Here is a 54,006-nt window from a genome sequence, read left to right as displayed (position 1 = left end):
CCTGGCCCGGATCGGTGAGGGCACCTGGGCTCTGGGCGACAGCAAGCGGCCGAGCGCGGAGCCGCTGCGGTCCACCACGGAGGAGCTGGACGCGGCCGGCATCGACCCGGCGCGCTTCGGCCTGCGCGCCTGATCCTCCCTCCCGTCGGCCGGGCCGGATCCCTGGACCCGGCCCGGCCGACACCTCTCGAACGGAACGACTGGTGCACCACCACGGCTACCTCTGGACCGGCCCCAAGGAGCGCTTCGACACCGAGGCTCTACGGCGTCCCCCACACCCTGAGCCGCCACCGGCTCCGGTGTCCGGCGAGGACGTGAGGGCAGAGCAACTGCTCAAGCGCTACCGGGAAGTGGTGGCCGAGTTCCCGCCATCCGATCTGCCACCGATCGAAACGGCGTACTGGCTCATCAAGCCCCGCTCCTTGATCCGTGGCACGTGGGACGAACCCAAGGAAGCGGCAGCCTGGATCGGCGAAAGGCTGGCCGAGTACGCCCCTCGGTTCGCTTCCGAGCGCGACCAGGACCCCACTCGCCTGGCCCAACTGGCCAACAGCGCCGCCGAGCGACTGCACATGGGTGGTGATGTGTCGTTCGGCTTCTACCTCGAACGCCCCTCGTATCTGTCCCTGGCAGTGGTGACATGCTCGCCGAACCGCTCAATGCCTGGACTGAGGTGCCCCGTCGGGTAACCGAAGCGTCCGTTCAGCCCTCACCAGCGCCCGGCACCGGGGAGAAGTGCGGGGAGCAGGTCGGGTAGGCGTACACCGTCCATCCCGGTCCGCTGTTGGCGTGCACCTCCGCGACGACCACCGGGGAATCGGTGATGGCACAGCAGCGCACACACATCCGCACCGGGCGCCGCCCCTCCGCACGGGTGGGCTGCTCACTCATCGGACCACCGCCTCCACAGTCATCACAGGCAATGCGCGGAGGTAGGGGCGGATCGAGGCCGTCTCCCGCGCATCGAGGGGCGTGTCAAGTCCGTACGGGGAGCGGTGGGTGGGCAGCGGTCGGTGCGTCGGTGTTCGGCGGGGTGCGGGTACGAGGTTCTCGCCGACGGGGCGGACCAGCTTGCGGCGCCTGCCCGTGCCGGGCGCGAGGACGCCAAGGGCCCAAAACGCCAGTGCGTAGATAATGCTCAGTGTCATCAACTCCACTGTCAGTTGGTGGCCACGCCCCCGGACGGCTCCACCCGTCGCGGGGGTCTTGTTGCGCTGAGCAGAGTAGCGACCCCTGTATACCCCTGTCCATAGCCAGCTACCCATAGACGCATCTATGTTCGGATGGGACCTGATGCGTACAGTCCGACTGTGATCGAATTCGACCCGACCCGGCCCAAGTGGGCGCAGATCGCTGACGTCCTCCGTCGACGGATCACGAGCGGCGAGTACCCGCCCCGGACGCTGATCTCCGAAGTGCGCCTGGAGCAGGAGTTCGGCGTGGCTCGCACCACCGTCCGCAAGGCCACCGCAGCCCTCCGCGAGGACGGCCTGATCATCACAACCCCCGGCATGGGCTCATTCGTCTCCGACTCCCCCAGCAGCGACCCCTCCGCCACATGACAAGCGTGTACACGTACCGAGTGCGCGCGCTTCGGCGCAGTGCTGTCGTGTTGTGGGTCGGGGGGCGCGGGGACGAGGGGGACCGGGTGCTGGCGGACCGGGGGTGCGTGCCGGTGTTCGTGACCGTGCGGCAGGCGCGGGTGTATGCGCGGCGGCGGGGGTGGGGGGCGGTTGCCGGCGGGGACGGTGTGCTGGAGCTGGGCCGGGTGCAGCGGTGGCTCGCGGATCCGGGGCGGCGGAGGATGCCGTCCGGTGCGGTGCTGGAGGCGTGGAACTTCTTCGAGGATCTGGGGCGGGGGCTCGGGGAGGGTCACCCGTTGCCCCGGCAGGGGGCGGTGCACGGCAGGGCGTACGAGCGGCTCTTCGAGGGGGAGGGTGCCGTGTGGGCGGCCGGCGAGGAGCGCGCCGTACGGGAGCTGCTCGCGGCCGGGGTGCAGCTGTGGGAGTCGTGTCCGGTGAGCCTGAATCCTCCGTCGTGACCGCCCCTTGCGCGGGCGCGGGACAATGGACGGTGGCCCGCCCGCAGGCGGTGCCGAGCGGACCGTACGAGGAGGAGATGGAGACATGGCGGAGCCCACGCCGCGTCGGAACGAACCGCGGCTACGCCCCGCGCCCCTGATCTTCGAGCCCGCGGAGGCGGCCGCCGACCCCGAGCACTTCTTCGACCTGGAGTCGATCGAGGATCCGCGCGCCCTGCTGGCCCGGGCGACCGAGCTGACCCAGGCGTTCCGGGCGGCCGCCGACCGTGCCGTGGAGTTCCAGGCCATCGCGGCGGCCCAGCTCGCCGACCCGCACCGGTTCGACCGGCTGACCACGGCGGACATCGCCGATCGGGCGGAGTGGACCGAGGACTACGCGAAGAAGATGGTCGAGTTCGGGCGGGATCTGCTGCGGGGCAACGGGGAGGGGCGCGCCTCCGCCGATCCGGTGTAGCAGAGAGCCGGTACAGCCCGTCGTAGACCGGCCCGTGGCATATGCCGGGCGGGCAAGATACTCCTCCCCTCGCTGCCCTGTCCTCGTTTTCTGCAACTCAGGGAAACCGCGCGCTCACCGCCGGTACATATGGGTGCCATGAGCAGCGCACCGAACGTCACCTCTGTCACCTGCGACGGCGTGGCCTGGCTCGCCTCGGCAGGAACGTATCCCCGTAGCACGCCGGCCCTGTGGGCGGAGCGCCCGGACGCGCCGGTCGTGCTGCCCTGCGGCACCGCCTTCGACGTGGTGAGCGCGCCTGCGGTCTTCGGCCGCCGGATGGTGGACCAGCTGTGGGGCGAGGGGCCGGGTTCCGGTCCGGTCGCGGTGTTCCGGGGCCGCATGCTGCTGTTCGCCGCCCCCGGTACGGCCCAGCGGCTGCCCTCGCTGCTGCGCTGGGAGGAGTGGGGGTCGGGCCAGCGTACGGAGGCGGTGCCGGCGCTGCTGTGCCACGGCAGCGGGGACGCGGTGACCGTCCCGGCGCCGGCGGCCGGCTCCGAGGAAGCCGGCGGCGGCTGCCGCTGGGTGGTCGCCCCGGACACCCGGCACCCCTGGCTGCCCGGGCCCGAGGTGCTGCTGTGGGCCGCCGTGCGGGCCGCCCGGGCGGCGGTGCGGATATCGATTTTTCCTCCCGCCGACCAGGATGCTAAGGTCTACGACGTCAGCAGGCGCCGCTAGCTCAGTTGGTTAGAGCAGCTGACTCTTAATCAGCGGGTCCGGGGTTCGAGTCCCTGGCGGCGCACAGACGGGAAACGGCGGGTCCGGTTCGAAAGAATCCGGCCCGCCGTTTTCGTATACAGCCACAGTCACCTGCTCAGTCGTCACCCGTCCCCGGGGTGATCTTCACCGTCCAGGCGCCCGACGCCGTCCTTCCCTCCACCTCCACCTTCACGCCCTCGCCGGGCACGGTGAAGCTCTCGCCGAGGGCGACCGGGGCGTCGGCCAGGGGCGGGTAGACCGAGTTCTCCCAGCAGGCCTCGGTGTGCGGGTGGGCGTCCACCACCTGGACCGGGCCGTCGCCGGACTCGGCGCCGCTGTGGATGCGGTAGACGAGGACGCCCTGGCGGCAGGCGGCGCGGTCGTTCCCGGCGGTGCTGCGGGCCTCGAAGCCGAGCGCGCTGTCCGGGCCGGTGCGGACGACGGCCAGCTTCACGCCGTCGCCGAGGCCGAAGGCGGGCGCGCCGCCCGCGTCCTGCACCGGGACGCCCGGACCGGCGGCGAGCGGCTCCAGGGTGAGCCGGGTGGGCGCGGTCCCGCGCACGCACAGCACCTGGCGCGGATCCAGCCAGCCGAGCTTCCACTTGTGCCAGGCGAACAGGTCGGGCGAGAGGCCGAACTGGCTGCCCATCAGGTCCCAGTCCCCCACATAGGTGTCCCAGTCGCCCTTGCCGTCGACCGGGCGGTGGTAGAGGTCGGGCAGGTCGAAGACATGGCCGGTCTCATGGGCGAGGACGAGGCGGTCCGGCGGGTGCTTCTCGAAGACCGTGACGACCCGGCGGACGTCCGCGCCGTCCACGTGCATGGGCGTGTCCAGGTTGACGACCTTCGTGGCGTCCGAGTCGACTCCGGGGGCGTCCGGGTCGGCGACGAAGTACACGACCGGGTACCGCGAGAAGTCGACCTCCCGGTCGGCCACGGCGAACGCGTCCCGCAGATAGGCGGCGCGGCTCTCGGCGCTCCAGTCCCGCCGTATGGCGTACGCGGTCGACGGGCGCGGCATGCGCAGCCAGTGGTTCAGCACGTGCGGGTGCAGGGTGAACCTTCCGTAGGAGGCCCGCCGGAAGAAGTTGCTGGTGGCCGGGAAGTGGTCGGCGGTCAGCTCGGCGGGGGTGGTGCGCGGGGTCGCGTCGGGGAAGGACAGGAACACCAGGACGGCGTCCAGTGGCCTGGTCGGGCGGGTGTAGCCGGGGCTCCAGGTGTCCAGGCCCTCCGAGTGGTGGGCGTCGGTGCGGTGCAGGGCGCACGGGGCCGGCGAGAAGGGCTCGGCGACCGACGGGCCGGTGAGGATCGAGGTCGCGGCGAGCGCCGACATCGTGGTGCACACGGCGGCGGTGCTGCGCAGCTTGGGCACGGACTTGACCTCCGGGTGCGGTTCACGGCATCGGAATCCCGCATCCAGATTGCTGTTGTTTGACGCGTTGTGCCCTGTTTGCCTGCACCAGAAGGGTGAGCGCGGTACGCGCACGCCCCGGCGCACTCCGGCGACCGACACCCCGAAACACTCACGGAACGTCACAACCGGTCGGGGGCTTGAAGAAGCTGTCCAGGTGCGGGCAGAAACGATCTGTCAGAACCTGTGTCCGATCCGGGAGACTGGACAGTGGCTGGAAGGGCCCCGGGACAGCCTCTATGATCGGCACACTTTCCGGCCCTGCCAGGCAAAGACAGGCACGGAAATGCACGGACAGGCACGGACAGAGATCGAGTGCACTGCGGGAGCGAGCGGTGAGCGCAACGTCCGAAGGGCCGACGCCCGCGGCAGACCTCGACCGGTCAGCCGTCACAGTAATTACAGACAGTGATCACAGCACCTATCACCGTGTCTTCGCGGCCGCCCCGCTGTCCATGGCCGTGGTCGACACCGAGGGACTCGTCGTCAGCGCCAACTCCGCACTCGGCGAACTGCTCGGCGCCGACCCGGAGGCGCTCCCCGGACGGCCCGCCGCCGATCTGGTGGACCTGGCCTCGGACCCCCGCACCTGGCACGCCTACCGCGAGGTGCTGCGCGGCAGGCAGGCGAGGCTGCGCTGCACGCGTCGGCTGAAACATCCCGACGGGCGCTCGCTGTGGGTCCAGGTCACCGTGGCACCGCTGGCCCAGGGCGAGGGGACCGGTGTCCTGCTCTCGGTCGCCGACATCAGCGGCCGCCGTGAACTCCAGGCGCAGCTACGGCACTTGCAGATGCACGACCCGGTGACCCGGCTGCCCAACCGCACGCTGTTCTTCGAGCGCCTCTCGGCCGCGCTGGAGGCGGAGGCCTACGAGCAGAGCGGCACCGGCCGGATCGGCCTGTGCTATCTGGACCTGGACGGCTTCAAGGCCGTCAACGACACCCTCGGCCACCGCGTCGGCGACCGGCTCCTCGCCGCGGTGGCCGAGCGCCTGACCCGGGTCGCCGACGAGGCCGGTTACGCCCGCGCCGTGACCCCCCTCGTGGCCCGGCTCGGCGGCGACGAGTTCGCGCTGCTGGTCGAGGACTCCACCGGCACCGAACAGCTCGCCGACCTCGCCGAGTCGGCGCTGAAGGCCCTGGAGGAGCCGTTCGACCTGGCGGGCCAGCGGCTGTCGCTGACCGCCTCGATCGGGGTCGTGGAACGCCATGCGGCCGGTACGACCGCCACCGGGCTGATGCAGGCCGCGGACACCACGCTGTACTGGGCGAAGGCCGACGGCAAGGGCCGCTGGACCCTGTTCGACCCCGAGCGCAACGCGCACCGGATGACCCGTCAGGCCCTCTCCTCCTCGCTGCGCCCCGCCATCGAGCGGGGGGAATTCGCCCTGGAGTACCAGCCGTTGGTGGGCATGGGGGACGGGCGCCTGTCCGGGGTCGAGGCGCTGGTGCGCTGGCACCATCCGCAGTTCGGCACCCTCACGCCGAATCGGTTCATCGGACTGGCCGAGGAGGACGGCTCGATCGTGCAGCTGGGCCGCTGGGCGCTGGCCACCGCGTGCCGGCAGGCCCGCCGCTGGCAGCTGGACCGCCCCGGTGAGCCGCCCATCTTCGTCAGCGTCAACGTGGCCGTACGCCAGGTGTGGGACTCCGACCTGGTGGCGGACGTGGCCGAGGTGCTCGCCGAGACGGGCCTCGCCCCGCATCTGCTCCAGCTGGAGCTGACCGAGTCGGCGGTGATGGGCTCCGCCGGCCGCCCGCTCCAGGCGCTCCAGGCGCTCAGCGACATGGGCGTGCGGATCGCCATCGACGACTTCGGCACCGGCTACTCCAACCTGGCCTACCTCAGCCGGCTCCCGGTCTCCGTGCTGAAGCTGGACGGCTCCTTCGTCCGCGGCTTCCAGTACGAGGCCGAAGCCGCCGGCAAGGCCCCGGCGATCGCCCCCAACCCGGCCGACGAGGTCATCGTCGAGGCGATGATCCAGCTGGCCCACCGGCTCGGCCTGACGGTCACCGCCGAGTGCGTGGAGACCTCCGCGCAGGCCACCCGGCTGCGCCGGATCGGCTGCGACACCGGCCAGGGCTGGCTGTACTCCCGTCCGGTGCCGCCGGATCGTATCTCCGAACTGCTGGGCACCGGGGCCTGCGCGGCGGGCCAGCAGTAGCGCTACCGGGTGGGGAAGCCGTAGGCGTCGGCGATCAACTCGTAGGAACGGACCCGGAGTTCGCCGCGGTGGGCGTGGGTGGTGAGCATCAGCTCGTCGGCGCCGGTGCGCTTCTGGAGGTCGTCCAGGCCGGCGCGGACCTGGTCGGCGGTGCCGGAGACCACGGTGGCGGTCCAGGAGGCGATGAAGTCCTCCTCAGCGGCGCCCAGTTCCAGCTTCTCGACCTCCTCCGGCACGGGGAAGAGGCCGGGGCGCCCGGTGCGCAGCCGGAGCATGTTCAGGCCCATCGCCCGGGTCTGCCGGCGGGCCTCCCGCTCCTCGTCCGTGGCGAGCGCGGCGACCCCGATGAGCGCGTACGGCGCGTCCAGCACGGCGGACGGCCGGAAGGTCTCGCGGTACAGGTCGAGGGCGGGGACGGTGTTCTGCGAGGAGAAGTGGTGGGCGAAGGCGAAGGGCAGGCCGAGCAGACCGGCCAGCCGGGCGCTGTAGCCGGAGGAGCCGAGCAGCCAGATCGGCGGGCGGTGCGCGGACTGCACCCCGCCGGGGGTGGTGCCCTGCACCGGGCCGGGTACGGCGTGGATCCGGCGGTAGGGATGCCCGTCGGGGAAGTCGTCGTCCAGGAACCGGGTGAGTTCCGCCAGCTGTTGCGGGAAGTCGTCGGCGCCCTCGTTCAGGGTGTCGGTGCGGCGCAGCGCGGCGGCCGTCGCCCCGTCGGTGCCCGGCGCCCTGCCGAGCCCCAGGTCGATCCGGCCCGGCGCCATCGCCTCCAGGGTGCCGAACTGCTCCGCGATCACCAGCGGGGCGTGGTTGGGCAGCATGACGCCGCCCGAGCCGAGCCGGATGCGCTCGGTATGGGCGGCGAGGTGGGCGAGGATCACGGCGGGCGAGGAGGAGGCGACCCCGGGCATCGAGTGGTGCTCGGCGATCCAGTACCGGGTGAAGCCCCGGGACTCGGTGAGCCGGGACAGCTCGACGCTGGTGCGCAGGGCGTCGGTGGCGGTGCGGCCCGCGCCGACGGTCACCAGGTCCAGCACGGACAGGGGGACGGGGGCGCTGCCGTGCGCCGTACCCCGGATCTCGTCTGCCGCGTCTGCCTCGACTGCCTCGTTCGCCGCCACGGTGTGCGCCTCCTGTGTGTGCCCTGGCTGTCCTGCCGAAGCGCACCAACAGGAGACTGTCCCCGTTTATTCCGCGGCCCGTACCAGGGTCTCCGGGTCTTCTGTCACCGCCACCCCCGCCTCGTACAGCGCGTGGGCCGTGCGCAGGACCAGGTCGTCGCGGTGGCGGGCGGCGACGAGCTGGAGGCCGACCGGGAGACCGGCCTCGTCCGTGCCGACCGGGACGGTGGCGGCGGGCTGCTGGGTGAGGTTGAAGGGGTAGGTGAAGGGGGTCCAGCCGGTCCAGCGGTGGGACGGCGCGCCGGGTGGCACCTCCACGCCCGCTTCGAAGGCCGTCAGCGGCAGGGTGGGGGTGACCAGCAGGTCGTACGTCTCGTGGAAGCGGCCCATCCGGCGGCCGAGGTGCATCCGGACGTCCACCGCGGCCAGATAGTCCAGCGCGCTGTACCGGGCGCCCTGGGCGCAGATCTCCCGCAGGCCGGGGTCCAGCAGCTGCCGGCCGCGCGGGGAGAGGCGCTGGGTGAGCCGGGCCGCGCCGCTGAACCACAGGGTGTGGAAGGCCTCCACCGGGTCGCTGATGTCGGGGTCGGTCTCCTCGACGTACGCGCCGAGGTCCGCCAGCCGGGCCACCGCCCGCCGCACCGCCGCGGCGACCCCCGGCCGGACCGCCACCTGCCCGCCCAGGGTCGGCGAGTAGGCCACGCGCAGCCCGTGCACACCGCCGTGCAGGGCCTCGGTGAAGGGGCCTGGCGCGGGCGGCAGCGCCGACCAGTCGCGGGCGTCGGGAGCCGAGATGACGTCCAGCAGCAGGGCCGCGTCGGCGGCGTCCCGGGTCATCGGGCCGGCGTGGGACAGGGTGCCGTACGCGCTCGGCGGATACAGCGGCACCCTGCCGTACGTCGGTTTCAGCCCGAAGATGCCGCAGAAGGCCGCCGGGATGCGGATGCTGCCGCCGCCGTCCGTGCCCAGCGACAGCGGGCCCGCGCCGAGTGCCACGGCCGCCGCGCTGCCGCCGCTGGAGCCGCCCGCGGTGCGCCCGGGGTCGTACGGGTTGCGGGTCACGCCGGTGAGCGGCGAGTCCGTGACGCCCTTCCAGCCGTACTCGGGGGTGGTGGTCTTGCCCAGGAAGACCGCGCCGTGCTCGCGCAGCCGGGCGACGGAGGGCGCGTCCTCGTCCCACCGGCCCTGCTCGGAGACGGTCCGGGAGCCGCGCAGGGTGGGATGGCCGCGCAGCAGCAGGATGTCCTTGACCGTCACCGGCACCCCGTCCAGCAGCCCGCACGGCTCGCCGCGCCGCCAGCGCTCCGCCGACTCCCGGGCCCGCGTCAGCGCGTCCTCCTCGGTGAGCCGCACGAACGCGTTCACCTCCGGCTGGATCCGCCGGGCGCGTTCCAGCGCCTGTTCGGTCGCCTCCACGGGAGAGAACTCGCCCTTGCGGTAGCCGTCGAGGAGCCGGCCTGCGGTCAGGTCGGTGAGCTGCATGCACCCTCCAAGGGGTCAGTGACCGGGCACGTAACCACGTTGTTTGTCGACGACGTTCAGCAGGGGTCTGCCCACCGCCCACCGCTCGTACAACTCCACGAACTGCTCCCCCAGTTCGTCCCGCCAGCCGACCGTGTCCCCGCTCATGTGCGGGGACACGATCAGATCGGGCAGCTCCCACAGCGGGCTGTCCGCGGGCAGCGGCTCGGCGGCGAACACGTCCAGCGCGGCGCCCGCGATCCAGCGGTGGGTCAGGGCCCGGGACAGCGCGTCCTCGTCCACGAGCCCGCCCCGGCCGACGTTGACGAAGAACGCCGAGGGCTGCATCACGCCGAAGCGGTGGGCGTCGAACATGCCGTACGTCTGCTCGGTCAGCGGGGCCGCGGCGATCACCCAGTCCGCGCGCGCGATCAGCCGGTCCAGGTCGGCCGGGCCGTGGATACCGGTCCGCGGCACCCGTCCGACCAGCGCCGTCGTCACGCCGAGCGCCTTCAGGGTGCGGACGATCGCCCGGCCGATCGGGCCCGAACCGACCACGCACGCGCGCGTGCCCGCCACCCGGCGTCCCTCCCGGTGCCGCCAGACCCGCTCCCGCTGGTGCTCCAGGGTGCGCGGCAGATCCTTGGCGACGGCCAGCACCAGGGCCGCCACGTACTCGGCGATCGGCTGGTCGAAGATCCCGCGCGCGTTGGTCACCACCGTGTCGGAGGCGGCCAGCTCGGGGCAGAGCAGATGGTCCACGCCCGCGCTCGCCGTGTGCACCCAGCGCGGCCGGGGGCCCTCGCCCGGCCAGGCCTCGCGCACCGCGTGCGAGGTGAAGTCCCAGACCAGCAGGACGTCCGCCGTCGGCAGCCGGTCGGCCAGCCCCGCGGCGTCCGTGCGGACGATCCGGGCGCGGCCGGTGAGCCGACCGAGCCGGGGCGGCGGGTCGGCGTCCAGGACGAGGACGGTGGGAAGGGGCGGGGACGTCAACATGCGGGGCTGCTCCCGGCGGCTGCCGAACTGACCTGCTGGGTCTACCTGCGCTGAGATGGGCGGATTGACCACGCTCGCACCCGAACCTACCGTCGTCAACACGGGCGTCCCCGGCATCCGTTGCCCGCGCGCCGCCCGCCTCTCTCCCCTCGTGTGAGGCCGGTGCCTGCCATGGACGCGTCGGATGTCTCCTTTCTGGGTGGTCCCCGGCGCCAGCGCGGGGTCGGGGTCGTCGCCCCCTTCGACTTCGCGCTCGACCGCGAGCTGTGGCGCTGGGTGCCGGACGAGGTGTCGCTGCACCTGACCCGGACCCCGTTCGTGCCGGTGGAGGTGAGCCTGGATCTGGCCCGGCTGGTCAGCGAGCACGCCACGCTCGGCGAGGCGGTCCGCGCGCTGACCGCGGTCGCCCCCGAGGTCGTCGCCTACGCCTGCACCTCGGGCAGCTTCGTCGACGGGATCGCCGGGGAGCGGGCGATGTGCGCGGCGATGAGCCGGGCCGGCGCGCTGCCGTCCGTGACCACCTCCGGCGCGCTCCTGGAGGCCCTCGCCGAGCTGCGGATACGACGGCTCGCGCTGGTCACGCCGTACACCGGCTCGGTGACCCGGGCGCTGGCCGAGTACGTCGCCGAGGCCGGTGCCGAGGTCACCGGGTGCGCCTTCATGGGGCTGACCCGGCACATCTGGAAGGTGCCGTACCGGGAGGTGGTCGCCATCGCCCGGCGCGCGGCCCGGCCCGGCAGCGCCGACGCGCTCTTCCTGTCCTGCACCAACCTTCCGACGTACGACGTGATCCCCCAGTTGGAGGCCGAGCTGCGCATGCCGGTGATCTCGGCCAACCAGGTCACGATGTGGGCGGCGCTGCGCCGACTGGGTACCCGAGCCGTGGGGCCCTATCAGGCGCTGCTGGACGAGGCGGCGCGTGACTGGCCCGGCTTGCGGGAACAGACGCCGGAAGAGACGCAGGAAGGCTGGACATGACCGCACTCGGACTCCTCTACCCGGGCCACTCCGCCGAGGACGACTATCCACGCATCGAGCAGCTTCTGGGCAGCGACATCCGGGTGGATCTGGTGCACACCGACGTCGGTGAGGACGCGCACCGGGTGGACGCGCTGCGCGAGCTGGGATCCGCCGATCGGCTCGCGGCCGGCATGGAGGAGCTGCGGCTGACCGGCGCCGAGACGGTGGTGTGGGCGTGCACCAGCGGCGGCTTCGTGCACGGCTGGGAGGGCGCCCAGGACCAGGTGCGGCAGCTGGCCATGCTGGCGGGGATGCCCGCCTCCTCGACGTCGTTCGCCTTTGTGCACGCGGCCCGGGAGCTGGGGGCGCGGCGGGTCGCCGTCGGCGCGACCTATCCGCAGGACGTGGCGGAGCTGTTCGCGGAGTTCCTGCGGGCCGGCGGGCTGGAGGTCGTCGCCCTGCGGTCCTCGGGGATCGTCACGGCCGCGGAGGTCGGCACCTGGGGCGAGGAGGACGTGCTGACCCTGGCGCGGGCCGCCGACACCCCGGACGCCCAGGCGGTGCTGCTGCCGGACACCGCGCTGCACACGGCCGCGCATCTGTCGCTGCTGGAGAAGTCCCTGTCCAAGCCGGTGCTCACGGCGAACCAGGTGACGGTGTGGGAGGGCCTGCGGCTCGCCGACCGGCGGGTGAACGCCCCGCGGCTGGGGGCACTGTTCACCCGGGAGCCGATCGTGCAGGTCTGAGCGGCGCGGCGGGCGGACGGGCGGACCTCACGCACGCAGGGCCCCACGCGCGCAGGGCCCCACGCGCGCCGGACCTCACGCGCGCCGGAACGCCAGCCGCTCCCCCGCCGCCCCGGTCCGCCAGAGGTCGTTGCACGCGTCCGCCATCTCCGCCAGGCCCTCCACCACCTCGCCCCACACCGTCCCCGGCACCCAGCCCACGTCGCCGTTGAGGAGGAGGTTGTTGCGTTCGTAGAAGAGGGCCAGGTCGACCACGGTGGTGCCGGGGCCGGGCTCGCGGTCGTAGCCGTAGGCGCGCGTGGCCAGTTCGGTGCCGGTGAAGGAGAAGTAGCAGAGGTCGCCGGGGATCGGGGTGACCGTGGGGTTCTCCAGTGGGGGTTCCGTGGCGGCGAGGGGCGGGAAGAGGGCGTAGATCTCGTTGCGGGCGTACTTGGCGTGGTAGACCTCGCCGGAGCGGGGCAGCGCGTCCCAGACGGCGGCGCAGGTCAGCGGGGCGCGGTCGGTCAGGAGCCGGGCCGTGCAGTGCACGTTGCGCCGCTCCAGCGAGACGGTGACGAATCGGTCGGCCATGAAATCCAGGGTGCATAGGGCGCGTTCGCTTGGGTAGCCGCGCCGCCATGGCTCCACCACTTGGGAACGACGTATCCACATTCCGGTCGAAAGCGAGACACAGCCGGCGGGCGGTGCTCGCGGGCGCCGCCGCCCTCGGCGCGCTGGGTGCCGCGGGCTGCACACGGGTGGCGGCCCAGTCCGGCAAGCCCGGCGGGGACCTGCTGGAACGGCTCCGCGCCCAGGGTGTCGTACGACTCGGGATCGCCGGTGAGATCCCCTTCGGGTACATCGGCAAGGACGGGCAGCTGACGGGTGAGGCGCCCGAGCTGGCCAGGGTGATCTTCAAGCGGCTGGGGGTCGGCCGGGTACAGCCGGTGCCGACCGAGTTCGGGTCGCTGATCCCTGGCCTGAAGTCGCAGCAGTTCGACGTCGTGGCGGCCGGGATGTACGTCAACCCCGAGCGGTGCGAGCAGGTGATCTTCGCCGACCCGGACTACCAGATGCTGGACTCCTTCATCGTGCGCAAGGGTAATCCGAAGGGGCTGCACTCCTACCGGGACGTCGTCGAGAAGAAGGCGCGGCTCGCCACCGGGACCGGGTACGCCGAGATCCAGTACGCCGTCGAGGCCGGGTACCGGGAGAGCGACATCCTCATCGTCCCGGACCAGGTGGCCGGGCTGAACGCCGTGGAGGCCGGGCGGGTCGACGTGTTCGCCGGTACGGCGCTCACCACCCGCGAGGTGGTGAAGAAGTCGGCCAAGGCCGAGGCGACCCGGCCCTTCGCGCCGCTCGTCAAGGGCAAACCGCATGTCGACGGCGGGGCGTTCGCGTTCCGGCCCGGCGAGACGCGGCTGCGGGACGCCTTCAACACCGAGCTGCACAGGATGAAGCGGAGCGGGGAGCTGTTCCGGGTCCTGCGGCCCTTCGGGTTCACCGAGGCCGAGATGACGGACCTGACCGCGAAGGAGCTGTGCGGCGGATGACCCCGGGGCTGTGGGAACTGGTACTGAACGGCGTCTGGGCCACCCTCCAGCTGCTGGTGTTCAGCGCGCTGCTGGCCGCCGCGGTGTCCTTCGTGGTGGGCATCGCGCGGACGCACCGGCTGTGGATCGTGCGCTTCGTCGCGGGCTGCTACACGGAGGTGTTCCGCGGCACCTCCGCGCTGGTGATGATCTTCTGGGTGTACTTCGTGCTGCCGCTCGCCTTCGGCTGGCAGCTGGTGCCGATGTGGGCGGGCACGCTGGCACTCGGCATGACGTACGGCGCGTACGGCTCGGAGATCGTGCGCGGTGCGCTGAACGCGGTGGACCCGGCGCAGCGGGAGGGCGGGATCGCGCTCAGCTTCACCCCGGCGCAGCGGCTCCGGCTGATCGTGCTGCCGCAGGCCGTGCCGGAGATGATCCCCTCCTTCTGCAACCTGCTGGTCGAGCTGCTCAAGGGCACCGCCCTGGTGTCGGTCATGGGCATGGGCGATCTGACGTTCAGCGCCGACCTGGTGCGGCTCGCGCTTCAGCAGAGCGCGGAGATCTACACGTATGTGCTGCTGATCTACTTCGCGATCGCCTTCGTGCTGACGCGGCTGATGCGCGCGCTGGAGAAGCGGCTGAAGGCCGGGGTCGGCAAGGAGGCCGGTACCGAGCGGGCGGCGCGTGAGCTGAAGCGGGCGCAGACGACCGGTGTGGGCGGTGGTGTGGCATGACGTGGGACTGGAACGCGGTGACCGGGTTCCTGCCGGACTTCTGGCGGGGGCTCCGGGTGACCCTGGAGGCCGTGGCCCTCGGCTCGCTGCTGTCCTTCGGGCTCGGCCTGGTGTGGACGCTGCTGGTGCGGGCGCCGTCCCGGTGGCTGCGCTGGCCGGTCGGGGCGGTCACGGAGTTCGTGCGCAACACCCCGCTGCTGGTGCAGCTGTTCTTCCTCTTCTATGTGCTGCCAGAGTGGGGGCTGACCTTCTCCGCCCTGGCCACCGGTGTCTTCGCGATCGGGCTGCACTACTCGACGTACACCATGCAGGTCTACCGGGCCGGTATCGAGGCGGTGCCCGTCGGCCAGTGGGAGGCGGCCACGGCGCTGAACCTGCCCCGGCGGCGGACCTGGACCGCGGTGATCCTGCCGCAGGCGATCCGCCGGGTGGTCCCGGCGCTCGGCAACTACGTGATCTCCATGCTCAAGGACACGCCCATGCTGATGGTGATCACCGTGCCGGAGATGCTGGGCCGCGCGCGGCTGTACTCCCAGCAGCACTTCCAGTTCACCGAGCCGCTGACCGTGATCGGCGTGGCCTTCATCCTCATTTCCTATCTGGCCTCCCTGCTGTTGCGAGCCCTGGAGCGACGCCTTGTCCGTTGAGACCCGTACGAAGCCGTCCGCCACCGAAGCCCCGTCCGCGGAGCTGATCCGGCTGGAGCATGTCACCAAGCGCTTCGGGACCCACACCGTCCTCGACGACCTGGACTTCTCCGTCCGGGCCGGCCGGCACGTCACGCTGATCGGGCCGTCCGGCTCGGGCAAGACCACCATCCTCAGACTGCTGATGACGCTCACCCGGCCGGACGAGGGCACGATCACGGTCGACGGGGAGCGGCTGTTCCCGGCGCCGGAGAAGCAGGTCCGGGAGGTGCGGAAGAAGATCGGGATGGTGTTCCAGCAGTTCAACCTCTTCCCGAACATGTCGGTGCTGCGGAACGTCACCGAGGCGCCGGTGCAGGTCCTCGGCCTGTCCCGGGACGAGGCCGAGGCGCGGGCCCGGGAGCTGCTGGAGCTGGTGGGGCTTGCCGACAAGTGCGACGCCCGGCCGACCCGGCTCTCCGGCGGGCAGCAGCAGCGGGTGGCGATCGCCCGGGCGCTGGCGATGCGGCCGCGGGTGCTGCTGCTGGACGAGGTGACCTCCGCGCTCGACCCGGAGCTGGTCGCGGGCGTCCTGGACCTGCTCAGGGACATCGCCCGCAGCACGGACATCACCATGCTGTGCGTGACCCACGAGATGGGTTTCGCCCGGGACATCTCCGACCAGGTGCTGATGTTCGACTCCGGCCGGATCATCGAGGCGGGGTCACCGGAGAAGATCTTCACCGATCCGGAGCAGGACCGTACCCGGGAATTCCTCGGGGCCATGCTGTGAACGTCCGAGGTCCGGCCACTGGGGCATGACATCGGCATATGCCAGAGGGTTCCCGTCGCAGTTGGGGGGCGGGCGAAGGCGAACGAATCTCGCCAACGCCCTCTCCCCCGGCCCGGTTTGACAGCTATCGTGGAGTCCATCCGCCGACCGGGATCGCGGCCGAGGGGGACCGACATGAGAATCGAGCCGACCGCCCCGTACCACTCCGCCCAGGACGCCCTGCGCGTGCTGGAGACCGTCGCGCGCCACGGTGCCGGCATCACCGACACCGAGCTGGCCCGGCACACCGGCCTCGGCCCCGAGCGGCTCACCGCGCTGCTGCGCATGCTGCGCCGGGAGGGCTATGTCACCCAGATCACCGACGGCGCCTATGTCACCGGCGACACCCTGCGCCGCCTCACCTCGGCGCACGACCGCGAGCGGGCCCTGCGCGACAAGCTCCAGCACACCCTGGACCGACTGCGCGACTCGGTGGGCGCCGCCGTCTACATCAGCCGGTACGTCGACGGCGAGGTCAAGGTCACCCAGTACGCGGCCGGACCCGCCACCCCGGCGGTCAACGAGTGGGTCGACTTCCGCTGCTCCGCCCATGCCACGGCCGTCGGCAAGAGCCTGCTGACCCAGCTGGACCACAACGCCCGCCGCGACCATCTCTCCCGGTACAAGATGGCCCGCCTCACCTCGCGCACCATCACCAGCGACAAGCTGCTGCTGTCCCGCCTGGAGTCCCAGCCGCCGACGGTGCCGGTCCTCGACCTCCAGGAGTACGCGGTGGGCACGGTGTGCGCGGCGGTGCCGATCACGGCCGGCGCGTCCGTGGGCTGCCTGGCGCTCTCGCTGCCCGTGGAGCACGCGCACCGGCTGAAGCGGGCCGCGGAGACGCTGAACCGCGGCGCGGCCCCGGTCCTCCTCTCGCTGACCCTCTAGCCCCTCTCCGGCCGGCCTCCGGGTGGTCATGAGCACCCCTCGGGACCAGGTAGTATTTTCTTTGTCGCCGGCCGCGGGAAGCAAAAGTCCGCGGAAGGCGGGAGTCATGCGCCGCTAGCTCAGTTGGTTAGAGCAGCTGACTCTTAATCAGCGGGTCCGGGGTTCGAGTCCCTGGCGGCGCACCTGACCGAAGGGTCCCTTGCGAGAGCGAGGGGCCCTTCGGCGTTTCCGGGCTCCGGTCGGGGCGGTCACGGCATCAGGCCGTCGAACTCCGAGAACAGCGCGTGGGCCGTGACCATGAACGCGACGCAGAAGGCGATGCCGACGCCGAAGAAGGCCAGCGTGAAGGCGGTGCCGGCGGCGAGCTTGCCGGGGGCCGGCGGGAGGGCGGTGGCCTGCTCGGGGCGGTCGGGGAGGTAGCGCACGGTGACGATGTCGCCCTCCACGACGGTGGCCGGGCCGTTCGGCTCCTCGAAGCGGACGGCGCGGCCCTCGCGGGTGGTGAACTCGTAGACGTGGTGCAGGGTCGTGCGCACGGCGGTGTCGTCGCCGCCGCCGCTGGTCTTCGTGTACATCCGCAGGCAGCGGCCCTCGGCGGTCAGCCCGTGCGACCACGCCCGGCCGATCCGCCGGGCACGGCCGAGCAGCGTGTACGCGGCGGCGCCCAGCCCGATGATCATGAGGCTGGGTATGACGTAGAAGAAGAGTTCCATGGCATTCCCCCGGGGTCCGGTGCGCCGGTCCCGAACGATCGGCGTGGCCGGAACCTATCCGTCGCGCAGGGCCGGGGACCTCAGGGGAAGCTCAGTTTCCGAGCCGTGACGGGGCGGGGCTCAGAACGTGACGTCGGAGCAGGCGTAGAACGCGTTGCCGGTGTCGGCGATCGTCCAGACCGCGAGGATCACATGGTGGCCGGTGAGGCCGGTGGGCAGGGTGCCGCTGTGGGTGAGCGTGGCCGGCGGGCGCTGGCCGTTGTAGGGGACGGTGAGGAAGGGGGTGAGGTTGAGGTCCGAGCGGGACAGCGGGTGGTTCTGGTTCCAGCCCGGCTTGGTGACGTAGTACTTGAAGTCCGTCGTGGCGTGCATGGCGGTGAACTGCCAGCGGAAGGTGTACGACTGGCCGCCCGTCACCCTGGTGGTGGGCCAGGGTGCGCCGGACGGGGTGGTGGGCGAACTCAGCTCGGCGAAGCGGCTCTGGCCGCCGTTGCAGAGCTGACCGTCGGCGGGGCCCGCGGCCGGGAAGCCCTTGGGGCCCTCGACGCTCTGCGGCTCCCACTGGATGTCGCCGCAGCCGGTCACGGTGCCGTTGGCACAGAGCTTCTGTCTGCTGACGGGGAGGTCGGTGTAGCCGTGCCCGCTGGCGCCGCCGGTGGAGAGCGCGAAGGCTCCGGCGGTCACCGCGCCCAGCACGATCGCGGACACCTTGGTCTTGGTGCGCATGCTGCCGCTCCTGGTGAACGTGGGGAGTTCAGGGTGGCCGTGCAGGTAGGTCTAGACCAAGCGTCAGCGTAGGACGGGTAGTTGAACATGTCCATACCAATCGCGGGCCCGGGACACCTGGGCGCTGCTAGCCCGGCTCCCCCCGGCCCGAGCAGAACGCCACCGTCAGATCGCGGACCAGGACCTTGCGCTCGTAGTCGTCCAGGTCGACCAGGCCGCGCAGGGTCAGCCGGGTCACCGTGTCCTCCACCGAGTCCACCACCGAGTTGAGCATGGTGGCCCGTCGGCGGGCGTCCAGGGCGGCGATCCGGCGGCGCTGCATCGCGGGGGCCACGTCGGGGGCGTACTCCACCCGGAGCGGCAGCACCGAGAACACCTCCACCCCGACCGGCGCGGTCTCCGCCGCCACCAGGCGGGTCAGCGCGTCCCCGGCCGCCGCCACCCCGCCCCGGGCGCCGCCCACCGGCTCCACCGGCACCCGGGCCAGCGCCGCCTCCACGCACTCGCGCAGATACGTCTCGTGGTCCTCGATGCCGAACACGGCCCGCGCGGTGTCCCGCACCCGCCACACCACCAGCAGGACCACCCGCAGCGCCATCCCGTCGGGGTCCGCGGCCGGCATCACCTCACTGCGCCAGTGCCGCAGCCGGACATCGACCCGGCGGCGCAGCAGCAGCGGGTTGACCCAGAGCAGGCCGGTGCGCCGGACCGTGCCCCGGTAGCGGCCGAACAGGGCCAGCACCGACGCCCGCCCGGTCCGCACCCGGGCCAGCCCGCCGAAGCCGAACACCCCGAGCGCACCGGCCCCGGCGTACGCCGCCCACTGCGCCGGGCCCAGCCCCGCGCCGGTGGACGCGGGCAGCCGCAGCGCCTCCACGGCGAGCGGCGGCAGCGCCCCCGCCCACCAGGACGTGGCCAGGGCGCCGCTGAGCCCGCACACCCCGGCCAGCACCCCGGCCGCCCCCGGCAGCACCCGCGCCGGACGCTCGGCCAGCTCCGGGTCGACCTCGGGCAGCGGCCGGCCGCGGACCGGGGCCGGGCGCCGCACCCGGGGCTGCTCGCCGGTGCCCTGCCGGCGGCCGACCACGGCGGGCCGCAGCGGCACCCGCACCGGGTCGGACTCGTCCCGGAACAGCAGATGGACGGGGATCTCGGTGGTCGCCTCGTTCTGGATCAGCCGGTTCTGCCGGATGCCCGGGACCGCCGCGCACTCCGGTGGCCCCTCGGATTCGGACGGTGTGGACGAAGTGGTCGTACTCATGCGTGCCTCCAGCCTCCGCGCCAGATGCGTCATGAACAGGAAGAGAGCAGGGGAAAGGGCGACGGTCTACGCGAACAGGCGGCGCCAGGTCTCCGGGCCCGGGTAGCCGTCCGCCGCGCCGCCGCGCCAGCCCTGGGAGCGCTGGAAGGCCTCCACCGCCCTGCGGTAGGTGTCGTCCCAGCGCCGGCCGGGACCGCCGGGGAAGAAACTGCCGAACCCTTTCTCCACCAGCCGCCGGCCCAGCCGGGGGATGTGGTCGTTCTCCGCGCCGGACAGGAAGAGGTTCCGGCCCGGATACCCCGGGACCCCGTGCGAGGCGGGGCCGGCCGCGCCCGGTGCGATGTCCTTGCCCTGGCCGGTGACCAGCAGGTCCCAGGTGCGCGGACCGGGCAGCCCGTCGGCGTCCGCGCCGGACCAGCCCTGGGCCAGCTGGAAGGCCTGGGTGGCCCGCCGGTCCGCCTCGCCCCAGACCGGCCCCGGGCCCTGGGGGTAGTAGCCGGCGCCGCCCCGGGCCGTCAGCAGCCGGCCGAGCAGGGTCACGTACTCGTTGCTGGCCCCGGGGCCGAAGGAGGCGGCCCCCGGGAAGGCCGTCTGGGTCGCGGCGACGACCGGCCGGGCGCCCGCCGCGCCGGGGGTCAGGCCCTTGTAGCGGTAGGGGACGTAGGCGTCGGCGTGGCTCCAGTAGGGGTAGGGGGTGACCTGGCGGCGGGTGCGCGGGGGTGTCTGCTCGTAGACCGTGTAGGAGGTGCGGGTGTAGTCCGTCCAGCCGCCGAAGATCACCACATGGGAGCCGCGCTCGGGGTCGGCGGGGTTGTGGCGGAGCAGGATGTCGCCGGGTTGCAGCTCGTCCTTGGTGATCCGCACCCCGTACTGGTCGAGGCTGCCCGTCCACTCGTTGCCGGTCAGCCCCCAGGCCATGGAGACGAAGCCCGAGCAGTCCTGCCGGTAACCGTCGGGCCAGTAGTCCTCCATGCTGTACGGCACCTGCGCGGCCACCCAGATCTTGGCCCGGTTGATGATCTCGGCCCGGGTGGTGGCGGGGATCCGTACGGCGGCGGGCCCCGCGGGACGGCCGCCCGGACCGTGCAGCGGGGCCTTGTGACCCTGGGGGGTGGCGGGCTCGCCGTCCCCGGGGACGTCCGGGCGCTGCACCGAGGGGCGGCCGGCGGCGGCCGGCGGGGCCGTGCCGAGGGCGGCGGCCGCGGCGGCCATGACGACGACACCGCAGGCGGCCGCCGGGTGGGCGCCGACCCGGCCGGAGGTCAGCCGGGGGCTCACCCGGCGCCAGTGGGCACAGCCGGGGCAGTCGCAGTCGCGCTCCGGGTCGACTTCCTCGAACACCGGAGCGATCATGCGATCTGCCTCACATTCGGGGGTGGTATGTCCGCGAGTGTGCACGTTGATCAGTTTCCCAACTCTCCCCTCCGCCGCCACTTTGACGGTCCGAATGACGGATGAGGCCACCCCGGGGTGCTCCCGGACCTGCACGGGTGGTCGGAAGCACCCCGGAAGGTCATGTAGAGTTTTCTCTGTCAGCAGGCGCCGCTAGCTCAGTTGGTTAGAGCAGCTGACTCTTAATCAGCGGGTCCGGGGTTCGAGTCCCTGGCGGCGCACCGACCGGAAAGCCCCTCGCGCAAGCGGGGGGCTTTCCGCATGTCCGGGCCGCCACCCGCGCGGCATGGCGGCGCGGGATCTCCAGGGGCGGATCCATAAGAGACCACTTCGGCAACATCCGTGCCCGACTGTCCCCCAGTGGTCGTGTTTGAACCGTGAAGAACACCTTTGCCCCTTGCGATCATGTCGAGCAGCGTAGAAACCTGGTTGCTCGACATACCGCCGGGGGGCGGTGGCCGGGGGGCCGGCGACCGGTTGTGGGGGCCGGGCGCGCTTCAGGACTGGACTGACACGCGCTGACGCGCGCGTGTGGGGGGATGACTCATGACGTCGACGCCGCAGGGCGCCCGGCAGCACCACGATCCGTCACACTACGCACACGAGCGATCACCAGCCGTCCATGGTCACGCATCCGGGCCTCGGACGGGACACACGGGGGCGTTCCGCCGGCTCAGGAACAGCCTGCCCAGATACGACTACGAGCACTACAGCCGGCTCGCGGGCCCGCTCACCCGGCCCGACCCGACCCGGCCCTACCAGGTCCGCTACCGCTCGCTGCTCTCCCAGGAACCGCACCGGATACGCGCCGCGCTGATGCTGGGCGCGGCCCCCGTGTTCTCCGTGGTCCTGCTGGTCTGGCTGCTCCAGCCGGCGCACTGGACCGAACGCGACCACCCCGCCCACGACTTCCTGCCGGCCCTCGACACCGTCATGCTCGTCTCGATCGGCCTGATCGAGCTGTTCCGCTGCGTGAACGTGCTGTCCAACGCGCACGCCACCCTCGTCGCCCGCGACCCGGTCCCGGTCGTCCCCGAGACCGGCACCAGGGTCGCCTTCCTCACCACCTTCGTGCCCGGCAAGGAGCCGCTGGAGATGGTGACCCGGACCCTCGAGGCGGCGACGCGGCTGCGCCACCGGGGGCTGCTGCACGTCTGGCTGCTGGACGAGGGCGACGACCCCGAGGTGCGGGAGATCTGCGCCCGCCTCGGCGTGCACCACTTCACCCGCAAGGGCATCGAGCGCTGGAACCGGCCCACCGGCCCGCACCGCGCCCGGACCAAGCACGGCAACTACAACGCCTGGCTGGAGGCGCACGGCGACGCCTACGACTACTTCGCCTCCGTCGACACCGACCATGTCCCGCTCCCCAACTACCTGGAGCGGATGCTCGGTTACTTCCGCGACCCGGACGTCGGCTTCGTCATCGGCCCGCAGGTCTACGGCAACTACGACACCTTCGTCACCAAGGCCGCCGAGTCCCAGCAGTTCCTCTTCCACGCCCTGATCCAGCGGGCCGGCAACCGCTACGGCGCCCCCATGTTCGTCGGCACCTCCAACGCCGTACGCATCAGCGCCCTCCAGCAGATCGGCGGGCTGTACGACTCCATCACCGAGGACATGGCGACGGGCTTCGAGATGCACCGCGCCAGGAACCCGCTGACCGGCCGGAAGTGGCGGTCCGTGTACACCCCGGACGTGCTCGCGGTCGGCGAGGGCCCGGCCGCCTGGACGGACTTCTTCAGCCAGCAGCTGCGCTGGTCCCGGGGGACGTACGAGACCATCCTCACGCAGTACTGGAAGGGCTTCTTCACCCTGCCGCCCGGCAGGCTCTTCAACTACACCATGATGATCGTCTTCTACCCGATGGCCGCCCTCAACTGGATCCTCGCAGCGCTGAGTTGCGCGCTCTTTCTCGGTCTCGGCGCCTCCGGGGTGAACATCGACCCGACCGTGTGGCTGATGCTGTACGGCAACGCCTCCGCGCTCCAGATCGGGCTGTACGTGTGGAACCGGCGGCACAATGTCTCGCCGCACGAACCGGAGGGGTCGGGCGGGGTCGCGGGCATGGTGATGTCCGCCCTCTCCGCGCCGATCTACGCCCGCTCGCTGATGGACGCCGTCCTGCGCCGCAGGAGCAGGTTCGTGGTCACGCCCAAGGGCGAGTCGGCCAGCCCCGACACGCTGTTCGGGACCTTCCGGGTGCACTGGTTCTTCATCGCGGTCTTCGGCGGCTCGCTCCTCGCCGGCCTGCTGCTCGGCCACTCCCACCCCGCGATGACCGCCTGGGCGTCCTTCGCCCTGCTGATCACCGCCGCGCCGATGGCCGTGTGGGGGTACACGCTGCGCCGGGAGCGGAAGGCGGCCGCCGTCGCCGCCCGGGAGCCGCAGGACGCCGTGCCGGTGCAGTACGCCTGGGCCGGCCCCGGCGAGGACCACGAGCAGACCGTGCGGATCGCCCTGGGCGGGCTGGGGGGACGTAAGGAATGAAGGACCAGGCCGGTCTGCGCCGGGTGCGCAGGTTCGCGATCGGCACGGTGGTGGTACTCGCGCTGGCCGGGACGAACGGGCCGTGGCTGTACCGCTTCGGCACGGCCCAGTACCACCAGTACGAGATCAACAGACCCGCCTACAAGGCCGCGAACGGCCACTGGGACATCATCGAGTTCCCGCCGGAGTACCGCCAGGACACCATCCACGCGGCGCTGCTGCACACCGGGAAGGTGCTGCTGGTCGCCGGCTCGGGCAACAACCAGGACAACTTCGACCGGAAGAAGTTCGACACCCGGATCTGGGACCCGGTCAAGGGCACGGTCGAGAAGGTGCCCACGCCCAACGACCTGTTCTGCACCGGCCACACCCAGCTCGCCGACGGCAACCTGCTCATCGCGGGCGGCACCAAGCGGTACGAGAAGCTCAAGGGTGACGTCAAGAAGGCCGGCGGCGTCATGATCCTCTACAACGAGAACCCCGACAAGCCGATGACCCTGCCCGCGGGCACCCGGTTCACCGGCAGGCGGAACGGCCGGACGTTCGTCTCCCAGGACCCGGTGCTGGTCCCGCGCGCCACCAAGGTCTTCGACAAGGCCGGCACGTGGCTGCGGAACAACCCCGGTTACGGCCGTGTCTACGTCGAGGCGCCGAAGGAGGGCGCCCGGTACCAGACCGGCACCCAGGACAACTACCGGATCCAGGGCCTGACCGGCGTCGACGCGCGCAACACCTACGGCATCGCGCAGAAGCTCGCCCTCGACAAGAAGGACTTCGAGGGGATCAGGGACGCCTACGAGTTCGACCCGGTCGCCGAGCGCTACATCAAGGTCGACCCGATGAACGAGGCCCGCTGGTACCCGACGCTCACCACCCTGTCGGACGGCAGGATCCTCGGTGTGTCCGGCCTCGACGACATCGGGCAGCTGGTGCCGGGCAAGAACGAGGTCTTCGACCCGAGGACGCGGAAGTGGACGTACACGAAGACGGTCCGGCAGTTCCCGACGTATCCCGCGCTGTTCCTGATGCAGAACGGGAAGATCTTCTACTCGGGTTCCAACGCCGGGTACGGGCCGGACGACGTCGGGCGTGAGCCGGGTGTGTGGGACGTCGGCACCAACCGGTTCACCCGGTTGCCCGGGCTGAGCGACCCGGACCGGATGGAGACCTCCGGGACGGTGCTGCTGCCTCCGGCGCAGGACGAGCGGTTCATGGTGATCGGCGGGGGCGGGGTCGGCGAGTCGGCGCTGTCCAGCAGGAAGACCCGGCTGATCGACCTCAGGGCGAAGGCCCCGCACTTCGTGGACGGTCCCCGGCTGGAGAAGGGCACCCGGTATCCGCAGTCCTCGATCCTGCCCGACGACACCGTGCTGGTGTCCGGCGGCTCGGAGGACTACCGGGGGCGCGGCGACTCCGACATCCTCCAGGCGCGGATCTACCACCCGGACGGCAACCGCTTCACCCGGGTCGCCGATCCGCTGGTGGGCCGGAACTACCACTCCGGGTCGATCCTGCTGCCGGACGGGCGGGTGATGTTCTTCGGGTCCGACTCGCTGTACGCGGACAAGGCGAACACCAGGCCGGGCAAGTTCGAGCAGCGGATCGAGATCTACACCCCGCCGTATCTCTACCGGGGGTCCCGGCCGACGCTCGGCGGGGGTCCGCAGACGATCGCCCGCGGCGCGTCGGGGACGTTCACGTCGGACCACGCGGCCGGTATCAGGAAGGTGCGGCTGATCCGGCCGAGTGCGTCGACGCATGTGACGGACGTCGACCAGCGGTCCGTCGCCCTGGACTTCAGGACGTCCGGGAACAGGATCACGGTGACGGTGCCGGGGAACCGGAACCTGGTGCCGTCCGGCTGGTACATGCTGTTCGTGGACGACCAGAGGGGGACGCCGTCGGTTGCGCAGTGGGTGAGGGTGCCGTAGCGCGAGAGCGGTGGGGGACTGCGCGAGTCGGGCGGCTGCGGGTACGCCGTGGTTTCTCGCGCAGTTCCCCGCGCCCCTTAAGGCCGGCTGCCCTTCGCCAGTTCAAGAGCGTAGGCCGGCCACCAGTCCCCCGCCTTCGGGCCGCCCTTGCAGGTGCCGTCCGACTCTCCGGGCCTCTTGACCCACAGGTAGGCGTCCACCAGGGGGTCCCCGGTCCGGGTCGTCGGGGTGTCGCCCAGGGCCCGGCCCGTCGGGTTGCACCAGCGTTGGGCCGGGTCGCCGGTCGTGGCGGGGCCGTTGCCGTTCCTGCTCGTGTCGATGACGAAGTGTTTGCCGCCGACCTCGGCCGAGAGCTGTTTGCCGTAGGCGAGGGAGTCCCGGGTGGAGTAGAAGTTGGCGACGTTCACGGCGAAGCCGTCGGCCCGGTCGATGCCGGCCTGCCGCAGGGCCTGCTGCATCTGATCGGGGTGGGCCCAGCCGGCGTTGCCCGCGTCCAGGTAGACCCTGGTGTTCCTCAGGGACGTGAGCGTGGCGACCGCGCCCCTGAGGAGGTCGTAGCGCTCCTCCCGGAACCGAGCGGGGGTGCAGCCGTCCACCAGGTGGAGGACGGCGTCCGGTTCCAGGACCACCAGGGCGGGGCGGTCCTCGATGCCGCGGGCCACGGCGGCGATCCAGGCGCGGTAGCTGTCGCCGTCGGCGGCGCCGCCCTGCGAGTACTGGCCGCAGTCGCGGTGCGGGATGTCGTAGAGGACGAGCACGGCGGTGCGGTGCGCGTGGGCGGCGGCCTCGGTGAAGCCGCGCGCCTCCTGCTCGGGGTTCTCCGGGCCGATCCACTCCCCCACCGGCTGCTCGGCGATCTTCCGGATCTGGGCGGCCTCGGCGGTGCGGCCGGCCCTGGCGTAGGCGGCGAGCTGACGGGCCGCGCTGCCGTCGGGGTTGACCCAGAACGGGTCGGCGGCCCGGGGCTGCTGGCGGATCGGGGCGCCCGGGTCCCCCTTTCCGGAGCCGTCCTCGTCCCCGCCGCCGGAGGTGCAGCCGGCGAGCAGCAGCGCCGCCCCCAGCAGCACCGCCGCCGCCCGTGCCCCTGCCGTGGACCGGGCCCCCCTGCTGTCGTCCATGCGTTTCCCCCCTGGGCGCGCTGGCGCACTGGTCTGGCGCCAATCGTGGCATATCCGATCTATCCCCCACGAGGGCGCACGGGCGGGCGTCAGCGCCTGCCCGTGAGGTAGGCGGAGACGACCAGGTTCGCCGTGTAGGCGTGGCTGGTGCGGTCGTAGCTGCCGCCGCAGGTGATCAGGCGGAGTTCGGCGCGGCCGGGCTTGCGGGGGCCGTAGGCGGTGTGGGCGTCGAAGCCGGTGCGGGGCAGGACACGGACGTCGTCGACGGTGAACTCGGCGACCCTGCCGTCCGCGCGGACCACCCGGACCGCGTCGCCGGGGGTGACGGTGCTGAGCCGGTAGAAGACGGCGGGGCGGGTGCGGGTGTCGACATGGCCGACGAGCAGCGCGGGGCCCGGGGCGCCGGGTCCGGGGCCGGCGCCGTACCAGCCGACGACGCCGGCCTGGTCGTAGGGCGGCGGGTCGATGGCGCCCCGGGCGTCCAGGCCGCGGGGCACCACGGGCGCCTGGACGCCGAGCCGGGGGATGTCGAGGCGCTGGGGCGGCGCGTCGGGCAGCGGTGCGGCGGCGGGTGGCAGCCGGGCGGGGTCGGCGGGGTGTCCGAGGGTGAGCACATCGCCGGTGGCGGGGCCGTCCGGCGGCCGGCGCTGGGGTACGCCGGTCACCTCGCGGCCCCAGAGCCAGAGCCCGAGCAGCAGGACGGCCCAGGTGAGGACGGTGAGGAGCCGGCCGGTGCCGGTGGGGCGGGAGGCGCGGTCCTCGGTCATGGGGCGGTCGGCACGGTCAGTGGCTGCGACGGCCGCGGCGGGCGCGCAGGCCCACGGCGAGTGCGGCACCGCCGGCGAGCGCGAGGCCGGTCACGGCCTGCCCGGTGTCGGGGCCGGAGGCGCTGGTGGCCACGGTCGCGAAGTGCGCGGTGCCCCCGCCGCCCGCCGCGACCGGGGCGACCGGGGAGGCGGGCGGCCGGGACGCCCCGGACCGGGCGGCGGCCTGGTCCAGGACGCGGATGTGCCCGGTGAGGACGCGGTCGGCGCAGGCCACCTTCACGTCGTAGGAGCCCGGCTGCGCGGTGGAGCTCACCCGGGTGTCCCCGGTCAGCGCGGACGGGCCGCCGGTCAGCCGGGCGTCGCTGACGAAGGCGGGAGAGGCCGCGGAGGCCTGCCGCCCGGTGCAGCCGCTGACGCGCAGGGTCACCTCTGCGCCCGGTGCCGGGTCGGCGGGCGTCACCGTGACCGGGTCGCCGTCCGCCGCGTGGGCCGGGGGGCCGAACGCGGCCGCCCCCACCAGGAGACCGGTACAGAGAGTGAGGCGAATTGAGCCCATCGTGAACCTCCAGACACCAGGAGGTTCCCCCCGGCGGGGCGCCCCCGCATCCTCGGGGCGCCCCGGTTGCTCCGACCGGGTGAAGCCGAAAGGGGGTCGGCCTCAGACCAGGTCGACCAGGTCCGCGATGGAGTCGACGACCTGGGAGGGCCGGAAGGGGTAGCGGTCGACGTCGGCCGGCTGGGTGACGCCGGTCAGCACCAGGAAGGTGCGCATCCCGGCCTCCAGGCCCGCGAGGACGTCGGTGTCCATGCGGTCACCGATCATCGCGGAGGCCTCCGAGTGGGCGCCGATGGCGTTGAGCCCGGCCCGCATCATCAGCGGGTTGGGCTTGCCGACGAAGTACGGCTTCTTGCCGGTCGCGGCGGTGATCAGCGCGGCGACCGAGCCGGTGGCGGGCAGGTCGCCCTCGGTGGACGGGCCCACGTTGTCCGGGTTGGTGGCGATGAACCGGGCGCCGGCATTGATGAGCCGCACCGCCTTGGTGAGGGCCTCGAAGGAGTAGGTGCGGGTCTCGCCGAGGATCACGAAGTCGGGGTCGTGGTCGGTGAGGATGTAGCCGATGTCGTGCAGCGCGGTGGTGAGGCCGGCCTCGCCGATGACATAGGCGCTGCCGCCGGGCCGCTGGTCGTTCAGGAACTGGGCGGTGGCCAGCGCCGAGGTCCAGATGTTGTCCACCGGCACGTCCAGACCCATGCGCCGCAGCCGGGCGTGCAGGTCGCGGGCGGTGTAGATGGAGTTGTTGGTGAGCACCAGGAAGGGCCGCCCGGACTCACGCAGCTTCTTCAGGAAGGCGTCGGCGCCGGGAATCGGCACGCCCTCGTGGATGAGGACGCCGTCCATGTCGGTGAGCCACGACTCGATGGGCTTGCGGTCTGCCATGCTGTGCGTCTCCTGGCGTACGACGGTCGAGAAAGGCGGGGGCGCCGGAACCACGGCGTACCGACGCCACCAGCCTAATCAGAGCGGCCTGATCTTGACCCCTGCCGGGCGAAGATCGTCCCGGTGCCCGGCTCAGCGGGCTCCGGCGAGCAGCGCGGGCAGGCCGGCCACGGAGTCGAGGACGTGAGTGGCGCCGGCGGCCCGGAACTCCGCGTCCCCGTGGGCGCCGGTACGCACCCCGGCGACCAGGCCCGCGCCCGCCCGTACGCCGCTGAGCACGTCGTAGGAGGTGTCGCCGACCACGGCGACCTGCCGCACGTCCTCGGCGGCCCTGGTGCGCAGGAACGCCTCCAGGACCATGTCCGGGTACGGCCGCCCGCGCCCGCCGGCGTCGGCCGGGCACAGAGTGAGCGGGACGAGGTCCCGCCAGCCCAGGGCGTCGAGGAGGGCGTCCTGGGTGACCCGGGCGAAACCGGTGGTCAGCACGACGGTACGGCCGTCGGCGGCCAGCTCCTCGATGGTCTCGCGGGCCCCCGGCACCGGGGCGATCAGACCGGCGTCGACCAGGTCGCCGTACGCCTTCTCGAAGGCGGTGTTGGCGCGCCGGGCGCGGTCCTCGTCGCCGAACAGGTGCCGGAAGACGGAGATCTTGGACTCGCCCATGGTGGCGCGGACGTAGGAGAGGTGCTCGGTGTGCTCGGCCGAGCCGGGCTCGACGCCGAGTTCGGCGGCGGCCGCGGCGAAGGCCCGCTCGACCAGGCCGCCGTCGGCGACGGTCGTGCCGGCCATGTCGAGGACGACGAGTCGGATGTCGGTCATGGGGTCGCTCACCAGCCCAGTTCGTTCGCGGTGGTCTCGGCTATCGCGGGGGCGCAGGTCATGCCGCGCCCGCCGGGCCCGGTGACCAGCCACACCCCGTCGCCCACCTGCTGCCGGTGCACGATCCGGCCGGGTTCGGTGCACTGCGCATAGACGCCGGCCCAGCGGCGGCGGATGCGGGGCAGCGGGCGGCCGAGGAGGGATTCCACGACGCCGGTGAGGTGCTCGTAGGGCTCCTCGACGGTGTCGAAGGCGAAGGGGTGCTCGTACTCGTGGGTGTCGCCGATGGTCAGTCCGCCGTCGGCGCGCTGCACCATCAGCAGCTGCATCCGGTGGGCCGCGGCGGTCTTGGGCTGCGGCTGCCCGGCGTTGAGCCGGTCCAGCGCCGGGGAGGCGTAGGCGAGGTAGTAGCGGAAGCTGTCGGCGTCGGCGACGGAGGTCGGCAGCGGCTCGCCCAGCGGGTCGGTCTGCATCATCTGGAGGCGCACCCGGCGCACGGGGAGGTCCGGTCCGGCGAGTTCGCGGACGAGTCCGCCGAGCCAGGCGCCGGTGCACAGCACGACCGCGTCGGCGTGGTGCACGTCCCCGTGGTCGTCCCGGACGGTCCCGGCGCCGACGACCTCGCGCACCTCCCGGCCGGGCAGGAAGGTGTAGTCGGGGGACTTCAGCAGTTCGGCGCGGAGGGCCAGTTGGGCGGTGCGCGGCTCGACGGCCGCGTCCCGCTCGCAGTACAGGGCGGCGGTGAAGTCGCCGCGCAGCGCCGGGTTGAGGGCGCGGGCCTCGCTCGGCAGCAGGAGCTTGTAGCCGCGGGCGGCGGCGTCCGCGCGGGCGACGGCGGCCTCGGCGACGGCCAGCTCCAGGGGGCCGCGGACGGGGGTCAGGGAGCCGTTCGCCCGGAAGCCCAGGGCCGGTACGCGGGCGCCGATCCCCTCCCACAGCTCCCGCGCCCGCAGCGCGGTCTCCAGCTCCTCTCCGCCGGCGCGGCCGCTGACCCAGATCTGCCCGAAGTTGCGCAGCGAGGCGCCGCGCGCCTCGGTCTCGCGCTCGATCTGTACGACCTGGTGGCCGCGCCGTATCGCGTGCCAGGCGTGCATGGTGCCCACCACGCCTGCTCCGACGACTGTCACTCTCACGGCGGCAACGCTCCTCGCTCGGGGAACCGGGGACATCCGGCTGTCCACGAGCGTGGACCACCTCTCCTATTTGGGCTAGACCCGTTATCCTTTTGTGACATTACGGCAGCGGTCGATATCCGGATTTCTCAGCCCTTGAGGTGCGCGCTGAAGGAGAAACGGTCGCCCCGGTACAGCGACCGCACGCGCTCCAGGGGCTTGCCCTCGGTGTCCCGGGAGACGCGGTGGATCAGCAGCATCGGAAGGGCGGGCGGGGTGCCGATGAGCAGCGCCTCGCGGGGGGTGGCCAGCACGGTCTCGATCCGCTCGTCGGCGTCCCCGAAGGCGATGCCCTCGGCGGCGAGATAGCCGTAGAAGGAGGAGTCGGGGTCGAAGTCCGCGTCCAGCCGGGGCACCCGCCCGACCGCGACATAGGTGCTCTCCAGGCCGACCCGCTCGTCGTCGGCGAGCAGCACCCGCTCCAGGTGCCAGACCGGCTCGCCCCGCGTCAGCCCGGTCTCGGCGGCGAGGGCGGCCGGGCACGGGAAGCGGTCGAGGGAGACGAGCGTACGGCCGGGGGTGCGGCCCTGCCGGCGCACCCCTTCGGTGTAGCTGGCGAGGGACAGCGGCTGGGCCAGCTTGGGTCCGGCGACGACCGTGCCCCGGCCGCGCCGGCGCAGCCGCCCCTCCAGCACCAGCTCCCGTACCGCCTGCCGCACGGTCTCCCGGGCCACGTCGTACCGCTCCGCGAGGTCCCGCTCGGTCGGGATGGCGCCGCCCTCCCCCAGCTCCTCCAGCAGCGTCTCGATGCGTGCCTTGACCGCGTAGTACTTGGGGATGCGCCCGTGCTCGGGGATGCCGGAGCGGACGGGGGCGCCGGGGGCCTGGTCGTTCGGGTAGTCCACGCAGGGATCGTCGCAGACCGGCGGGGCGGCTTCGGATCAGGGGCGTCTGCGGGCGAACAGGAAGGCGGCGGCGCCGAGGGCGAGGAGGGCGGCGGTGGCGGCGAGCAGGACGGCGGCGCGGCCGGGCCCGGTCCCGGCCAGCTCGCGGCCCCGCTGCCCGGCGTCCTCCACGTCCCCGGCGGCTTCCTCCTTGTCACCGGCGGCCTCCTCCGCATCGTCCGCGACCTCCTCCGCGTCCTCGGCGGCGGGCGGGGAGGAGGCCGGGGGCGCGGTGCCGGAGGTCGCTCCGGGGGAGGGGGACGGTTCCCCGGTGACGGGCGGCCGGGGACCCGGCGTGTCCGTGGGCTCCGGCGTCTCCTCGTCGCCGTCGATGCGGAAGTGGTAGGCGTTGGACTCGCCGACCCAGTCCCCGTCCCGGCCCAGGTGCTGGACGACGGCGGCGTTGGCGGTGACCCCGTCCGCCGCGGCGTCGGAGGCGAGCGCGAGTCTGACCCTGACGCTGACGGTCCTGCCGGGCGGCACGGTGAAGCCGTCGAACCCGGCGCCGTCGAGCACCCCGACCAGCTCCTGCTCGTCGGTGCCGTGCAGGGGGACCAGGTGGGTCCGCCTGCCGTCGTCGAAGTCCAGCTCGGCCTGGTCAGGGCGGAGGGTGCGGTGGTCGTCCACGAGGACGACGACCGGGTGGATCCGGGTGCAGGTGCGGTGGGTGGTGTTGGTGAGATCGATGTACCAGGTGCCGTATGCGCCGCCGGGGTCGTACGTGGCCGGGCCGCCGCGGATCCGGGTGGCGAGCGGGAAGTTCCGGGCGTCGGCGGCGGCACAGGGGGCGGTGTCGTCGGCGGCGCGGGAGGGCGTGGCGAGGGCCAGGGGGGCGACGGTGGTCGCGGCTGCGGCGAGGCAGAGGGACAGGGACGTACACAGTCGCATGAACACATGACCATGCCGGGCGAGGTGGGAGGGCGAGGGGCGCCACTCCGGGGCCACGCGCCAGGTCCGCCCGATCAGAGGACCGGCACATAGGGATCCGCTCCTGCCACGGGGGCCGGACCATACGGATCCGCTCCGTCAGGAGGACATCCGCTCCCCCGGCCGCCCGTACCGAAGCCCCCTTACGCCTCCCCCCACCCGAACAGCGGCGCCAACAGCAGCTGGGCCGCGCCCTCCGCGACCCCTCGTTCGCCTCGCGGAGCGACCCGTACCGGGCCCGCGCTGACCCCCTCCCGGCGGGCTCGCGCGTCCAGCACCTCCCCGACCCCGCGGACGTACACCTCGGGCGCCGCCGTGACCGTGCGGCCGCCGAGCAGGACCAGGTCGATGTCCAGCAGCCCCACCAGGTTCGCGGCCGCCACGCCCAGCACCCGGGCCGCCTCCGCCGGGTCCCCGCGCCGTACCGCCGCCAGGCACAGCGCCTCCACGCAGCCACGGTTCCCGCACTCGCACGGCGGCCCGTCCAGCTGGATCACCTGGTGGCCGAACTCCCCGGCGCCGGTCCGCGCCCCCCGGTGCAGCTGTCCGCCGATCACCAGACCGGCGCCCAGCCCGGTGCCCAGATGGAGATAGGCGAAGGAGCCGCCCAGGCCGCCGACCGCCACGCCCAGCGCCGCCGCGTTCGTGTCCTTGTCCACCACCACCGGCACCCCCAGCCGCTCCGCCAGCGCGTCCCGCAGCGGAAAGCCGGCCCACTCCGGGAAGCCGGTGACCCGGTGCAGCACCCCCCGGGTGTGGTCCAGCGGTCCGGGCAGCGCGACCCCCACCCCCAGCAACGACCGCGCCCCGGCCGGTCCCGCCGCGCCGGGCCCCAGCTCCTCCTCGACCACCCGGCGCACCGCCCGGGCGACCTCGCCGAGCACGACCTCCGCCCCGGCGCCCAGGTCCAGCGCGTCGCGGTGTTCGCCGACCACGGCGCCGTCCAGGTCGGCCAGCACCACCCGCAGCTCGTCCCGGTCCAGGTGCACCCCGACCGCGTGCCCGGCCTCCGGCACCAGTCGCAGCACGGTCCGCGGCTTGCCCCCGGTCGAGGCCCGCCGCCCGGCGTCCGTCGCCAGCCCGTCCTCCCGCAGCCGAGCGGTGATCTTGCTGACGGCCTGCGGGGTCAGCCCGGTGCGCTCGGCCAGTTCCAGCCGGCTGATGCCGTCCGCCCCGGCCGCGCGCAGCAGCCCCAGCACCAGGGCGGCGTTGTGCGAGCGCACCGCCCCGAGATTCGCCCCCGTCGGCCCACCGCGTCCCGTGCTCCTGTTCACCCCGGCATTGTCCCCTCCGCTTGCACTTTGGAAACAGCGTTGCGAAAGTGGGGCGCATGACAGGACACACGACAGGACAGCTCCGCGTCGGCCTGATCGGCTACGGCCTCGCCGGCTCCGTCTTCCACGCCCCGCTGATCGCCGCCACCGCGGGCCTCACCCTGGACACCGTGGTCACCTCCAGCCCCGAGCGGCAACAGCAGGCGCGGGCCGAGTTCCCGGACGTGACGCTCGCCGCCGGCGCCGACGAGCTGTTCGACCGCGCCGCCGAGCTGGACCTGGTCGTCATCGCCTCCCCGAACAGGACGCACGTCCCGCTCGCCACCGCCGCGCTCAAGGCCGGGCTGCCGGTGGTCGTGGACAAGCCCGTCGCCGGTACGGCGGCCGAGGCGCGCGCGCTCGCCGCCCTCGCCGAGGAGCGCGGCCTGCTCCTGTCCGTCTTCCAGAACCGCCGCTGGGACGGCGACTTCCTGACCATCCGCAAGCTGGTCTCCCAGGGCGACCTGGGCGACGTCCAGCGCTTCGAGTCCCGCTTCGAGCGCTGGCGTCCGCAGCCCAAGGGCGGCTGGCGCGAGTCCGGCGACCCGGCCGAGATCGGCGGCCTGCTCTACGACCTCGGCAGCCATGTCGTCGACCAGGCACTGGTCCTCTTCGGCCCGGCCGCCGAGGTGTACGCCGAGACGGACGTCCGCCGCCCCGGCGCCGAGACCGACGACGACACCTTCATCGCGCTCACCCACGCGTCCGGCGTCCGCTCCCACCTCTACGTCTCCGCCACGGCCGCCCAGCTCGGCCCCCGCTTCCGGGTCCTCGGCTCGCGCGCGGGCTTCGTGAAGTACGGCCTCGACCCGCAGGAGGGCGCGCTGCGCGAGGGCCTGCGCCCCGGCCCCCGGTGGGGCGCCGAGCCCGAGTCCCTGTGGGGCCGGATCGGCGCCGGCGAGTCCCCGCTGACCGGCGGCGGCACCGCCGTACCGACCGAGGCGGGCGACTACCCGGCCTACTACGCGGCCGTCGCCGACGCCCTGACCGGCGCCGGCCCCAACCCGGTGACCGCGCTGGAGGCGGCCGCCACCCTGGACGTACTGGAAGCGGCCCGCAGGTCCGCCGAAGAGAAGGCGACGGTGACCCTCTGATGCACCACCCGCAGATCACCCCGCGCGCCACACCCGAACTGACGCCCAGCGTGGCGGAGTTGGAGGCGCAGGAACGGCGTCTGGTCTTCCGCCGGTTCACCGAGGACGACGCGTGGGCGCTCGGTTCGCTCCTGGTCGAGCTGGCCCGCGAGCGGCAGGCCCCGGTCGCCGTCGACATCCACCGCGCCGGGCAGCAGCTGTTCCACGCGGCCCTGCCGGGTGCCACCGCGGACAACGACGCCTGGATCGCCCGCAAGCGCCGGGTGGTGGAGCGCTACGGCGTCTCCTCCTACCTGGTCGGCGCCCGCTTCCGGGCCAAGGGCACCACCTTCGAGGACTCCTCCCGGCTCGACCCCGGCCGCTACGCGGCCCACGGCGGCTCGTTCCCGATCCGCGTCGAACACGTCGGCGTCATCGGCGCGGTGACGGTCTCCGGTCTCCCCCAACTCCAGGACCACCGCTTCGTGGTGGAGGCGCTGGAGCAGTTCCTGGCGGACTGACGGCCGGGGAATGATCCCGGTGGCCCTCCGGTTGGCATGAGCTGTCACGGCCACCGCAGACAGTACGGGCGGCATCGCGCCGCCGCCGACCGGAGGGACCCGACCGATGAGCGACACCCCAGGCCAGCTGAAGGACACGGTAGGCCCGTACGGCATCTGGAGCGCCGGTCTGCGCTCGGAGGACCCGGAGCTGCGCGGCGCACTCGCCGACAGCGCCGCCGAACTGGAACAGCTCGGCTTCGGCGCCGTCTGGCTCGGCAGCAGCCCCGCCGCCCGGCACGCCGTACCGCTGCTGGAGGCGACCTCGACCCTCGTGGTCGGCACCAGCATCCAGAGCATCTGGCAGTACGACGCCGCCGCCGGCGCGGAGTCCTTCGCGGAGCTGGAGGCCGCGCACCCCGGCCGGTTCGTGCTCGGCCTCGGCGTGAGCCATGCCAAGCTCGCCGACCAGTACCGCCGCCCGTACTCGGCGATGACCGGCTACCTCGACGCCCTGGACGCGGCCGGGGTGCCCGCCGGGCGCCGGGTGCTGGCCGCCCTCGGCCCGAAGATCCTGGAGCTGTCCCGGGACCGGGCGGCGGGCGCGGTGCCGTACCTGGTCACCGCCGAACACACCGCCCGGGCGCGGGAGATCCTCGGCGCGGACGCGCTGCTCGCGCCCGAACTGAAGGTGGTCCTGGAGGCCGACCCCGAGCGGGCCCGCACCCTCGCCCGCAGCGCCCTCGCGATCTATCTCTCGCTGCCCAACTACACCAACAACTTCCTGCGGCTCGGCTTCACCGAGGAGGACCTGGCCGACGGCGGCAGCGACCGGCTGGTCGACGCGGTCTTCGCCTGGGGCGACGACAGCCGGGTACGGGAGCGCATCGACGCCTTCCGGCAGGCGGGCGCGGACCACATCGCCCTCCAGGTGGTGACGGAGGACGGCCCGTTGGCCCTGCCGCGGGCGGAGTGGCGCAGGCTCGCCGACCTCCTGAAGTGACGAGCGGGGGCGGGGTCCGGCTCAGGCGTCCTTCAGTTCCTGCCGCTGCCGGCCCAGCCCCTCGATCTCCAGCTCGACCACGTCGCCTGCGCGCAGGAACGGCTTGGGCTCGGGCTGCCCCATGGCCACCCCGGCCGGCGTGCCGGTGTTGATGACGTCACCGGGGTAGAGGGTCATGAACCGGCTGACGTACCGCACGACCTCGCCCACCGGGAAGATCTGCTCGGCCGTCGTGCCGTCCTGCTTCAGCTCGCCGTTGACCCACAGCCTCAGCGGCAGCCGCTGCGGGTCGGGCACCTCGTCGGCCGTGACCAGCCAGGGGCCCAGCGGGTTGAAGGTCTCGCAGTTCTTGCCCTTGTCCCAGGTCCCGCCCCGCTCGATCTGGTACTCGCGCTCGGAGACGTCGTGGGCGACCGCGTACCCGGCGACATGCGCGAGCGCCTCCTCGGCCGACTCCAGATAGCGGGCCGTACGCCCGATGACGACGGCCAGCTCCACCTCCCAGTCGGTCTTGGCGGAGCCGCGGGGCACGAGCACGGTGTCGTTCGGGCCGACGACCGTGTCCGGCGCCTTCATGAAGACGACCGGCTCGGCGGGCGCCTCGGCGCCGGTCTCCCGGGCGTGGTCGTGGTAGTTGAGCCCGATGCACACGATCTTCCCGATCCGGCCGAGCGGCGGTCCGATGCGCAGCCCGGCCGGGTCCAGCCCGGGCAGCTCGCCGGAGTCGGCCGCCGCGCGGATCCGGTCGAGCGCGGCGGCGTCGGCGAGGAGCGTGCCGTCGATGTCGTCCACGAGCGCCGAGAGGTCCCGCAGGGTTCCCCCGGCGTCGAGCAGCGCGGGGCGCTCGGCCCCTGCCGTACCGACGCGCAGCAGCTTCATGGTCACAATCTCCCTCGATCGCGGGCGCCCGTCCGACGGGTGCAGCCATCGGAAGGACTGGCTGATCCTCCAATTCGGCTGTCCAGTCCGCAAGACCCTGTTCACGTACTGGACCGTAACCGTGGCTCCTACCGGTACAGCGCGGCCCGTTCCAGGGCGCTCCAGGTGGTGGAGGTGACGACGTACAGCGCGGCCGCGAGCGGTACGACGGCCACGGTGACGAGCGTGAAGAAGGACATGAAGGGCGCGGCCTTGGTGAGCGCGCCGAGCCCGGGGACCTGTTCGCCGGTCCCGGTGGCCGCCGGGACCGGGTTCTGGGCCATGGTCCGCTTGGTGCGCCGGTAGGTGAAGGCGGCGACGGCCGCGACGAGCACGAACAGCGCGAGGTAGACGAGCCCGGCCGGGCCGAGGAGGCCGCCGTCGGCGAGCGCGTCGGCCCACCGCCCGCCGAGCGGGGCCGCGAACAGCCGGTGGGCCAGCAGCGCGTTGCCGGCGCCGCCTATCTCGGCGCTGGAGAAGAGGTGGTAGAGGAGGAAGAAGGCGGGGAGCTGGAGCAGGCTGGGCAGACAGCCGGACAGCGGCGAGACCTTTTCCTCGGTGTGCAGCTCCAGCACCGCCCGCTGGAGCCGCTGCGGGTCCCCGGCGTGCTTCTCGCGCAGTTCGGCGATGCGCGGCTGGAGTGCGGCGCGGGCGCGCTGGCCACGGGCGGCGGCCCGGGACAGCGGGTGGACGAGGAGTCGTACCAGGGCGGTGAACACCACGATCGCCACGGCGGCCGCGGAGCCGTGGAACAGCGGCCGGAGCAGGTCGGCGAGGTGCTCGACCAGCTGGGCGAAGAGGGAGAAGAGGTCGGAGAAGACGGACATGGGTGAGCCCTCCGGGGGGTCTCGTCGTGCCGGAGGCATCCGGAGAGGTGCGGATGCGTGGGAAGAGCGCGGAATGCGCTCGGCGGCAGGACGACCCGCGCGGGGTCACGTGAGGGAAAGAGAGAAGACGTGCCCTACGCGGCGGTCGCCGGCAGGACGCGTCCGGGCGCCCGGGGCCGTCGCCGGCCGGGTGCGTCGGGGTCGCGTTGCGGCAGGAAGGCGGTACGCCGGGCCCGGTCGCGGATGGCCGTACGCACCCGGTGGGGCGGTACGGCGGGCACGCACCGCGCGGCGATCAGCGCGCACGCGGTGAACGCGGAACCGGCCGCGGCGGTCGCGGCGAGCGCCACGGTGGTGAAGAGGGAGCCGGTGTCGAGCAGCACGACCGGCAGCAGCAGAAGCAGCAGGGAAAGGAGCAGCGGGGCGAGCGCACGCGACCGCGCGAGACTGCGGATCATCTGGCTCCCTCCCCCGGTCGCGACCTCAACGGCCGCTGTCCTGCCCTCTTTTATACCTGACCGGCTGTCATGCCCGACGGGCGGAGGCGGACAATGGGAGGGTGAAGACTTCCTCACTCGTCCTCGCCTACGACGGGGACTGCGGCTTCTGCCAGGCGTCCGTCGACCGGATCCGGGCCCTCGCCCGGCCGGCGATCGACGCGGTGCCCTGGCAGTTCCTGCCCGAGGAGACGACCGCGCCCCATCTGCGACGCCTGGAGACGGAGGTGCTGCTGCTGGACGGCGGCACGGTCGTCGCGGGCGGTGCCGACGCGCTCGCCCGGTTCGCGGCCTCCTCCCCGGCGCGTGCGCCCCGCGCTGTGGCGGCCCTCGTCGGGGCACCGGGGGTGCGCGCCCTGTCCCGGGCGGTGTACCGCCAGGTGGCCCGGCACCGTCACCGGCTGCCCGGCTCCACCCCGGCCTGCGCCGTCCCCCCGCGGCACGCCTGACCCGCCCCTGTCCGAGAGACACCGGCCACGAACAGAAGCCGGTGGCCAGGGGACCATCCACCCGAGAGGACCGGCCCTGCCTCCCATACCCACCTGCGTCCTGAGCGACTCGGCTCCCGCCCGGCTGAGCGACGGCCACGCGACGGACCGGTTCGTCGAGATCGGCTCCTTCACCAAGGTGCTCACCGGCACCGCCCTCGTCCGCATGGCCGCCGCGGGCCTGCTCGGCCTGGACGACCCCGTCGAGCGCTGGCTCCCGGCCGCTCCCGGCACCGGCATCACCCTGCGGCAGCTCGCCGACCACACCTCGGGGCTGCCCCGGCTGCCGCCGGGCACCAGGGGCCGCGACCCGTACGCCGCCTTCGACCGGGCCGCCCTGCACCGGCTGCTCGGCCGGCTGGACCGGGTCGCGGTGCGGCCGCCGGGGCAGCAGGAGGAGTACTCCAACCTGGGGTACGCCGTCCTGGGCGCGGCGCTGGCGGGCGCGGCCGGCACCTCGTACGAGGAACTGGTCGGCGAGCATGTGCTGCGCCCGCTCGACGTCCACGAGGTGAGCGCGCGGCCCGACCCGGCGCGGCGGCTGCTCGCGCCCGGCTTCCTGGGCCGCCCCCGACGGCCGTGGACCATGGACGGGGCGATCCTTCCGGCGGGCGGCCTGTGGGCCACTCCGCGGGCGGTCGCCGACCTGCTGGTCCGGCTGGTCATCGAGCGCCGGCTGGGCGAGCCCGCCCCGACCTGGGCCACGGCGGGCCCGATCCGCTGGCACAACGGGGCGACCCGGCACGCCTCGCTCTTCGCCGGAGCCGTGCAGGACGGCCGCTGGGCGGTGGTCCACCGGCTGAACGGCGACCCGGAGGGGACGGACCGGGCGGGCGTCGACGTGCTGCGGGGCGAGTGAGTCGGACCGGTCGTCCATGAGCGGTAGGACGGCTCCGGGCGGGACAGCCGCCGCCTCGGCTCAGCGCGGGCGCACGGACACCAGCTTGCCCCACACCACCATCCGGTACCGCGAGGTGAACTCGGGGGTGCAGGTGGTCAGGGTGATGTAGGAGCCGGGCTCGTCGTACCCGTAGCCGGGCCGGACCAGGGAGCGCGGGACGGGCCGGACCACCCCCGAGTCCCGGGCCGAGGTCCGCGGCAGGATGCGGTCGACGTCGTAGGTGTACGTCGCCGTGGCCGTCTCCACCTCGACGGCGTCCCCGCGCCGCAGCCGGGGCAGGTACCGGAACGGCTCGCCGTGCGTGTTCCGGTGCCCGGCGAGCGCGAAGTTCCCCGCCTGGCCGGGCTGTTGGGTGCCCCGGTAGTGGCCGACGTACCCCTTGTCGAGGACGTCCGCCTTGCTCACCCCCTCGGCGACGGGCACCCGGAGCCCGAGCCGGGGGATGGTCAGCACGGCGTACGCCTGGGACGGCCGGGGCGGGGCGGCGGCCGGCCGGTAGGAGCGGTGCGGGGCGGGGGCGGGGGCACCGGCCGTGGGCGTGGACGTCGTACCCGATCCGTCCCCCGGTCCGCCACCCGATCCGCCGACGGAACTCCCGCCGGAGCCCCCGCCGGAGGCGTCCCGCCCCCACTGCCGCTCCAGGGCCTGCACGGTCCGCTCGGCGCCGCGCCGGGCCTCCCGGTTGGTCCACCACACCTGGTGCACGACCAGCAGCAGAAGCACCACCCCGACGGTGACGAGCGCCTCGCCGCCGCCCCACAGCACCCGCCGGCACAGAGCCCGCCGACGCCGGTCGCCGTGCCGTACGACCCGTACCCGCGCCATGCCGCCTCCCCCTCCGAACGGCCGGAAGTCGCCCGCACGATAGGCGGGGACGCTTCAACCGGCCAGAGCCGCACCGGGACCAGGGCTTTCTCCAGCCGTTTTCACAAGCACCGGAGAAAGGGGCGTCACACCTCTCGACATCCCCACCCGCCACCCCCGATGCTTCGTGCTGCCGGAGCCGCACGGAGAGGCAGACGACCCATGATCCGACGCAGAACGCTGCTGGCCGCCGCGGGCGGTGGCCTCCTCGGCAGCGCCCTGGCCACGGGCACCGCCCGCGCGGACGCGACGATTTCCGTCAACCCGTCCGCGACCTACGGCACCTGGGAGGGCTGGGGCACGTCCCTGGCCTGGTGGGCGAACGTCTTCGGCAACCGCGACGACTTCGCCGACATCTTCTTCACCACCAAGTCCACGACGTACAACGGCACTTCACTCCCCGGCCTCGGCCTGAACATCGCCCGCTACAACCTGGGCGCGTGCAGCTGGAACAGCGTGAACGGCGCGACGATGACGGCCTCGCCCAACATCCCCGCCTTCAAGCAGATCGAGGGCTACTGGCAGGACTGGACGAACGAGGACCCGGCCTCCTCGGCCTGGAAGTGGACGGCGGACGCGAGCCAGCGGGCGATGCTGGTGAAGGCGACCCAGCGCGGCGCGATCTCCGAGCTGTTCGCCAACTCCCCGATGTGGTGGATGTGCTCCAACCACAACCCCTCCGGCGCCGCCGACGGCGGCAACAACCTCCAGTCCTGGAACTACCGCCAGCACGCCTCCCACCTGGCCGCGGTCGCCCTGCACGCGAAGCAGAACTGGGGCGTGGACTTCGCCACGGTGGAGGCCTTCAACGAGCCCTCGTCCTCCTGGTGGACGTCGACCGGCACCCAGGAGGGCTGCCACATCGACTCCACCGTGCAGGCGGCCGTACTGCCGTATCTGCGCAGCGAGCTGGACAAGCGCGGTCTGACGGGGACCAGGATCTCCGCCTCCGACGAGACCAACTACGACCTGGCCCGCACCACCTGGGGCTCCTTCTCCGCCACCACGAAGGGCTATGTCGACCGGGTCAACGTGCACGGCTACCAGGGCTCCGGCGGCCGCCGCGACCTGCTCTACACGGACGTCGTCACGACGGCCGGCAAGGCCCTGTGGAACTCGGAGACCGGCGACGGCGACGCCACCGGCCTGACCACGGCGAGCAACCTCCTCTACGACTTCCGCTGGCTGCACCCCACCGCCTGGGTCTACTGGCAGGTGATGGACCCGAGCGCCGGCTGGGCCACGATCGCGTACGACGCCTCGACCCTCCAGCCGGGCGCGGTCCAGACGAAGTACTACGTACTGGCCCAGTTCACCCGCCATATCCGCCCCGGGATGACGATCCTCGACACCGGGGTGAGCTATGCCGTGGCCGCCCTGGACCGGGCGGCGAAGCGCCTGGTGATCGTGGCGGCGAACACGTCGGCCTCGGCCCAGACCCTGACCTTCGACCTCTCCCGCTTCTCCGCGGTGACCGGCGGCTCGGGCGGGCTCGTCCCACGCTGGAACACGGTCACGACGGGCGGCGACCGCTACACGGCCCACTCGGACATCCGACTGTCCGGCAGGACAGTGTCGGTCCCCTTCGCCGCGAAGTCGGTGCAGACGCTCCAGATCGACGGGGTCACGGTCTGAGGGCGGACGGAGTCACCGGGTGAGAGTCGAGGGCAGCGGAAGGGCGTCCTGGTAGCCGTTCAGCGGGCGGGGCACCTTCGTGACGGTGCGGGCGTCGAGCGCGACCTGCGCGGACCTGGTGCCGAGCGTGCCGCCGGGGTGCCAGGTCCCGGTGACCGACACCCAGGTGTTGGCGGGCAGCGCGGGTCCGCCGTAGATCCGCACCTTCACGGACTGGGCGTCGGCGGCGCAGCAGCTGATGATGATCCGCGTCAGATCCCAGCTGTGGTCGTCGTGCGGGGTGACGATCCCGGTCATCAGCACGGTGCGCCCCTCGATCGCCCGCCCGCGGTCCTGCTGCACCCGGCCGGTGAAGTCGGACAGGGTGATGGGCAGCGGCGAGGTCGCGGGCAACGGCTCGAACGACCGCCGCTCGGCGATGGCCTTGGCCGGCTGCCGGGAGGCGGTGTAGGCGCCGAGGGCGGGCGGGGCGTAGACGAGGAGGCTGAGCGCGGGGAGGAGGAGCAGCCAGGCGACGCGGGGCAGACCGGAGTGATCGTGCCCGTGCGACGCTTCCCCTGCGCGGGGACGGTCGAGGAGCAGGCTCGCGACCCCGAGGAGGAGCAGGACGGCCCCGGAGGCGATGAGCAGGGGCCGCATGCTCTCCTTCACATACCGCAGGCAGAGGTCGGTGAGGAGGGAGATGTGCAGCAGCCCGGCCCCGCAGAGCAGCAGCAGCCCGGCCTGGAGAACCCCTCGCCACGACGGTCGCTGGATCCGGCTCACAGCACCACTCCCCCGATCAGCGCGCTGCACGCGATGGCGACGACGACGGTGGCGGCGGAGAACCGGACGGCGAAGGCCCGCCCGAAGGTGCCCGCCTGAAGGGCGATGAGCTTGAGGTCGACCATGGGCCCCACCACCATGAACACCAGCCGCGCCACCGCCGGGAACCCGGTCAGCGAGGCGGCGAGAAAGGCGTCGGCCTCGGAACACACCGCGAGCAGCACCGCGAGCCCGGCCAGGAAGAGCACCGACAGCCAGGTGGACCCGGCGAAGGTGTCGAGCACGGAGCGCGGCACGGCGACGTTGAAGGTGGCCGCGGCCATGGCCCCGAGCACCAGGTAGCCGCCCGCGTGCAGGAAGTCGTGCTGGAACCCGGCCCGGAACTCGTCCCACCGGCTGCGCCCCTCCGTGTGCCCGGCGTGCCGCACGGCCGGCCGCAGCCACTCGGCCCGCCCGAACCGCAGCCAGAGCCAGCCCATCGCGACGGCGGTGGCGAGGGAGGCGAGCAGCCGGGCCAGCACCATGCCGGGCTGCCCTGGAAAGGCGACGGCGGTGGCCGTGAGCACCACGGGATTGACGGCCGGCGCGGACAGCAGGAAGGCGAAGGCGGCCGCGGGCGTGACCCCGCGCCCGATGAGACTGCTCGCGACCGGCACGGAGGCGCACTCGCACCCCGGCAGGACGACGCCCGCGACCCCGGCCACCGGTACGGCGAGAAAGGGCCGCCGGGGAAGGAAGCGCCGGAAGACCCGCTCGGGCACGAACGCGTTGATCGCACCGGACAGCGCGGTCCCCAGCAGCAGGAAGGGCAGGGCCTGCACGGTGACGGCGAGACACACGGTCCGCCAGGCCTGCACGGCGGGGGCGTCGCCCCAGCGCCCGACGAGAAAGAGAAGGGTCCCGGGCACGACGGCGGCCGCGAGCAGCAGCAGCCCCCAATGCCGAGGCAACTGCTCGTCCCCGCCCCTCCCGGCCTCTCCTATCTCTGCTTCTGTCTCTGCTTCTATGTCTGCTTCTATGTCTGCTTCGGCCGGAGCCACCCCACCCGTCCTCTGCATGCCGACTCCGCGTGTTAGACGTCGGCTCCGAAGATAGCGGCCTGCCCCGTACGCTCCCCCACGCGCCTCACTTTTGTCACCGGCCGGCAGTACGGTGTCCCTCATGCGCCCCGACACGCCTGCCGAGAACGTCGACCACCCCGCCGAGGCGGCACGCCTGGAGCGGACCGCCGCCCTGTACCCCGAGGACGCCGAGACCCTGATCCTGCGCGCCGCGGCCCACCTGGAACTCTCCGGCGACCGCCCCGCCGCCACCGCGCTCTACGACCGCCTGCTGTCGACCCCGGACGCCCTGGACAACCCGGCACTGGTGCGAGCCCTGAAGGCCTCGAACCTCTGGGAGTACGGCCATGAGGCGGAGGCCCGGGCGATCATCGAGGGCATCCGCACCGCGGCGCCCCGGGACCCGGCGCCCTGGGTGATCGTGGCGGAGGCCCTGGAGTCGCACGACGAGCTGGACGCGGCGGAGCAGACCTTCACCGAGGCGACGACCCTCCTCCTCTCGCCCGAGGAACCCCCGCCGCCGCCGGCTCACTCCCTCCTCTACGGCCGCCACCGCGTCCGCCGTATGCGCGGCCTCCCGCACGACGACTGGGACACCCTGGCCGACAGCCTCCACACCTCCCCGGTCACCCTGGACGAACTCCACGACCCGAAACGCGTGTGGTCCCTGGGCTCCGACAACCCGGCGGAGCTGGAGGCGGAGATCTCCCGCCTGCGCGCGGAACTGGGCGCCTACCGAGCGGCCCTCTCCCGCCCCTTCCCGGTGGCGGTCCTGCACTGGCCGGCCCCCGAACTGGCCGAGCTGCTGTCGGCGTACCCGGCCCTGACCTCGGAGTACCCCTCCCACGAGGCCCACCTGTCGGCCATAGAGTCCTCCCTGCGCGAACTGGCCTCCTCGGGCACCCCCAACCTGGGCATCGTCACGGGCACGGTCCCCTCCTACGAAGCCTTCGCCGCAGCAGAAGCCACCACCCCGGAAGACCCCGCCCTCCTCCCCCAATACGCCACCACCCTCGCCTCCCGCGGCCGAGCAACGGCCTGGCCGCCGGGGAGGGGGGAGGGGTGCTGGTGCGGCACGGAGCTGTCGTACGAGCGGTGCCACGGGGTGTAGCGGCTAGCCAAGGGCAGCCCGCCCGGGCCGGCCGCGCCTCCGGCTACCCTCTCCTGTGTGTCCGAAGTTCCCGCGTGGGAAGCGCCAGAGGGATCCTGGGCTTCGTCCGCAGCACGCCGTCGCAACATGCAAGCGATCCGCAGTCGCGACACAAAGCCAGAGTGGCTGATCCGACGGCTGGTCCATGCGCAGGGATTGCGCTATCGCGTGGCTGCCCGGCCACTGCCCGATCTTCGCCGGACGGCAGACATGGTCTTCCGCCCGGCGAAGGTGGCCGTATTCATTGACGGCTGCTACTGGCACGGCTGCCCGGAGCACTATGTCCCGCCGAAAACCAACTCGGGATACTGGTCCGACAAGGTCCTGCGCAACATGGCACGTGACCGTGACACCGACCAGCGCCTCATGGAAGCCGGATGGCTCGTGCTCCGCTTCTGGGAGCACGAATCATCAGGCGCCTGCGCCGATAAGATCGCTAGGGTCGTGAGGAAGCGACGCGGCATCGACATCCGGCCTGACTGAAACCGGGATCTCCATCTGCTCTTGCTGCGGCGGTTCTGCGGCAGAGTGTTCGCCGTCCGATTCGTAATCACGAAGGATCTCGTCACGGCACTCGGGACGAAGGACCGCGGCAATAGCGCGTCCAACCGCTTCGGCAACAGGCGGCGGAAACGCGTTTCCGACCTGCCGGTACTGCGCCGTCTTCCGGCCTTGGAACTTCCATCCCTGCGGGAAGCCCTGGATGATCGCCGCCTGCTCTACAGTGAGCATGGGACCTGCCGGACGGAAGAGATCCCGTTCGGGGTCGCACTTCTCAGGGTCGTTGGCAACACCCATACCGTCGACACCCAGAGCTGCCCAGGCCCGCTTAGCCCTAGTGGGTCCAAGGTCGGCCCCGCCATGCTTTCTTGAACCTCCCACCAGGGTCGGAGCGACACCCCTGCCCAGCTCGGCCGCCTTGGTGGCCTTGTCGAGCCATTCCTGGTAGACGTCTTTTCCGGTACGCTCGCCGGGCTTCGCCCGCTCTCCGTACTTGTTCTTCGTCCAGTACTTTTGGCAGCGCGCTTCCATGCTGACGGAAAGCTCCTCGGCTACCGTCGCCTGCTTGCCCTTAATCTTGGACGGCCACACAAATTCCGTACCGGACCTTTCAAGCACATCCTGGCGGATCACCACCAGGATGGCCCGGGGGCGCAACTGGGGGACACCGTAATTGCTGGCATCGATCCTCCGCCAGACCTTCCGCATGACACGGTCCTGCTTCGCGGCTGACCAGCTGCTCTTGATTTCCGGAACCGCGTATCCGAGTTCGCGCAGTTCACGCAAAATGTCCCTGCGATAGTCGATGAAAACCTCCGGAGGCTCCAGAATTCCCCGGACATTCTCGATCATGACTGCCTCCGGCATCAGCTCGTCGATAATCCTCAGAGCATCCGGGAAGAGATCGCGCTCATCATCCTTCCCCAGCCGCTTGCCCGCCAGCGAGAAAGGCGGGCACGGCACACCACCCGCCAGCAGACTCAGATCCCCTCTTTTAATTCCGGGGTTGGGAATGCCGCCAGGCTTCAGGAACTCCCGGACATCCATGGAGCTGAGATCCTCAGCCCGGCCTCCGCCCCACCCGGGCCACCCGCCTACGTTCGCACGCAGAGTCTCCACCGCATACGGATCCCACTCCACGAGGGCAAGGTGGTCAAACCCCGCATTATGCAGCCCAACGGCTTGCCCGCCCGCACCGGCACAGATCTCCACCGAGGTCAGTGGCCGGCTGAACTGCGGACGCTCACGACCGCTGGCGCTCATAGCGTTCCTTCCAGGAGTGACTCAGAACTGACCCCAAGTGTCCCAGAGAGAACATGATCACTTGCTTGCTCCGAGCACTCGGCACACCCGAGTTTCGCACTCCTCCCAGCCCTGGCCGCCACCAGCCAGGGCTGAACTCACCGAACACTTCGCGTCCCTGTGACCTCACTCACCCGGCTTTCCGGGCAAGCAGTCCAGTTCCGGTCAAGCACCACCCACGTGCCGCAGCAGCGCCTCGATGTCACTGGGTGCGAGTCCTGCCGCTACGGAGGGTTCTTCCTCCAGGTCAGCCAGCTGCTGGACCGTGGGATCGTCAAGGATCTTGCCCATGAACTCGAGCTTCTGGTCCAGCCGCACCTCGACCACCTCATCGATCGTGCCGCGCGCCGCAAGGACGGTCACCCGCGTTTCCGTGCCCGGGGCGAGGCCGAGGCGGTGGATCCTGTCGAGGCTCTGGAGGTAACGGCCCGCCATGAAGTCCCGGTCCACATAGACCGCGTCGTGGCATACATGGTGGAGACTGATGCCCTCGCCCAGGGTCGCCGGGTTGGAGATCAGCACCATGCAGCTCGGGTCCTCGCGGAAGCGGCGCAGCTGTTCCTCCCGGTCAGGCGTACCACCGTAGACAACCGCCGGGCTGTACTTCTCCAGCATCTGCGCCAAGGTCGTCAGGCTGCGTACGAAGGTAGTCCAGACCAGGGTCTTGCGGCCCAGCGCAGCGTTCTCAGCAACGATCGCCAGCGCTTCCTTGTACTTCGGGGACAGCTCGTAGTCCGGAAGGTTCTGCATCAGCGAATACAGCGAGCTGCCGGCCGGGATCGGCAGCGGCGGCAGCTGGTAAGCCAGCGGCTCATACTTGGTGGCGCCTTCCAGCAGCAGAGCCGGACTGGTCGCCGCCATCAGCAGACGCAATGCCGTCTTGCCGAGTGCACTGAGGTCGTCGCGGGCGGTGCCGTTGGCGATCCCGCCCACGAGAGAGCTGTAGATCTCGGCGTGCAGATCCGGCATGTCGACGTAACGCATCCGCAGGGTCATCGGCGGTAGGCCGAGTTCCTGTTTGGTGGTCCGGGTGAACAACGGCCGCAGGACCGTGCTCGCGTAGGCGAGGTCTCCGCCGGCCACCGCCCGGGTCACCGTACGCTGGCCGTGGCCCGGCCAGACGAAGCCCAGAAGGTTCTCCAGGTCCTTGGATCCGTTCGGGGCCGGCGTGCCGGTCAGGATCAGCCGGCGCTTTGCGAGCGGGCCCAGCGCCATGCACGCGGCGCCGTACGTCCCGCGTGCGCCCAGCTTCATACGGTGAGCCTCGTCGAGGATGATCATCGAGGGCGCTGACTTCAGCCAGTTCGCAAGCAGGGGCAACGAACGGTCCAGCCGTTCGTAGTTGACGATGAGGACCTCAGCCCACTCGTCCAGGGAACCGTCCAGCACGTGGGTGCGCAGCGGGTAGCTGAAGCAGACGGCAGTCTCATAACGCCAGGACTCGTAGGCCGACTTGGGACATACGACCAGCAGTCTGGTGGCAGTCCCCTGAGTCCGCTGTGCCGCGTACACCGCGAGCGCCACACGGGTCTTGCCGGCGCCGGGGACGCTGAAGTTCGCGCCGTGCCCGAGCGAGAGCAGCTTGGCGACATCACGGCGCTGGAAGGCGTTGAGGTCTTCCTTCCAGGTGTCTCCGAGCATGCTCAGCACATCGCCGGCCGCAACCTCCGGAGGCGCACCGGCGCCAGCCAGCCGCTCCTCGACCAGCCTGGCGTCCCTGACCACACTGGACACGAGGTCCAGGAGTTCCGGGGCCCATACGACACCTGCCGGGTCCGGCCAGTTGCTGAGGACAGTCAGGTTCGCGAGGAGGTCATCCAGTACGACCGACGCGGAGAGGGGGCCCAGCTGGCCGCCGGTACGGAACCGGGCGGCCAGCTGGACGAGGTCCTGCCGGTACTGGTCGGTGGTCCGCAGGACCACCTGAGTACGCGTGTCGTCGAACCCCAGGTTGAGGGACGTCTCCGTCACCGGGTGCCCTCCGCGGTGGCGGCGGCGAGGAGCCAGGAGACGCCGTCGCCGGGATTGGGGATCCCGCGCCCGGCCTGCTGGGCCAGCTTGCGCAGGCTGCCCCGGAGCTTGAGCACAGCCTCGTCGAAGGCCTCCTCGTCCAGGCTGTTCGAGGTGCGGGCCTGGACCAGCTCAATGACGCACTGGTCGATGTTGACGCACGCGTCTGCGAGCCGGGCCGGCGCGAGCTGCTTGCGCTTACGGAGCCGGGCGTCGCGGCCCGAGCTTTCGATCGCCTGGTCGAAGGCGTCCCTGGCCTGGTCCAGCAGCACCTGGGCCGAGGCCTTTTCGCTGTCCGGCAGCCCCGGCGCCGTGCTGCGGACGGTAGCCGCCGCCCGGAGGATACGGTCGTTCAGCGCACGGGCCGCCGACACGGCCGACGAGGCAGCCGGCACTTCGAGGCCCAGCCCCGGGATGGACACGGACTCGGGCTGGCCAGCCGTCCCGCTGTCAGCCAGTTCCGCCGGCAGCGCCTTCTCCAGATACCCCTCCTTCAGAAACGTCTCGTCGATGAGACGCACGTCCGTCTTCGAGAAGTTCAGGAGGATCGCCGCCAGACGCCGCTCCTTCAGGATTTCGGCCTGGTCGCGGTCCAGGGTCTCCAGCTTCGTGTAGAGCCGCTGGAGTTCCTTGAGACGCTCCTGTGCCCCCTCCCAGTCGACCAGCCGCAGCGCGACACCCCCGCCGCTCGCGCTGCGGTCGTTCAACTCCTTGATGGTGCTGAGGATCCACCGTTCCTGGTGGTACGTCGCCGTCCGGATCCGGAACTCCTTGGCGATCTGCTCGGGCGTCCGGCCCATCGCCGCCTGCTCCTCCATGGCGATCAACCGGTTGATGTACGAGTAGTCGCGCCGCTGGTCCTGGCGGAGCTGGAGCGCCAGCTCCACCGCGTCGATGTCGGCCTGCGTGAACGACGAGGGGAGTACCCCCACCCGCATCGACTGCTTGCCCAGCTCCCGGAGAGCGACGGCGCGCGTGTTGCCGTTGACCAGCACACCATGGTGGGTGACCAGCCCGGGGTCGTTCTGGCCGAACTTCTCCAGGTCCTCCTTCAGCTTGTCGAAGTCGGGGTCACGCAGCTCAGGGTCGGAGGGCTTGGCCTGGAGCAGACTGCGGAGGTAGTCCTGGCCGGCCTCTCCGAAGGGGTCCTCATCCAGGTTCCGGTCCTGGTCCGGCTTGTGGGTGCGCTGGGCACGGATCCGGTGCGTACCCGGGTTGAGGTAGAGGTCGTTTAGCGGGAGGTCGATCACATCGACATGGATCTGCTGCCCGTTCCAGTCGACCGTGACAGTCTCCCGGGTGCCTCCGGCCTCCCTCACCTCCTCCAGCCTCTTCTTGATCAGCTCACTGAACTGCTCCGCCCTCGGCGGCGGCGGAAACTCCCGCACCATGTCTTTCCCCGTCCCTTCTGTCGCCGGTCCTGTCAGCTTCTGTTGCCGGTCCTGGATCAGTCGGTCATGTCGTCGATGGCCTGGGCCACCGCGGCGCGCGACGGCTGAGGCAGCGTCCGGTAGATGCCCCAGATCTTCTCGATCGGGCTGAACGCACGCTGGTCGGCGTCGATCCACTTGGCGAAGACCCGCCGTTCCATCGGGGAGAGGTTCTCCACGAGCTCCAGCAGCGCCCCGAGGTCGACTTCACGGTCAGGGCCGCCCCCGGTCCCGCACTTCTTGCACTCGGTGACGAGCTGGTACTCGGAGCTCGCGTCAGAGTGGAGCACCTTACGACGGGAGACGTTGAGCTTGGAAAGCTCGATTCCACCGTCCTCGTACGGCTCGCCGGCACCAATGCCGCAGGACCGGCACAGGTGGTTGTCGTCCTGGAGGACCTTCGCGCGCTGGGCGGGGGTCAGGCTCGCCTTGTGCTTCGGCGCCTTCGACTTGCCCGGGATCCAGACGTCGGCGCCCCTGGTCACGAACCGCTGCTCCTGCTGGAGCAGGGCCGGGTCGTCGCGGCTCGTATCGATCCGCCAGCCGTGGTCGCGCAGATCCCGCAGCCTGCGGTCGATCTGCGCGATGTCCGGGAAGGCCTCACGCAGCTGGGCCTTGGTGAAGATGTTGCCCTCACCTACCACGGCGACCAGCCAGAGAGCAGCCCGCGCCATGCTTCCCAAGTTCTTGTCCTCGTAGGACGGAATTTCCCCCATCAACGCCTCCACTAAATCGCGCAAACCACGCCTTTTCGGAGAGTGCGGCAGCTGCACTCAGCAGTGCATGGCACACGTGAACTCCGTGCCCCCCGCTCCTCTGCGGCCCACCCAGCTCACACCAGGACGCAAACCAAGTCCAGCCCCTTTCCCACTTGCCCGGGTAAAGCCATTAAAGCCATTGCCGGGAGCCCGAGTTGCCCGCAGCGAGCAAGTTCACGGCGTGTGGAAAGTCAGACACAGAGGCACTACTCATGGGGCACAATTACTCGCCTACAGGCAGGAGTTGAGGTAGTCGGCCTCACGACGCCTGAGCCCTCAAGGGAGGCGTAATCGCATGTCATCGGCCGAGGGAAGCAGCGCCGGACGCGGCTGGCTGGATCCCGCTAAGGGGTTCCCTGACAACGTCCCCGCCAGGAAACGGCAACTCGCCCTGAAACTCCGCGCACTGTGCGGTCTGCTGAGATCAGCAGATCCGGATAAACCGGCAGACAGCCCACTGATTCAGGCAGAGGCGGCGAAACGCCTGGGATGCACCCCGGACATGCTGTCGCGGTATCTGAACCGCGACCGGGTTCCTTCCTGGGCCTTCGTCGAACGCCTTTACAAGGAGGCTTGCGCTGATGCCGACCGCACGGATCGGGGTGTCGGCATCAGCCGCGAAGAGCTGCTGACCCTCCACGCCAGCGCCGCAGGCGAGCGGCGCGGGTGCGAGCACTGCCCTGACCTGGCCGAACAGATCGAATCGCTGACCCGGCAACTCAATGCGCCCTGTCCGGCATGCATGGCCCGCCAGCAGGAAGAGGGGGGCCGTCGGCGGCAGCTGAGGCGGGCCGCCATCCGGTTGAGATCGGCCAGGCGAGATGCCGCCAGACTGCGGGCAGTGGCCACGGATCTGCTGGCAACGCTCGCAGAAATGAGGGCCGAGCGGGCTGAAATGCAGGCTGCCGAAGCCGGCCTGCGAGAGCGTCTGGCGGCAGCGCTGGCTGCCAGGCCTCCGCTGCCGGTCCCCCGTCGGCCTGGGGACCGGCAGCGGAGTGTGCAAGACGTGTCGGCAGCACGGCAGCTGGCGGCGCAGGCAGCTGAGCTGCACGGCGCCGGTCGGGATGACCTCGCGTTCACCCTGCTTCACCAGAGCACGACGGAGGTGCTGACCCCGGCCGAGACCGCGCTGGTCGTGTTGGAGCTGCGGCAGCTACAGCACGGCCACCTGGCGGACGACCTGATCCACGTCTACGGCCGCGACCAGGAAAAACAGGATGTTATGGCGGTGGCCCTGGAACTGCACGAGGAAGGTGCGGCAGACGACGCCGGCGCCCTGCTGCGGGCAGCACTGGGGTGACGCCCCGGACGCCTGGCAGCCGACTGAAGGTGAGCTCTGCCGGCGCAGGTCAGCACTCGTTAGGCTCGGCACCGATCTCGGATCGTACGAGTCTTCGAAGAAAGGGGGGCGGCGTCATGGACGGATTCGTCGTCGCCGTAAGCAGCAACACCGACTACTCCTTCACCAAGCCGAACCGGCAGAGCATCAACCTGCTGGCCGGGCTTGGGGTGGAGGGGGATGTGCATGCCGGGGTGACGGTCAAGCACCGGTCGCGGGTGAGGCAGGATCCGACGCGGCCCAATCTGCGGCAGGTGCACCTCATGCACGAGGAGTTGTTCGCCGAGGTCGCCGAGGCCGGGTTCCGGGTCCACGCCGGGGAGTTGGGGGAGAACATCACCACCCGCGGGCTCGATCTGCACGGGTTGCCCACGGGGGCGCGGCTGCTGATCGGGGAGGAGGCCGTCGTGGAGGTGACCGGGCTGCGGAATCCCTGTGCGCAGATCGACAACTTCCAGCAGGGACTGCTGAAGCAGGTCGTACGGCGTGGCGAGGACGGGGAGGTCCAGTACCGCGGCGGGATCATGGGGGTCGTGCTGCACGGGGGTGCGGTGCGGCCCGGTGATGTCATACGGGTCGAGCTTCCGGAAGGGGAGCAGCGGCCGCTCGAGCGGGTGTGAGGCGAGGGGTCAGTGTTTCGCGGGTCTCCGCCAGGGGGCCGCAGCGGGACAGGGCGTGCGGCGCCCTGGCGGGGGCGCGGTCAGACTGCCGGGGCCAGGTCCGCTCGGCCGAACAACAGGGCGTAGCCGTGCGGGAGTTGGGCCAGGACGCGGGTCGTCAGGGGCTCGCCCGCCTGGTCCGCCAGCACGTTCAGGACCGAGCTGACGTCCCAGCGGGCCGTCGCGGGCGTGGCTCCCTCGATGCGGGCCGCCACCGACTCCACGAACTCCCTCGCCGTCAGGGGACGGGTGGCCGGGATCTGGGACGCGATCAGCCGGCCCGCCTCGCGGGGCAGGGCCTGGGCGAGGGCCACGCGTTCCTCGCCGGTCACATGGCCGCCGAGTGCCGACAGGACGATCCGGGTCACCCGCTCCGCCTCCGCTCTCGTCGGGTAACGGCCCGCCTCGCGCACCGCCTCGGTCAGCTGCTCCCAGCGGGCGGCGTCGGGGGACAAGGCGGATGCGGCGGGCCTCGTCTGCGGCTGGGCGGTCGTCACGGTCATCGTGCTGGCTCCTCCTCCGGGGGGGGCGCGTCGGGGTAAGGACATGGGGGCGCGGCTCGGCTCCGGTTCCGCCGGCCCCCCGGGGGGGGGGGAGGCCCCGGGGGGGGCGGGGGCGGCACAGAGGAGGAGGTCGGGGGGGCGCGCCCCCCCACACCGAGGCTAGGGGCGGGGGGTGGGGGTAGTG

General features: G+C 72.0%; 56 protein-coding genes and 3 tRNA genes (1 of these 59 cut by a window edge). 29 read left to right on the top strand and 30 right to left on the bottom strand.

Going from position 1 to position 54,006, the window contains the following annotated elements; all coding sequences use genetic code 11:
* Positions 1-133, top strand: partial view of a DUF397 domain-containing protein gene (locus tag ACFVIU_RS18965; protein WP_385843736.1) — the 3' portion only. The gene continues 101 nt to the left of window position 1, outside the view; only the last 133 of its 234 coding nucleotides appear in the window; the start codon falls outside the window, past its left edge; its stop codon occupies positions 131-133.
* 70 nt (positions 134-203) lie between these two features.
* Positions 204-689 carry a hypothetical protein gene (locus ACFVIU_RS18960; protein ID WP_385843735.1) on the top strand — a complete coding sequence of 162 codons (486 nt, stop codon included), beginning with the start codon at positions 204-206 and terminating at the stop codon, positions 687-689.
* A 13-nt stretch (positions 690-702) separates the two neighbouring features.
* On the opposite strand, the gene ACFVIU_RS18955 is transcribed toward ACFVIU_RS18960, so the two are convergent.
* Positions 703-891 (bottom strand): hypothetical protein, encoded by a 189-nt coding sequence (locus tag ACFVIU_RS18955; protein ID WP_385843733.1) that lies wholly within the window; start codon positions 889-891, stop codon positions 703-705.
* Positions 892-1,310: 419 nt separating this feature from the next.
* On the opposite strand from ACFVIU_RS18955, the gene ACFVIU_RS18950 reads away from it, so the two are divergent.
* The 5 genes from ACFVIU_RS18950 to ACFVIU_RS18930 all read left to right on the top strand — a co-directional run bounded on the left by ACFVIU_RS18950 (position 1,311) and on the right by ACFVIU_RS18930 (position 3,276).
* Entirely contained in the window at positions 1,311-1,562 is a 252-nt protein-coding gene (locus tag ACFVIU_RS18950; protein ID WP_385843732.1) for a GntR family transcriptional regulator, read from the top strand.
* A 47-nt stretch (positions 1,563-1,609) separates the two neighbouring features.
* Positions 1,610-2,041, top strand: a complete 432-nt coding sequence (locus ACFVIU_RS18945; protein ID WP_385843730.1) for a hypothetical protein — start codon at positions 1,610-1,612, stop codon at positions 2,039-2,041.
* Between the two features lie 85 nt (positions 2,042-2,126).
* Entirely contained in the window at positions 2,127-2,495 is a 369-nt protein-coding gene (locus ACFVIU_RS18940; RefSeq protein ID WP_385843729.1) for a hypothetical protein, read from the top strand.
* 138 nt (positions 2,496-2,633) lie between these two features.
* Positions 2,634-3,212, top strand: a complete 579-nt coding sequence (locus tag ACFVIU_RS18935; protein ID WP_385843728.1) for a bifunctional DNA primase/polymerase — start codon at positions 2,634-2,636, stop codon at positions 3,210-3,212.
* Positions 3,203-3,276 (top strand) — tRNA-Lys (locus ACFVIU_RS18930). The genes ACFVIU_RS18935 and ACFVIU_RS18930 overlap by 10 nt, the downstream gene beginning before the upstream one ends.
* Before the next feature lie 72 nt (positions 3,277-3,348).
* Here the strand turns inward: ACFVIU_RS18930 and ACFVIU_RS18925 are convergent.
* A complete protein-coding gene (locus tag ACFVIU_RS18925; protein WP_385843855.1) occupies positions 3,349-4,566 on the bottom strand; it encodes a M6 family metalloprotease domain-containing protein in 1,218 nt (405 codons plus the stop codon).
* Between the two features lie 413 nt (positions 4,567-4,979).
* Here ACFVIU_RS18925 and ACFVIU_RS18920 point away from each other — a divergent pair, with 413 nt between their 5' ends.
* Positions 4,980-6,809: a putative bifunctional diguanylate cyclase/phosphodiesterase gene (locus ACFVIU_RS18920; RefSeq protein WP_385843727.1), complete on the top strand. Its 1,830-nt coding sequence runs from the start codon at positions 4,980-4,982 to the stop codon at positions 6,807-6,809.
* A 2-nt stretch (positions 6,810-6,811) separates the two neighbouring features.
* On the opposite strand, the gene ACFVIU_RS18915 is transcribed toward ACFVIU_RS18920, so the two are convergent.
* From ACFVIU_RS18915 to ACFVIU_RS18905, 3 genes are all read right to left on the bottom strand, one after another.
* Positions 6,812-7,927, bottom strand: a complete 1,116-nt coding sequence (locus tag ACFVIU_RS18915; protein ID WP_385843726.1) for an LLM class flavin-dependent oxidoreductase — start codon at positions 7,925-7,927, stop codon at positions 6,812-6,814.
* Between the two features lie 66 nt (positions 7,928-7,993).
* Entirely contained in the window at positions 7,994-9,409 is a 1,416-nt protein-coding gene (locus ACFVIU_RS18910; RefSeq protein ID WP_385843724.1) for an amidase, read from the bottom strand.
* Between the two features lie 15 nt (positions 9,410-9,424).
* Positions 9,425-10,384, bottom strand: coding sequence for a D-2-hydroxyacid dehydrogenase (locus ACFVIU_RS18905; protein WP_385843723.1), 960 nt, complete (start codon positions 10,382-10,384; stop codon positions 9,425-9,427).
* Positions 10,385-10,555: 171 nt separating this feature from the next.
* Here ACFVIU_RS18905 and ACFVIU_RS18900 point away from each other — a divergent pair, with 171 nt between their 5' ends.
* Both ACFVIU_RS18900 and ACFVIU_RS18895 read left to right on the top strand, forming a co-directional pair.
* Positions 10,556-11,362, top strand: coding sequence for a decarboxylase (locus tag ACFVIU_RS18900; protein ID WP_385843722.1), 807 nt, complete (start codon positions 10,556-10,558; stop codon positions 11,360-11,362).
* Complete coding sequence (locus ACFVIU_RS18895; protein ID WP_385843721.1) at positions 11,359-12,090, top strand: decarboxylase; 732 nt, start codon at positions 11,359-11,361, stop codon at positions 12,088-12,090. Before ACFVIU_RS18900 ends, ACFVIU_RS18895 begins: the two co-directional genes overlap by 4 nt.
* 75 nt (positions 12,091-12,165) lie before the next feature.
* Here ACFVIU_RS18895 and ACFVIU_RS18890 read toward each other — a convergent pair whose 3' ends face one another.
* Complete coding sequence (locus ACFVIU_RS18890; RefSeq protein ID WP_385843720.1) at positions 12,166-12,660, bottom strand: DUF3830 family protein; 495 nt, start codon at positions 12,658-12,660, stop codon at positions 12,166-12,168.
* Positions 12,661-12,707: 47 nt separating this feature from the next.
* Between ACFVIU_RS18890 and ehuB the strand changes: the two genes are divergently transcribed.
* The 6 genes from ehuB to ACFVIU_RS18860 all read left to right on the top strand — a co-directional run bounded on the left by ehuB (position 12,708) and on the right by ACFVIU_RS18860 (position 16,869).
* A complete protein-coding gene (ehuB, locus tag ACFVIU_RS18885; protein ID WP_385843719.1) occupies positions 12,708-13,625 on the top strand; it encodes an ectoine/hydroxyectoine ABC transporter substrate-binding protein EhuB in 918 nt (305 codons plus the stop codon).
* Positions 13,622-14,341 carry an ectoine/hydroxyectoine ABC transporter permease subunit EhuC gene (ehuC, locus tag ACFVIU_RS18880; protein WP_385843717.1) on the top strand — a complete coding sequence of 240 codons (720 nt, stop codon included), beginning with the start codon at positions 13,622-13,624 and terminating at the stop codon, positions 14,339-14,341. Before ehuB ends, ehuC begins: the two co-directional genes overlap by 4 nt.
* On the top strand, positions 14,338-14,988 hold the full coding sequence (ehuD, locus tag ACFVIU_RS18875) for an ectoine/hydroxyectoine ABC transporter permease subunit EhuD (protein WP_385843716.1): 651 nt from the start codon (positions 14,338-14,340) through the stop codon (positions 14,986-14,988). The genes ehuC and ehuD overlap by 4 nt, the downstream gene beginning before the upstream one ends.
* Positions 14,978-15,760: an ectoine/hydroxyectoine ABC transporter ATP-binding protein EhuA gene (gene ehuA / locus ACFVIU_RS18870; protein WP_385843714.1), complete on the top strand. Its 783-nt coding sequence runs from the start codon at positions 14,978-14,980 to the stop codon at positions 15,758-15,760. Before ehuD ends, ehuA begins: the two co-directional genes overlap by 11 nt.
* A 174-nt stretch (positions 15,761-15,934) precedes the next feature.
* Positions 15,935-16,687, top strand: coding sequence for an IclR family transcriptional regulator (locus tag ACFVIU_RS18865; protein ID WP_385843712.1), 753 nt, complete (start codon positions 15,935-15,937; stop codon positions 16,685-16,687).
* Positions 16,688-16,795: 108 nt separating this feature from the next.
* A tRNA-Lys gene (locus tag ACFVIU_RS18860) sits at positions 16,796-16,869 on the top strand.
* 66 nt (positions 16,870-16,935) lie between these two features.
* Here ACFVIU_RS18860 and ACFVIU_RS18855 read toward each other — a convergent pair.
* The 4 genes from ACFVIU_RS18855 to ACFVIU_RS18840 all read right to left on the bottom strand — a co-directional run bounded on the left by ACFVIU_RS18855 (position 16,936) and on the right by ACFVIU_RS18840 (position 20,740).
* Positions 16,936-17,400 (bottom strand): DUF3592 domain-containing protein, encoded by a 465-nt coding sequence (locus ACFVIU_RS18855; RefSeq protein WP_385843711.1) that lies wholly within the window; start codon positions 17,398-17,400, stop codon positions 16,936-16,938.
* A 120-nt stretch (positions 17,401-17,520) separates the two neighbouring features.
* Positions 17,521-18,126, bottom strand: coding sequence for a lytic polysaccharide monooxygenase (locus tag ACFVIU_RS18850; protein WP_385843710.1), 606 nt, complete (start codon positions 18,124-18,126; stop codon positions 17,521-17,523).
* 127 nt (positions 18,127-18,253) lie between these two features.
* Positions 18,254-19,387, bottom strand: a complete 1,134-nt coding sequence (locus tag ACFVIU_RS18845; RefSeq protein WP_385843708.1) for an SPFH domain-containing protein — start codon at positions 19,385-19,387, stop codon at positions 18,254-18,256.
* A gap of 66 nt (positions 19,388-19,453) precedes the next feature.
* Positions 19,454-20,740: a peptidoglycan-binding protein gene (locus ACFVIU_RS18840; protein WP_385843706.1), complete on the bottom strand. Its 1,287-nt coding sequence runs from the start codon at positions 20,738-20,740 to the stop codon at positions 19,454-19,456.
* A gap of 186 nt (positions 20,741-20,926) precedes the next feature.
* On the opposite strand from ACFVIU_RS18840, the gene ACFVIU_RS18835 reads away from it, so the two are divergent.
* The 3 genes from ACFVIU_RS18835 (at position 20,927) to ACFVIU_RS18825 (ending at position 25,200) form a co-directional block, all read left to right on the top strand.
* Positions 20,927-21,000: transfer RNA gene (locus ACFVIU_RS18835), tRNA-Lys, on the top strand.
* 325 nt (positions 21,001-21,325) lie between these two features.
* Positions 21,326-23,269: a glycosyltransferase family 2 protein gene (locus ACFVIU_RS18830; RefSeq protein WP_385843705.1), complete on the top strand. Its 1,944-nt coding sequence runs from the start codon at positions 21,326-21,328 to the stop codon at positions 23,267-23,269.
* Positions 23,266-25,200, top strand: a complete 1,935-nt coding sequence (locus ACFVIU_RS18825) for a galactose oxidase-like domain-containing protein (protein ID WP_385843703.1) — start codon at positions 23,266-23,268, stop codon at positions 25,198-25,200. Before ACFVIU_RS18830 ends, ACFVIU_RS18825 begins: the two co-directional genes overlap by 4 nt.
* Positions 25,201-25,277: 77 nt before the next feature.
* On the opposite strand, the gene ACFVIU_RS18820 is transcribed toward ACFVIU_RS18825, so the two are convergent.
* The 9 genes from ACFVIU_RS18820 to ACFVIU_RS18780 all read right to left on the bottom strand — a co-directional run bounded on the left by ACFVIU_RS18820 (position 25,278) and on the right by ACFVIU_RS18780 (position 33,599).
* On the bottom strand, positions 25,278-26,318 hold the full coding sequence (locus ACFVIU_RS18820) for a glycoside hydrolase family 6 protein (RefSeq protein ID WP_385843702.1): 1,041 nt from the start codon (positions 26,316-26,318) through the stop codon (positions 25,278-25,280).
* Positions 26,319-26,407: 89 nt separating this feature from the next.
* Entirely contained in the window at positions 26,408-27,085 is a 678-nt protein-coding gene (locus tag ACFVIU_RS18815) for a class F sortase (protein WP_385843700.1), read from the bottom strand.
* A 16-nt stretch (positions 27,086-27,101) separates the two neighbouring features.
* The gene (locus tag ACFVIU_RS18810) at positions 27,102-27,641 is read right to left on the bottom strand and encodes a hypothetical protein (RefSeq protein WP_385843699.1); all 540 of its coding nucleotides are present in this window, start codon (positions 27,639-27,641) and stop codon (positions 27,102-27,104) included.
* Between the two features lie 102 nt (positions 27,642-27,743).
* The gene (locus ACFVIU_RS18805; protein ID WP_385843697.1) at positions 27,744-28,523 is read right to left on the bottom strand and encodes an HAD-IIA family hydrolase; all 780 of its coding nucleotides are present in this window, start codon (positions 28,521-28,523) and stop codon (positions 27,744-27,746) included.
* A gap of 132 nt (positions 28,524-28,655) precedes the next feature.
* Positions 28,656-29,342, bottom strand: coding sequence for a phosphonatase-like hydrolase (locus ACFVIU_RS18800; RefSeq protein ID WP_385843696.1), 687 nt, complete (start codon positions 29,340-29,342; stop codon positions 28,656-28,658).
* Between the two features lie 8 nt (positions 29,343-29,350).
* Positions 29,351-30,436 (bottom strand): TIGR03364 family FAD-dependent oxidoreductase, encoded by a 1,086-nt coding sequence (locus tag ACFVIU_RS18795; protein ID WP_385843854.1) that lies wholly within the window; start codon positions 30,434-30,436, stop codon positions 29,351-29,353.
* Between the two features lie 167 nt (positions 30,437-30,603).
* Positions 30,604-31,359 (bottom strand): GntR family transcriptional regulator, encoded by a 756-nt coding sequence (locus ACFVIU_RS18790; protein ID WP_385843694.1) that lies wholly within the window; start codon positions 31,357-31,359, stop codon positions 30,604-30,606.
* A gap of 36 nt (positions 31,360-31,395) precedes the next feature.
* Positions 31,396-32,286, bottom strand: a complete 891-nt coding sequence (locus ACFVIU_RS18785) for a hypothetical protein (RefSeq protein WP_385843693.1) — start codon at positions 32,284-32,286, stop codon at positions 31,396-31,398.
* Between the two features lie 182 nt (positions 32,287-32,468).
* A complete protein-coding gene (locus ACFVIU_RS18780) occupies positions 32,469-33,599 on the bottom strand; it encodes an ROK family transcriptional regulator (protein WP_385843692.1) in 1,131 nt (376 codons plus the stop codon).
* Between the two features lie 56 nt (positions 33,600-33,655).
* On the opposite strand from ACFVIU_RS18780, the gene ACFVIU_RS18775 reads away from it, so the two are divergent.
* The 3 genes from ACFVIU_RS18775 (at position 33,656) to ACFVIU_RS18765 (ending at position 36,214) form a co-directional block, all read left to right on the top strand.
* Positions 33,656-34,732 (top strand): Gfo/Idh/MocA family oxidoreductase, encoded by a 1,077-nt coding sequence (locus ACFVIU_RS18775; protein ID WP_385843690.1) that lies wholly within the window; start codon positions 33,656-33,658, stop codon positions 34,730-34,732.
* Positions 34,732-35,232: a heme-degrading domain-containing protein gene (locus ACFVIU_RS18770; protein ID WP_385843689.1), complete on the top strand. Its 501-nt coding sequence runs from the start codon at positions 34,732-34,734 to the stop codon at positions 35,230-35,232. Before ACFVIU_RS18775 ends, ACFVIU_RS18770 begins: the two co-directional genes overlap by 1 nt.
* Positions 35,233-35,338: 106 nt before the next feature.
* Positions 35,339-36,214 carry an LLM class F420-dependent oxidoreductase gene (locus ACFVIU_RS18765; RefSeq protein WP_385843688.1) on the top strand — a complete coding sequence of 292 codons (876 nt, stop codon included), beginning with the start codon at positions 35,339-35,341 and terminating at the stop codon, positions 36,212-36,214.
* Positions 36,215-36,235: 21 nt separating this feature from the next.
* Here ACFVIU_RS18765 and ACFVIU_RS18760 read toward each other — a convergent pair whose 3' ends face one another.
* From ACFVIU_RS18760 to ACFVIU_RS18750, 3 genes are all read right to left on the bottom strand, one after another.
* Positions 36,236-37,093: a fumarylacetoacetate hydrolase family protein gene (locus tag ACFVIU_RS18760; protein ID WP_385843686.1), complete on the bottom strand. Its 858-nt coding sequence runs from the start codon at positions 37,091-37,093 to the stop codon at positions 36,236-36,238.
* Between the two features lie 128 nt (positions 37,094-37,221).
* Positions 37,222-37,959, bottom strand: coding sequence for a YidC/Oxa1 family membrane protein insertase (locus ACFVIU_RS18755; protein ID WP_385843685.1), 738 nt, complete (start codon positions 37,957-37,959; stop codon positions 37,222-37,224).
* A 134-nt stretch (positions 37,960-38,093) separates the two neighbouring features.
* The gene (locus tag ACFVIU_RS18750) at positions 38,094-38,417 is read right to left on the bottom strand and encodes a DUF6412 domain-containing protein (RefSeq protein WP_385843683.1); all 324 of its coding nucleotides are present in this window, start codon (positions 38,415-38,417) and stop codon (positions 38,094-38,096) included.
* A gap of 101 nt (positions 38,418-38,518) precedes the next feature.
* On the opposite strand from ACFVIU_RS18750, the gene ACFVIU_RS18745 reads away from it, so the two are divergent.
* Together ACFVIU_RS18745 and ACFVIU_RS18740 are read left to right on the top strand one after the other, a co-directional pair.
* Entirely contained in the window at positions 38,519-38,905 is a 387-nt protein-coding gene (locus ACFVIU_RS18745) for a thiol-disulfide oxidoreductase DCC family protein (RefSeq protein ID WP_385843682.1), read from the top strand.
* Between the two features lie 55 nt (positions 38,906-38,960).
* Positions 38,961-39,803, top strand: coding sequence for a serine hydrolase domain-containing protein (locus ACFVIU_RS18740; RefSeq protein WP_385843853.1), 843 nt, complete (start codon positions 38,961-38,963; stop codon positions 39,801-39,803).
* 60 nt (positions 39,804-39,863) lie between these two features.
* Here the strand turns inward: ACFVIU_RS18740 and ACFVIU_RS18735 are convergent, their stop codons facing one another.
* The gene (locus tag ACFVIU_RS18735; protein WP_385843680.1) at positions 39,864-40,670 is read right to left on the bottom strand and encodes a class E sortase; all 807 of its coding nucleotides are present in this window, start codon (positions 40,668-40,670) and stop codon (positions 39,864-39,866) included.
* A gap of 201 nt (positions 40,671-40,871) precedes the next feature.
* Between ACFVIU_RS18735 and ACFVIU_RS18730 the strand changes: the two genes are divergently transcribed.
* A complete protein-coding gene (locus ACFVIU_RS18730; protein ID WP_385843679.1) occupies positions 40,872-42,344 on the top strand; it encodes a beta-1,6-galactanase in 1,473 nt (490 codons plus the stop codon).
* Between the two features lie 12 nt (positions 42,345-42,356).
* On the opposite strand, the gene ACFVIU_RS18725 is transcribed toward ACFVIU_RS18730, so the two are convergent.
* Both ACFVIU_RS18725 and ACFVIU_RS18720 read right to left on the bottom strand, forming a co-directional pair.
* Positions 42,357-43,100 carry a TIGR03943 family putative permease subunit gene (locus ACFVIU_RS18725; protein WP_385843851.1) on the bottom strand — a complete coding sequence of 248 codons (744 nt, stop codon included), beginning with the start codon at positions 43,098-43,100 and terminating at the stop codon, positions 42,357-42,359.
* A gap of 5 nt (positions 43,101-43,105) precedes the next feature.
* A complete protein-coding gene (locus ACFVIU_RS18720; RefSeq protein ID WP_385843677.1) occupies positions 43,106-44,167 on the bottom strand; it encodes a permease in 1,062 nt (353 codons plus the stop codon).
* Between the two features lie 103 nt (positions 44,168-44,270).
* Here ACFVIU_RS18720 and ACFVIU_RS18715 point away from each other — a divergent pair, with 103 nt between their 5' ends.
* The gene (locus ACFVIU_RS18715; protein ID WP_385843675.1) at positions 44,271-45,281 is read left to right on the top strand and encodes a hypothetical protein; all 1,011 of its coding nucleotides are present in this window, start codon (positions 44,271-44,273) and stop codon (positions 45,279-45,281) included.
* Between the two features lie 57 nt (positions 45,282-45,338).
* The gene (locus ACFVIU_RS18710; protein ID WP_385843674.1) at positions 45,339-45,803 is read left to right on the top strand and encodes a very short patch repair endonuclease; all 465 of its coding nucleotides are present in this window, start codon (positions 45,339-45,341) and stop codon (positions 45,801-45,803) included.
* On the opposite strand, the gene ACFVIU_RS18705 is transcribed toward ACFVIU_RS18710, so the two are convergent.
* From ACFVIU_RS18705 to ACFVIU_RS18690, 4 genes are all read right to left on the bottom strand, one after another.
* The gene (locus ACFVIU_RS18705) at positions 45,732-47,084 is read right to left on the bottom strand and encodes a DNA cytosine methyltransferase (protein WP_385843673.1); all 1,353 of its coding nucleotides are present in this window, start codon (positions 47,082-47,084) and stop codon (positions 45,732-45,734) included. The two genes, ACFVIU_RS18710 and ACFVIU_RS18705, sit on opposite strands and share 72 nt — an antisense overlap.
* Before the next feature lie 204 nt (positions 47,085-47,288).
* On the bottom strand, positions 47,289-49,094 hold the full coding sequence (locus tag ACFVIU_RS18700; protein ID WP_385843671.1) for a DEAD/DEAH box helicase: 1,806 nt from the start codon (positions 49,092-49,094) through the stop codon (positions 47,289-47,291).
* Complete coding sequence (locus ACFVIU_RS18695; RefSeq protein ID WP_385843670.1) at positions 49,091-50,524, bottom strand: hypothetical protein; 1,434 nt, start codon at positions 50,522-50,524, stop codon at positions 49,091-49,093. Before ACFVIU_RS18695 ends, ACFVIU_RS18700 begins: the two co-directional genes overlap by 4 nt.
* A 56-nt stretch (positions 50,525-50,580) precedes the next feature.
* On the bottom strand, positions 50,581-51,279 hold the full coding sequence (locus ACFVIU_RS18690; protein ID WP_385843669.1) for a hypothetical protein: 699 nt from the start codon (positions 51,277-51,279) through the stop codon (positions 50,581-50,583).
* Positions 51,280-51,616: 337 nt separating this feature from the next.
* Here ACFVIU_RS18690 and ACFVIU_RS18685 point away from each other — a divergent pair, with 337 nt between their 5' ends.
* Together ACFVIU_RS18685 and ACFVIU_RS18680 are read left to right on the top strand one after the other, a co-directional pair.
* The gene (locus ACFVIU_RS18685; RefSeq protein WP_385843668.1) at positions 51,617-52,621 is read left to right on the top strand and encodes a helix-turn-helix domain-containing protein; all 1,005 of its coding nucleotides are present in this window, start codon (positions 51,617-51,619) and stop codon (positions 52,619-52,621) included.
* A gap of 116 nt (positions 52,622-52,737) precedes the next feature.
* On the top strand, positions 52,738-53,280 hold the full coding sequence (locus ACFVIU_RS18680; RefSeq protein ID WP_385843666.1) for an MOSC domain-containing protein: 543 nt from the start codon (positions 52,738-52,740) through the stop codon (positions 53,278-53,280).
* An 80-nt stretch (positions 53,281-53,360) separates the two neighbouring features.
* Here the strand turns inward: ACFVIU_RS18680 and ACFVIU_RS18675 are convergent, their stop codons facing one another.
* Positions 53,361-53,822, bottom strand: coding sequence for a DUF2267 domain-containing protein (locus ACFVIU_RS18675; protein ID WP_385843665.1), 462 nt, complete (start codon positions 53,820-53,822; stop codon positions 53,361-53,363).
* Between the last annotated feature and the right edge of the window lie 184 nt (positions 53,823-54,006).

Origin of the sequence: Streptomyces sp. NPDC127190 (genome assembly GCF_042672505.1) — a bacterium.
Classification (GTDB): Bacteria; Actinomycetota; Actinomycetes; order Streptomycetales; family Streptomycetaceae; genus Streptomyces.
This window is presented reverse-complemented; position numbering and strand designations above follow the sequence as displayed.

Coding starts and splice junctions, on each gene's coding strand:
- ACFVIU_RS18800 (WP_385843696.1), bottom strand. CDS start 29,342: ATGACCGACATCCGACTCGTCGTCCTCGACATGGCCGGCACGACCGTC.
- ACFVIU_RS18730 (WP_385843679.1), top strand. CDS start 40,872: ATGATCCGACGCAGAACGCTGCTGGCCGCCGCGGGCGGTGGCCTCCTC.
- ACFVIU_RS18865 (WP_385843712.1), top strand. CDS start 15,935: ATGAGAATCGAGCCGACCGCCCCGTACCACTCCGCCCAGGACGCCCTG.
- ACFVIU_RS18810 (WP_385843699.1), bottom strand. CDS start 27,641: ATGGGCTCAATTCGCCTCACTCTCTGTACCGGTCTCCTGGTGGGGGCG.
- ACFVIU_RS18675 (WP_385843665.1), bottom strand. CDS start 53,822: ATGACCGTGACGACCGCCCAGCCGCAGACGAGGCCCGCCGCATCCGCC.
- ACFVIU_RS18890 (WP_385843720.1), bottom strand. CDS start 12,660: ATGGCCGACCGATTCGTCACCGTCTCGCTGGAGCGGCGCAACGTGCAC.
- ACFVIU_RS18750 (WP_385843683.1), bottom strand. CDS start 38,417: ATGATCCGCAGTCTCGCGCGGTCGCGTGCGCTCGCCCCGCTGCTCCTT.
- ACFVIU_RS18690 (WP_385843669.1), bottom strand. CDS start 51,279: ATGGGGGAAATTCCGTCCTACGAGGACAAGAACTTGGGAAGCATGGCG.
- ehuC (WP_385843717.1), top strand. CDS start 13,622: ATGACCCCGGGGCTGTGGGAACTGGTACTGAACGGCGTCTGGGCCACC.
- ACFVIU_RS18680 (WP_385843666.1), top strand. CDS start 52,738: ATGGACGGATTCGTCGTCGCCGTAAGCAGCAACACCGACTACTCCTTC.
- ACFVIU_RS18935 (WP_385843728.1), top strand. CDS start 2,634: ATGAGCAGCGCACCGAACGTCACCTCTGTCACCTGCGACGGCGTGGCC.
- ACFVIU_RS18815 (WP_385843700.1), bottom strand. CDS start 27,085: ATGACCGAGGACCGCGCCTCCCGCCCCACCGGCACCGGCCGGCTCCTC.
- ACFVIU_RS18830 (WP_385843705.1), top strand. CDS start 21,326: ATGACGTCGACGCCGCAGGGCGCCCGGCAGCACCACGATCCGTCACAC.
- ACFVIU_RS18895 (WP_385843721.1), top strand. CDS start 11,359: ATGACCGCACTCGGACTCCTCTACCCGGGCCACTCCGCCGAGGACGAC.
- ACFVIU_RS18925 (WP_385843855.1), bottom strand. CDS start 4,566: ATGTCGGCGCTCGCCGCGACCTCGATCCTCACCGGCCCGTCGGTCGCC.
- ACFVIU_RS18705 (WP_385843673.1), bottom strand. CDS start 47,084: ATGAGCGCCAGCGGTCGTGAGCGTCCGCAGTTCAGCCGGCCACTGACC.
- ACFVIU_RS18770 (WP_385843689.1), top strand. CDS start 34,732: ATGCACCACCCGCAGATCACCCCGCGCGCCACACCCGAACTGACGCCC.
- ACFVIU_RS18905 (WP_385843723.1), bottom strand. CDS start 10,384: ATGTTGACGTCCCCGCCCCTTCCCACCGTCCTCGTCCTGGACGCCGAC.
- ACFVIU_RS18735 (WP_385843680.1), bottom strand. CDS start 40,670: ATGGCGCGGGTACGGGTCGTACGGCACGGCGACCGGCGTCGGCGGGCT.
- ACFVIU_RS18775 (WP_385843690.1), top strand. CDS start 33,656: ATGACAGGACACACGACAGGACAGCTCCGCGTCGGCCTGATCGGCTAC.
- ehuB (WP_385843719.1), top strand. CDS start 12,708: ATGGCTCCACCACTTGGGAACGACGTATCCACATTCCGGTCGAAAGCG.
- ACFVIU_RS18910 (WP_385843724.1), bottom strand. CDS start 9,409: ATGCAGCTCACCGACCTGACCGCAGGCCGGCTCCTCGACGGCTACCGC.
- ACFVIU_RS18825 (WP_385843703.1), top strand. CDS start 23,266: ATGAAGGACCAGGCCGGTCTGCGCCGGGTGCGCAGGTTCGCGATCGGC.
- ACFVIU_RS18855 (WP_385843711.1), bottom strand. CDS start 17,400: ATGGAACTCTTCTTCTACGTCATACCCAGCCTCATGATCATCGGGCTG.
- ACFVIU_RS18695 (WP_385843670.1), bottom strand. CDS start 50,524: ATGGTGCGGGAGTTTCCGCCGCCGCCGAGGGCGGAGCAGTTCAGTGAG.
- ACFVIU_RS18940 (WP_385843729.1), top strand. CDS start 2,127: ATGGCGGAGCCCACGCCGCGTCGGAACGAACCGCGGCTACGCCCCGCG.
- ACFVIU_RS18715 (WP_385843675.1), top strand. CDS start 44,271: ATGCGCCCCGACACGCCTGCCGAGAACGTCGACCACCCCGCCGAGGCG.
- ACFVIU_RS18955 (WP_385843733.1), bottom strand. CDS start 891: ATGAGTGAGCAGCCCACCCGTGCGGAGGGGCGGCGCCCGGTGCGGATG.
- ACFVIU_RS18720 (WP_385843677.1), bottom strand. CDS start 44,167: ATGCAGAGGACGGGTGGGGTGGCTCCGGCCGAAGCAGACATAGAAGCA.
- ACFVIU_RS18840 (WP_385843706.1), bottom strand. CDS start 20,740: ATGATCGCTCCGGTGTTCGAGGAAGTCGACCCGGAGCGCGACTGCGAC.
- ACFVIU_RS18850 (WP_385843710.1), bottom strand. CDS start 18,126: ATGCGCACCAAGACCAAGGTGTCCGCGATCGTGCTGGGCGCGGTGACC.
- ACFVIU_RS18755 (WP_385843685.1), bottom strand. CDS start 37,959: ATGTCCGTCTTCTCCGACCTCTTCTCCCTCTTCGCCCAGCTGGTCGAG.
- ACFVIU_RS18805 (WP_385843697.1), bottom strand. CDS start 28,523: ATGGCAGACCGCAAGCCCATCGAGTCGTGGCTCACCGACATGGACGGC.
- ACFVIU_RS18900 (WP_385843722.1), top strand. CDS start 10,556: ATGGACGCGTCGGATGTCTCCTTTCTGGGTGGTCCCCGGCGCCAGCGC.
- ehuD (WP_385843716.1), top strand. CDS start 14,338: ATGACGTGGGACTGGAACGCGGTGACCGGGTTCCTGCCGGACTTCTGG.
- ACFVIU_RS18820 (WP_385843702.1), bottom strand. CDS start 26,318: ATGGACGACAGCAGGGGGGCCCGGTCCACGGCAGGGGCACGGGCGGCG.
- ACFVIU_RS18685 (WP_385843668.1), top strand. CDS start 51,617: ATGTCATCGGCCGAGGGAAGCAGCGCCGGACGCGGCTGGCTGGATCCC.
- ACFVIU_RS18760 (WP_385843686.1), bottom strand. CDS start 37,093: ATGAAGCTGCTGCGCGTCGGTACGGCAGGGGCCGAGCGCCCCGCGCTG.
- ACFVIU_RS18845 (WP_385843708.1), bottom strand. CDS start 19,387: ATGAGTACGACCACTTCGTCCACACCGTCCGAATCCGAGGGGCCACCG.
- ACFVIU_RS18765 (WP_385843688.1), top strand. CDS start 35,339: ATGAGCGACACCCCAGGCCAGCTGAAGGACACGGTAGGCCCGTACGGC.
- ACFVIU_RS18795 (WP_385843854.1), bottom strand. CDS start 30,436: ATGCACGCCTGGCACGCGATACGGCGCGGCCACCAGGTCGTACAGATC.
- ACFVIU_RS18785 (WP_385843693.1), bottom strand. CDS start 32,286: ATGCGACTGTGTACGTCCCTGTCCCTCTGCCTCGCCGCAGCCGCGACC.